General features: G+C 60.9%; 75 protein-coding genes, 2 pseudogenes and 1 riboswitch. Of the genes and pseudogenes, 14 read left to right on the top strand and 63 right to left on the bottom strand.

The window, feature by feature from the left end:
* Positions 1-204: 204 nt before the first annotated feature.
* The 7 genes from L0A91_RS16665 to L0A91_RS16695 form a co-directional block, all read right to left on the bottom strand.
* The gene (locus tag L0A91_RS16665) at positions 205-639 is read right to left on the bottom strand and encodes a hypothetical protein (RefSeq protein WP_235246709.1); all 435 of its coding nucleotides are present in this window, start codon (positions 637-639) and stop codon (positions 205-207) included.
* 413 nt (positions 640-1,052) lie between these two features.
* A complete protein-coding gene (locus L0A91_RS16670; protein WP_235246710.1) occupies positions 1,053-1,811 on the bottom strand; it encodes a hypothetical protein in 759 nt (252 codons plus the stop codon).
* Positions 1,796-2,104, bottom strand: a complete 309-nt coding sequence (locus L0A91_RS16675; protein ID WP_235246711.1) for a hypothetical protein — start codon at positions 2,102-2,104, stop codon at positions 1,796-1,798. The genes L0A91_RS16670 and L0A91_RS16675 overlap by 16 nt, the downstream gene beginning before the upstream one ends.
* A 215-nt stretch (positions 2,105-2,319) precedes the next feature.
* Entirely contained in the window at positions 2,320-2,649 is a 330-nt protein-coding gene (locus L0A91_RS16680; protein WP_235246712.1) for a hypothetical protein, read from the bottom strand.
* Positions 2,646-3,503, bottom strand: coding sequence for a hypothetical protein (locus L0A91_RS16685; RefSeq protein ID WP_235246713.1), 858 nt, complete (start codon positions 3,501-3,503; stop codon positions 2,646-2,648). The genes L0A91_RS16680 and L0A91_RS16685 overlap by 4 nt, the downstream gene beginning before the upstream one ends.
* Positions 3,434-4,087: a hypothetical protein gene (locus tag L0A91_RS16690; RefSeq protein WP_235246715.1), complete on the bottom strand. Its 654-nt coding sequence runs from the start codon at positions 4,085-4,087 to the stop codon at positions 3,434-3,436. Before L0A91_RS16690 ends, L0A91_RS16685 begins: the two co-directional genes overlap by 70 nt.
* Entirely contained in the window at positions 4,084-4,443 is a 360-nt protein-coding gene (locus tag L0A91_RS16695) for a hypothetical protein (protein WP_235246716.1), read from the bottom strand. The genes L0A91_RS16690 and L0A91_RS16695 overlap by 4 nt, the downstream gene beginning before the upstream one ends.
* Before the next feature lie 865 nt (positions 4,444-5,308).
* Here L0A91_RS16695 and L0A91_RS16700 point away from each other — a divergent pair.
* Positions 5,309-6,340: a hypothetical protein gene (locus L0A91_RS16700; RefSeq protein WP_235246717.1), complete on the top strand. Its 1,032-nt coding sequence runs from the start codon at positions 5,309-5,311 to the stop codon at positions 6,338-6,340.
* 611 nt (positions 6,341-6,951) lie between these two features.
* Here the strand turns inward: L0A91_RS16700 and L0A91_RS16705 are convergent.
* Positions 6,952-7,305, bottom strand: a complete 354-nt coding sequence (locus L0A91_RS16705; protein ID WP_235246718.1) for a hypothetical protein — start codon at positions 7,303-7,305, stop codon at positions 6,952-6,954.
* Between the two features lie 381 nt (positions 7,306-7,686).
* Between L0A91_RS16705 and L0A91_RS17835 the strand changes: the two genes are divergently transcribed.
* The 8 genes from L0A91_RS17835 to L0A91_RS16740 all read left to right on the top strand — a co-directional run bounded on the left by L0A91_RS17835 (position 7,687) and on the right by L0A91_RS16740 (position 13,293).
* Positions 7,687-8,136, top strand: coding sequence for a hypothetical protein (locus L0A91_RS17835; protein ID WP_397333885.1), 450 nt, complete (start codon positions 7,687-7,689; stop codon positions 8,134-8,136).
* A gap of 22 nt (positions 8,137-8,158) precedes the next feature.
* On the top strand, positions 8,159-8,791 hold the full coding sequence (mobF, locus tag L0A91_RS17840; protein WP_260115343.1) for a MobF family relaxase: 633 nt from the start codon (positions 8,159-8,161) through the stop codon (positions 8,789-8,791).
* Positions 8,792-8,810: 19 nt separating this feature from the next.
* Complete coding sequence (locus L0A91_RS16715; RefSeq protein ID WP_235246719.1) at positions 8,811-9,485, top strand: hypothetical protein; 675 nt, start codon at positions 8,811-8,813, stop codon at positions 9,483-9,485.
* Positions 9,421-9,867 carry an AAA family ATPase gene (locus tag L0A91_RS16720; protein ID WP_235246720.1) on the top strand — a complete coding sequence of 149 codons (447 nt, stop codon included), beginning with the start codon at positions 9,421-9,423 and terminating at the stop codon, positions 9,865-9,867. The genes L0A91_RS16715 and L0A91_RS16720 overlap by 65 nt, the downstream gene beginning before the upstream one ends.
* On the top strand, positions 9,864-10,538 hold the full coding sequence (locus L0A91_RS16725; protein WP_235246721.1) for a hypothetical protein: 675 nt from the start codon (positions 9,864-9,866) through the stop codon (positions 10,536-10,538). The genes L0A91_RS16720 and L0A91_RS16725 overlap by 4 nt, the downstream gene beginning before the upstream one ends.
* The gene (locus tag L0A91_RS16730) at positions 10,489-11,211 is read left to right on the top strand and encodes a hypothetical protein (protein ID WP_235246723.1); all 723 of its coding nucleotides are present in this window, start codon (positions 10,489-10,491) and stop codon (positions 11,209-11,211) included. Before L0A91_RS16725 ends, L0A91_RS16730 begins: the two co-directional genes overlap by 50 nt.
* 349 nt (positions 11,212-11,560) lie before the next feature.
* Positions 11,561-12,139, top strand: a complete 579-nt coding sequence (locus L0A91_RS16735; RefSeq protein WP_235246726.1) for a hypothetical protein — start codon at positions 11,561-11,563, stop codon at positions 12,137-12,139.
* Positions 12,043-13,293 carry a toprim domain-containing protein gene (locus L0A91_RS16740; RefSeq protein WP_235246728.1) on the top strand — a complete coding sequence of 417 codons (1,251 nt, stop codon included), beginning with the start codon at positions 12,043-12,045 and terminating at the stop codon, positions 13,291-13,293. Before L0A91_RS16735 ends, L0A91_RS16740 begins: the two co-directional genes overlap by 97 nt.
* Before the next feature lie 156 nt (positions 13,294-13,449).
* Here the strand turns inward: L0A91_RS16740 and L0A91_RS16745 are convergent, their stop codons facing one another.
* Complete coding sequence (locus L0A91_RS16745; protein ID WP_235246731.1) at positions 13,450-13,689, bottom strand: hypothetical protein; 240 nt, start codon at positions 13,687-13,689, stop codon at positions 13,450-13,452.
* Positions 13,690-13,722: 33 nt separating this feature from the next.
* Here L0A91_RS16745 and L0A91_RS16750 point away from each other — a divergent pair, with 33 nt between their 5' ends.
* Together L0A91_RS16750 and L0A91_RS16755 are read left to right on the top strand one after the other, a co-directional pair.
* Positions 13,723-15,354, top strand: a complete 1,632-nt coding sequence (locus tag L0A91_RS16750; protein WP_235246733.1) for an Eco57I restriction-modification methylase domain-containing protein — start codon at positions 13,723-13,725, stop codon at positions 15,352-15,354.
* A 71-nt stretch (positions 15,355-15,425) separates the two neighbouring features.
* Positions 15,426-16,088 (top strand): PaeR7I family type II restriction endonuclease, encoded by a 663-nt coding sequence (locus tag L0A91_RS16755; RefSeq protein ID WP_235246734.1) that lies wholly within the window; start codon positions 15,426-15,428, stop codon positions 16,086-16,088.
* Here the strand turns inward: L0A91_RS16755 and L0A91_RS16760 are convergent.
* From L0A91_RS16760 to L0A91_RS16780, 5 genes are all read right to left on the bottom strand, one after another.
* A complete protein-coding gene (locus L0A91_RS16760; protein ID WP_235246735.1) occupies positions 16,085-16,438 on the bottom strand; it encodes a hypothetical protein in 354 nt (117 codons plus the stop codon). The genes L0A91_RS16755 and L0A91_RS16760 overlap by 4 nt on opposite strands.
* A 1,590-nt stretch (positions 16,439-18,028) precedes the next feature.
* Positions 18,029-18,946, bottom strand: coding sequence for a hypothetical protein (locus L0A91_RS16765; protein WP_235246736.1), 918 nt, complete (start codon positions 18,944-18,946; stop codon positions 18,029-18,031).
* Positions 18,947-19,234: 288 nt separating this feature from the next.
* Positions 19,235-19,660 carry an ATP-binding protein gene (locus L0A91_RS16770; RefSeq protein ID WP_235246737.1) on the bottom strand — a complete coding sequence of 142 codons (426 nt, stop codon included), beginning with the start codon at positions 19,658-19,660 and terminating at the stop codon, positions 19,235-19,237.
* A 535-nt stretch (positions 19,661-20,195) separates the two neighbouring features.
* Entirely contained in the window at positions 20,196-21,146 is a 951-nt protein-coding gene (locus tag L0A91_RS16775) for a hypothetical protein (RefSeq protein WP_235246738.1), read from the bottom strand.
* A 44-nt stretch (positions 21,147-21,190) separates the two neighbouring features.
* Positions 21,191-21,574, bottom strand: a complete 384-nt coding sequence (locus L0A91_RS16780; protein ID WP_235246740.1) for an ATP-binding protein — start codon at positions 21,572-21,574, stop codon at positions 21,191-21,193.
* A gap of 370 nt (positions 21,575-21,944) precedes the next feature.
* Here L0A91_RS16780 and L0A91_RS16785 point away from each other — a divergent pair, with 370 nt between their 5' ends.
* The 3 genes from L0A91_RS16785 (at position 21,945) to L0A91_RS16795 (ending at position 23,826) form a co-directional block, all read left to right on the top strand.
* Positions 21,945-23,030 (top strand): DNA cytosine methyltransferase, encoded by a 1,086-nt coding sequence (locus L0A91_RS16785; RefSeq protein WP_260115344.1) that lies wholly within the window; start codon positions 21,945-21,947, stop codon positions 23,028-23,030.
* A complete protein-coding gene (locus L0A91_RS16790) occupies positions 22,961-23,338 on the top strand; it encodes a very short patch repair endonuclease (RefSeq protein ID WP_235246744.1) in 378 nt (125 codons plus the stop codon). The genes L0A91_RS16785 and L0A91_RS16790 overlap by 70 nt, the downstream gene beginning before the upstream one ends.
* 80 nt (positions 23,339-23,418) lie before the next feature.
* Positions 23,419-23,826, top strand: coding sequence for a hypothetical protein (locus L0A91_RS16795; RefSeq protein ID WP_235246745.1), 408 nt, complete (start codon positions 23,419-23,421; stop codon positions 23,824-23,826).
* Positions 23,827-24,273: 447 nt separating this feature from the next.
* Here L0A91_RS16795 and L0A91_RS16800 read toward each other — a convergent pair whose 3' ends face one another.
* The 49 genes and pseudogenes from L0A91_RS16800 to L0A91_RS17035 all read right to left on the bottom strand — a co-directional run bounded on the left by L0A91_RS16800 (position 24,274) and on the right by L0A91_RS17035 (position 53,848).
* Positions 24,274-24,660: a hypothetical protein gene (locus L0A91_RS16800; RefSeq protein WP_235246746.1), complete on the bottom strand. Its 387-nt coding sequence runs from the start codon at positions 24,658-24,660 to the stop codon at positions 24,274-24,276.
* 257 nt (positions 24,661-24,917) lie between these two features.
* Complete coding sequence (locus L0A91_RS16805) at positions 24,918-26,366, bottom strand: type IV secretory system conjugative DNA transfer family protein (protein WP_235246747.1); 1,449 nt, start codon at positions 26,364-26,366, stop codon at positions 24,918-24,920.
* A gap of 5 nt (positions 26,367-26,371) precedes the next feature.
* Positions 26,372-26,818 (bottom strand): hypothetical protein, encoded by a 447-nt coding sequence (locus L0A91_RS16810; protein WP_235246748.1) that lies wholly within the window; start codon positions 26,816-26,818, stop codon positions 26,372-26,374.
* 151 nt (positions 26,819-26,969) lie between these two features.
* Complete coding sequence (locus L0A91_RS16815; RefSeq protein WP_235246750.1) at positions 26,970-27,539, bottom strand: C40 family peptidase; 570 nt, start codon at positions 27,537-27,539, stop codon at positions 26,970-26,972.
* Entirely contained in the window at positions 27,464-27,994 is a 531-nt protein-coding gene (locus L0A91_RS16820) for a lytic transglycosylase domain-containing protein (protein WP_235246752.1), read from the bottom strand. The genes L0A91_RS16815 and L0A91_RS16820 overlap by 76 nt, the downstream gene beginning before the upstream one ends.
* Complete coding sequence (locus L0A91_RS16825) at positions 27,970-28,527, bottom strand: M23 family metallopeptidase (protein WP_235246754.1); 558 nt, start codon at positions 28,525-28,527, stop codon at positions 27,970-27,972. Before L0A91_RS16825 ends, L0A91_RS16820 begins: the two co-directional genes overlap by 25 nt.
* Positions 28,528-28,565: 38 nt before the next feature.
* Complete coding sequence (locus L0A91_RS16830; protein WP_311198191.1) at positions 28,566-29,861, bottom strand: ATP-binding protein; 1,296 nt, start codon at positions 29,859-29,861, stop codon at positions 28,566-28,568.
* 209 nt (positions 29,862-30,070) lie between these two features.
* A complete protein-coding gene (locus L0A91_RS16835; protein WP_311198200.1) occupies positions 30,071-30,520 on the bottom strand; it encodes an SCO6880 family protein in 450 nt (149 codons plus the stop codon).
* Entirely contained in the window at positions 30,457-30,798 is a 342-nt protein-coding gene (locus tag L0A91_RS16840; RefSeq protein ID WP_235246756.1) for a hypothetical protein, read from the bottom strand. Before L0A91_RS16840 ends, L0A91_RS16835 begins: the two co-directional genes overlap by 64 nt.
* Positions 30,795-31,550 (bottom strand): SCO6880 family protein, encoded by a 756-nt coding sequence (locus L0A91_RS16845; RefSeq protein ID WP_235246757.1) that lies wholly within the window; start codon positions 31,548-31,550, stop codon positions 30,795-30,797. The genes L0A91_RS16840 and L0A91_RS16845 overlap by 4 nt, the downstream gene beginning before the upstream one ends.
* Before the next feature lie 8 nt (positions 31,551-31,558).
* Entirely contained in the window at positions 31,559-32,872 is a 1,314-nt protein-coding gene (locus L0A91_RS16850) for a hypothetical protein (RefSeq protein WP_235246758.1), read from the bottom strand.
* Complete coding sequence (locus tag L0A91_RS16855) at positions 32,872-33,078, bottom strand: hypothetical protein (protein WP_235246759.1); 207 nt, start codon at positions 33,076-33,078, stop codon at positions 32,872-32,874. Before L0A91_RS16855 ends, L0A91_RS16850 begins: the two co-directional genes overlap by 1 nt.
* Before the next feature lie 14 nt (positions 33,079-33,092).
* Positions 33,093-33,908 carry a hypothetical protein gene (locus L0A91_RS16860; protein ID WP_235246761.1) on the bottom strand — a complete coding sequence of 272 codons (816 nt, stop codon included), beginning with the start codon at positions 33,906-33,908 and terminating at the stop codon, positions 33,093-33,095.
* Positions 33,901-34,212 (bottom strand): hypothetical protein, encoded by a 312-nt coding sequence (locus L0A91_RS16865; RefSeq protein WP_235246763.1) that lies wholly within the window; start codon positions 34,210-34,212, stop codon positions 33,901-33,903. The genes L0A91_RS16860 and L0A91_RS16865 overlap by 8 nt, the downstream gene beginning before the upstream one ends.
* Complete coding sequence (locus L0A91_RS16870; protein ID WP_235246765.1) at positions 34,209-34,646, bottom strand: hypothetical protein; 438 nt, start codon at positions 34,644-34,646, stop codon at positions 34,209-34,211. The genes L0A91_RS16865 and L0A91_RS16870 overlap by 4 nt, the downstream gene beginning before the upstream one ends.
* Before the next feature lie 35 nt (positions 34,647-34,681).
* Entirely contained in the window at positions 34,682-35,035 is a 354-nt protein-coding gene (locus L0A91_RS16875; RefSeq protein WP_235246768.1) for a hypothetical protein, read from the bottom strand.
* A gap of 19 nt (positions 35,036-35,054) precedes the next feature.
* Positions 35,055-35,264, bottom strand: coding sequence for a hypothetical protein (locus L0A91_RS16880; protein WP_235246770.1), 210 nt, complete (start codon positions 35,262-35,264; stop codon positions 35,055-35,057).
* 34 nt (positions 35,265-35,298) lie between these two features.
* A complete protein-coding gene (locus L0A91_RS16885; RefSeq protein ID WP_235246772.1) occupies positions 35,299-36,081 on the bottom strand; it encodes a hypothetical protein in 783 nt (260 codons plus the stop codon).
* 241 nt (positions 36,082-36,322) lie between these two features.
* Positions 36,323-37,258: a zeta toxin family protein gene (locus tag L0A91_RS16890; protein WP_235246774.1), complete on the bottom strand. Its 936-nt coding sequence runs from the start codon at positions 37,256-37,258 to the stop codon at positions 36,323-36,325.
* Positions 37,259-37,271: 13 nt separating this feature from the next.
* Positions 37,272-37,565: a hypothetical protein gene (locus tag L0A91_RS16895; protein WP_235246776.1), complete on the bottom strand. Its 294-nt coding sequence runs from the start codon at positions 37,563-37,565 to the stop codon at positions 37,272-37,274.
* Between the two features lie 233 nt (positions 37,566-37,798).
* Positions 37,799-37,954, bottom strand: coding sequence for a hypothetical protein (locus L0A91_RS16900; RefSeq protein WP_235246778.1), 156 nt, complete (start codon positions 37,952-37,954; stop codon positions 37,799-37,801).
* 226 nt (positions 37,955-38,180) lie between these two features.
* On the bottom strand, positions 38,181-39,287 hold the full coding sequence (locus tag L0A91_RS16905) for a hypothetical protein (RefSeq protein ID WP_235246780.1): 1,107 nt from the start codon (positions 39,285-39,287) through the stop codon (positions 38,181-38,183).
* The gene (locus tag L0A91_RS16910; RefSeq protein WP_235246782.1) at positions 39,284-39,478 is read right to left on the bottom strand and encodes a hypothetical protein; all 195 of its coding nucleotides are present in this window, start codon (positions 39,476-39,478) and stop codon (positions 39,284-39,286) included. The genes L0A91_RS16905 and L0A91_RS16910 overlap by 4 nt, the downstream gene beginning before the upstream one ends.
* A 47-nt stretch (positions 39,479-39,525) precedes the next feature.
* On the bottom strand, positions 39,526-39,906 hold the full coding sequence (locus L0A91_RS16915) for a hypothetical protein (protein ID WP_235246784.1): 381 nt from the start codon (positions 39,904-39,906) through the stop codon (positions 39,526-39,528).
* The gene (locus L0A91_RS16920; protein WP_235246786.1) at positions 39,894-40,289 is read right to left on the bottom strand and encodes a hypothetical protein; all 396 of its coding nucleotides are present in this window, start codon (positions 40,287-40,289) and stop codon (positions 39,894-39,896) included. Before L0A91_RS16920 ends, L0A91_RS16915 begins: the two co-directional genes overlap by 13 nt.
* Positions 40,290-40,318: 29 nt before the next feature.
* A complete protein-coding gene (locus L0A91_RS16925) occupies positions 40,319-41,023 on the bottom strand; it encodes a LysM peptidoglycan-binding domain-containing protein (protein ID WP_235246788.1) in 705 nt (234 codons plus the stop codon).
* A gap of 25 nt (positions 41,024-41,048) precedes the next feature.
* Positions 41,049-41,459, bottom strand: a complete 411-nt coding sequence (locus L0A91_RS16930; RefSeq protein ID WP_235246789.1) for a TadE/TadG family type IV pilus assembly protein — start codon at positions 41,457-41,459, stop codon at positions 41,049-41,051.
* Between the two features lie 11 nt (positions 41,460-41,470).
* A complete protein-coding gene (locus tag L0A91_RS16935; protein ID WP_235246790.1) occupies positions 41,471-41,908 on the bottom strand; it encodes a TadE family protein in 438 nt (145 codons plus the stop codon).
* Positions 41,883-42,254, bottom strand: a complete 372-nt coding sequence (locus L0A91_RS16940) for a TadE/TadG family type IV pilus assembly protein (RefSeq protein ID WP_235246791.1) — start codon at positions 42,252-42,254, stop codon at positions 41,883-41,885. The genes L0A91_RS16935 and L0A91_RS16940 overlap by 26 nt, the downstream gene beginning before the upstream one ends.
* A gap of 74 nt (positions 42,255-42,328) precedes the next feature.
* Positions 42,329-42,529 (bottom strand): hypothetical protein, encoded by a 201-nt coding sequence (locus L0A91_RS16945; protein WP_235246792.1) that lies wholly within the window; start codon positions 42,527-42,529, stop codon positions 42,329-42,331.
* 74 nt (positions 42,530-42,603) lie between these two features.
* Positions 42,604-43,047, bottom strand: coding sequence for a type II secretion system F family protein (locus tag L0A91_RS16950; RefSeq protein WP_235246793.1), 444 nt, complete (start codon positions 43,045-43,047; stop codon positions 42,604-42,606).
* Between the two features lie 464 nt (positions 43,048-43,511).
* Positions 43,512-44,252 carry a type II secretion system F family protein gene (locus tag L0A91_RS16955; protein WP_235246796.1) on the bottom strand — a complete coding sequence of 247 codons (741 nt, stop codon included), beginning with the start codon at positions 44,250-44,252 and terminating at the stop codon, positions 43,512-43,514.
* 118 nt (positions 44,253-44,370) lie between these two features.
* Positions 44,371-44,511, bottom strand: coding sequence for a hypothetical protein (locus L0A91_RS16960; RefSeq protein WP_235246797.1), 141 nt, complete (start codon positions 44,509-44,511; stop codon positions 44,371-44,373).
* Positions 44,512-44,557: 46 nt separating this feature from the next.
* Complete coding sequence (locus tag L0A91_RS16965) at positions 44,558-45,019, bottom strand: ATPase, T2SS/T4P/T4SS family (RefSeq protein ID WP_235246798.1); 462 nt, start codon at positions 45,017-45,019, stop codon at positions 44,558-44,560.
* Positions 44,989-45,816 (bottom strand): hypothetical protein, encoded by an 828-nt coding sequence (locus L0A91_RS16970; RefSeq protein WP_235246799.1) that lies wholly within the window; start codon positions 45,814-45,816, stop codon positions 44,989-44,991. Before L0A91_RS16970 ends, L0A91_RS16965 begins: the two co-directional genes overlap by 31 nt.
* A gap of 124 nt (positions 45,817-45,940) precedes the next feature.
* The gene (locus L0A91_RS16975) at positions 45,941-46,555 is read right to left on the bottom strand and encodes a hypothetical protein (protein ID WP_235246800.1); all 615 of its coding nucleotides are present in this window, start codon (positions 46,553-46,555) and stop codon (positions 45,941-45,943) included.
* A gap of 173 nt (positions 46,556-46,728) precedes the next feature.
* Entirely contained in the window at positions 46,729-47,043 is a 315-nt protein-coding gene (locus L0A91_RS16980) for a hypothetical protein (protein WP_235246801.1), read from the bottom strand.
* On the bottom strand, positions 47,037-47,216 hold the full coding sequence (locus L0A91_RS16985) for a hypothetical protein (RefSeq protein WP_235246802.1): 180 nt from the start codon (positions 47,214-47,216) through the stop codon (positions 47,037-47,039). Before L0A91_RS16985 ends, L0A91_RS16980 begins: the two co-directional genes overlap by 7 nt.
* 284 nt (positions 47,217-47,500) lie before the next feature.
* Positions 47,501-47,623 (bottom strand): hypothetical protein, encoded by a 123-nt coding sequence (locus tag L0A91_RS17845; protein WP_260115345.1) that lies wholly within the window; start codon positions 47,621-47,623, stop codon positions 47,501-47,503.
* 195 nt (positions 47,624-47,818) lie between these two features.
* Positions 47,819-48,433, bottom strand: a complete 615-nt coding sequence (locus L0A91_RS16990) for a hypothetical protein (protein ID WP_235246803.1) — start codon at positions 48,431-48,433, stop codon at positions 47,819-47,821.
* Positions 48,434-48,446: 13 nt separating this feature from the next.
* Positions 48,447-48,953, bottom strand: coding sequence for a hypothetical protein (locus L0A91_RS16995; RefSeq protein WP_235246804.1), 507 nt, complete (start codon positions 48,951-48,953; stop codon positions 48,447-48,449).
* 311 nt (positions 48,954-49,264) lie between these two features.
* Positions 49,265-49,444, bottom strand: coding sequence for a helix-turn-helix transcriptional regulator (locus L0A91_RS17000; RefSeq protein WP_235246805.1), 180 nt, complete (start codon positions 49,442-49,444; stop codon positions 49,265-49,267).
* Positions 49,445-49,502: 58 nt separating this feature from the next.
* Positions 49,503-49,700 carry a helix-turn-helix transcriptional regulator gene (locus L0A91_RS17005; RefSeq protein ID WP_235246806.1) on the bottom strand — a complete coding sequence of 66 codons (198 nt, stop codon included), beginning with the start codon at positions 49,698-49,700 and terminating at the stop codon, positions 49,503-49,505.
* A 627-nt stretch (positions 49,701-50,327) separates the two neighbouring features.
* Complete coding sequence (locus L0A91_RS17010; RefSeq protein ID WP_235246807.1) at positions 50,328-50,468, bottom strand: hypothetical protein; 141 nt, start codon at positions 50,466-50,468, stop codon at positions 50,328-50,330.
* Positions 50,465-51,319, bottom strand: a pseudogene (locus tag L0A91_RS17015) (ParA family protein). The gene L0A91_RS17010 and the pseudogene L0A91_RS17015 overlap by 4 nt, the downstream one beginning before the upstream one ends.
* A gap of 48 nt (positions 51,320-51,367) precedes the next feature.
* On the bottom strand, positions 51,368-52,369 hold the full coding sequence (locus tag L0A91_RS17020) for a hypothetical protein (protein ID WP_235246809.1): 1,002 nt from the start codon (positions 52,367-52,369) through the stop codon (positions 51,368-51,370).
* Positions 52,370-52,380: 11 nt separating this feature from the next.
* Positions 52,381-52,671 (bottom strand): hypothetical protein, encoded by a 291-nt coding sequence (locus L0A91_RS17025; RefSeq protein ID WP_235246811.1) that lies wholly within the window; start codon positions 52,669-52,671, stop codon positions 52,381-52,383.
* A 223-nt stretch (positions 52,672-52,894) separates the two neighbouring features.
* Positions 52,895-53,492, bottom strand: a pseudogene (locus tag L0A91_RS17030) (cadmium resistance transporter).
* Entirely contained in the window at positions 53,489-53,848 is a 360-nt protein-coding gene (locus L0A91_RS17035; RefSeq protein WP_006590980.1) for a helix-turn-helix transcriptional regulator, read from the bottom strand. The pseudogene L0A91_RS17030 and the gene L0A91_RS17035 overlap by 4 nt, the downstream one beginning before the upstream one ends.
* A 366-nt stretch (positions 53,849-54,214) precedes the next feature.
* A riboswitch (cyclic di-AMP (ydaO/yuaA leader) is annotated at positions 54,215-54,382 on the top strand.
* Positions 54,383-54,449: the final 67 nt, after the last annotated feature.

Consider the following 54,449-nt stretch of genomic DNA (forward strand, 5'->3'; position numbering starts at 1 on the left):
CGATTAGTGGCTGGGAAAGCCACCCGCGCTCGACTAGCCGATTGGGCGAGGGTTATTAGAGGAGGGGATCCCCACCTTCGCCCAAGCAGTGAGGTTAGCAGCGTTGAGGTTGTTGCTGCTGGAAAGCCTGTGGACAGCACGGACTGTAGGGCTTAGAAGCTGAGATTTGGCGACACTGAGCCTGAGCGCTTCTGTTGATGTTCATCAGGAAGCGTTTTGAGCGGACGCTTCCTGTACTGGCGTCGCAGAAATATCGTCAGGAGCGGCAAGAGACTCTAGGAGTACCCTGGCTTGTCGGTAGTCGGCACGCCCAGCCGCAGTGCGGGGGTGTGCGCCGTAGACGTTCGTGCCAATGTCCGGCAGTAGGCCTAGTTGTCCCGGTCCTGGGCGTGAGCGCACGCTTAACCGCCGCGGTGCTTTCATCCAAGCTTCTTCGGAAAGCCACCAGCCCCACAACTGCCGCTCGAGGTGGTACGTCTTTGCTCTGACTGCTAGCCGGCCATCGACGCCTAGTTGGCGTGACACCTTGCGGCGCCGGTCTTGTCTTGGGCGACGCCAACCAGCCTTAGACCTCAACACAATGCCCGCCACGACTAACCGGTCAAGCACAAACAAAGCCTGCTCCTTCGTGGCTCCCACCAACCGACAAACCATCCCCAGATCAGTCGTTTCAGTACCCAACCGGGCAAAGACATTCCCAGCAAAAACCCCAAGAGCAGGAGCACAACTGAAGACATCATGGGAGGAAGCGACAGTTCTGGAGGTGAGATCAGTGAGGAGGATGGATCGTTCAGCAGTGCCACTACCAACAGCGGGGCGTGGGTCCACTTGTGACCGATCTGTATCGGTAGCACTGTGGATAACAACTCCGGGCCTGACGCACCACGTTGCACCATGGGGCCCATCAGCTGGTACCACCCGTGTCACCCAACCGTCTGCGGCCAGTGCCCACAACGCCGTACGGGCTGTCTCACGACCGATGCCAGCCAGAAGAGCCAGGCGTCGGATGTCAGCTTCCACGGTGACGTCGAGGGCCTGCAGCGCGAGGATGCTCAGCACATCGAGAACTCGACGATGACCAGGCCCAGCCCCCGTGGCCCAACGCCCCCGGCAGCATCAGCCTTGGCCTGCACCGCCCGAACGTGAGTGGCGATCTCATACGCCCGGATATCGAAGGTGGGGTCCTGACCACCTTCGCGTTGGTTCGTCGCCACATAGGTGACTGCTTTGTCCCATTGGCGTCTCAGCAGCCGCTGAGCGTCTTCGCGACTGCGACGTTTACGTTGGCTACGTTCGCGGTAGGTCCGGATGTGCTCTAGTCCGGGTTTGGTGTCGACGAGGGCTGCGACCTCGGCGTAACGCCACTTCGCCGCGGCCGCGCCCATCAGGACCCGCCATAACACGGCGGACGCATCACCAGAGGCAGCATCCTCATCAAGGGCGGCCGCACTGATCGCTGACAGGTCACGCCGTGGGCCAGGCAAATGCAGCTGGCCATGCTCATCGACAGGGATCGGAGTACGCGCATCCAGTGAATGGGAAGGTTCAACATCGCCCACGAGTAGCGCCAACCTGGCAACGAGGTCTTTGACCTGGGCTCGGGTCCCTGTCGGGTTAGCCAAGGTCGAGGTATCACCACTCAGGACGGTCGAGACCCCACCGGAACGGTGCGGTGACCCCGGCGGGCGCAGGCAGCCAGTAACAGGGTTAGTCAAGGGTGCTATGTCGAGGCTAGGGCACAGGGCACGAGCCAATCGGGCGAGCGTGGCCACCAGGTCTGCTTCGACACCCTCGGTCAGTGCCAGCCACACGTGCCGGCCCCCGAGGGACCCGATTCGCAGATGACCGCTGGTAAGCCAACCTCACTGAGGAACCCGGCCAGGGTCTGGGCATCTCGGGCAGATGCAGGTGCCGATCCCTCAGTTTTGGCGTCGAAGTCGAACCCGATGAGTCGGAACTGGCGGTCCGTATCAGTTAGGTGCACCGCCCACGGGCGCTGCGGGATGTCCCCATCGACGCTGTGATCGGCACCTGGCCGGTACTCATTAAGTACGTGCCCATAGGCGTCAACAGCAGCGATCCGCACCTTTGCCCGCGGGCTCATCGCCGCAGTCAGATGCCAAAAATCGCCATCTCGGGCGTTTTTATCGGCGTTTCCTGCACCGATTTGGCGCCCAGGTGTTAATCTGGGTAGCACAAAGCCTCCTTCCCCAGGGATTCACATCGGGAACCGGGTCGTAACCGGTTTTCTACTTCGACTGAAGGCTCCTGTTGGCGCAGGGGCCTTAGTCATGTCTGGGGCACTGCCCAGATCAAGGTCTATGAGGCGCGGAGGTTCAACTCCTCTTGGCCGGGTATGGGCTGATCCCACCACGTAGGAACACCGTCAGGCCCCAGGTCTAACTGAGCATTGATGAATGCCTGCATGAACTCAGCAAGGCTCACACCACATTCTTCCGCCGAGCGATCAAGTTGTGCCTTGAGCTCGGGGTCAACCTTTGCGTAAATAGGAACAAAGCCCTTTGCCGCGCCCCTGGGGCGGCGGCGATCAATACTCCGGTCAGCAGCCATGTCACTGACACTATCGCTATTGCTATCGCCACCTAGGGAAGTCGCGGGCGTGTCGGAGCCGGATCGCGCTGTGATCATCGCGACGGACCAGACGTCACAGACTTGGAGCGACTCAAACTCATCAATCGTTCGTGGGCGGTCACAGCCGGCTTCTTTGCTCCAGAGGTTTCTGTTGGCGGCGAGGTCGTCGACGTCAACAATCTCGCGGTCGTGCTGTGCGCGTGCTTAGACAAGTCCAACGTTCTCGAACCCTGCGAATCCATCAACACCCTCAACTCACCGGGCATCCGGATCGTTTTGTTGCTTTGAAGGACGTTGGCGACAAGCAGCGACTGCTGAGAGACTAAGCCCTCTCGCTGCATGACCTGCTTAGCACCTTGAGAGAACACAGCTAGATCGGGATCCTGGCCAGCCTGCCGAACCGCGTGGGCAATGCCCACCGAACTAGCCAGATGGCTCTGAACATTCAAGGCTGCTTTGCCCACATCCAGGCGTGAAGCCACGACATCAGGAGTGGCCATCGTTCCATCGTTGTGGGTAATTTCTCGGGTTGCCGCCCTCAACTCCAGAGCCGCAGCCTGGAGAGGCTCCGGTGGTAAAGCGGTGCTGCGGCGCGGACTCATCAGCGACCAATCCCGCGCTTGGCGAGCCCAACCAAGTTGCGAGCCCTCCAAGGCAGGCCTGGCATAGGCCTCGAACTGTAAGCTGTCGCTGTGCCCAGTGACAGCTGAAGCACCCAGCACGACTCGTGCCGTTGATCGCAACGACGCCTCTTGTTGACAGATAAAACTCAAGGTCGCGGCGGAAGGTGAAGAGACAAGAGCCCGGTTGGCTTGAATGTCCCACCCGCTTAAAGCCATCGCTAACCGTTGCGGATCAACTGAAGGTCGGTGCACCCCGGTAAATCTCGTGGCCACCGGCCCTGCAGCCACGTGCCCGCCATAGTCTCAGCGGCAGCCACCCGCTGCTGAACATCAACCAAATGGGCGACGCCATACCCGCTATCCGTGTACTCACGGCCACTATGTGCTTCCTGGTGATCCCTCATGTTGCTCGCCAACGCCACAGTCGTTGCGTGCGCTGACACGTAAAGCGTATGAACAATCTGGGTCCGAGCAGCCTGCGCGTCTGCCTGTTGTGCACGCGAAGGCCGCAGTGGCTGCGGATACTTACTCACCAACTCCGTCGCCCTCGCCAAGTTCTCGGCAATCGACGTCATCTCGTCATCAAAACGAATCCCCTCCCCCGGCGACACTCTTCCCGCTGTCTGCAGCCCTCGCGCAGACTGGGCTAGTTGTCCCAACAAACCATCTTGTTCCTTCACGATGCCACCCCCAGCCTCCTGACGTTGCGGCGCGATCGCCGACCAGAAGTCCGCAGCAGTCTCTACGGACTCACCCCACGTTCGCGCCATAGCTCGCCCGTCGCGATCCGGAGCATCTTCAAGCAGTCTGCGCGCGAGTTGCTCGGCCTCCAACAGAACCTCCCCCACGCTCCGCTCATCACGCGGGCTCATGACCGGTCCCTGAGTGCATCAACCAACCTCACGATCAAGGCAGACATGCCCTCAGGGAACTGACTGATCGACAGCTCCCGCGACACGGACTCAGCACGTTGCAACAGCACCAGAGCTGATACTTCCGACGACTCGACCAGTAACGGTGCGTTGAGCACGAAACCAGCGGGCAAGAGACTAAGGCCCTCATCGCGAAGTATGCGGGCATCCATCGCCAGGTCATCCGCCACCAGGTCGCCCTGTAAGACTGGAGCCTCAACAAGAGCATCCAACGCCTGCTGCAGGGCCTGATCAAACAGTTGGACCATCCGCTCCAGGGCTTGAACGCCTGGAGAAACCTGACTTGTAACCGACATTTCTTCCATCCCGTCTTTCTGGTGCGCACCTCTGCGCACGTGCTGAACCCTCCACTGGAGCCCAGCCCGTCGTGACACATTCACGTCGGCCAGACCTGTGGGGAAACACTCCACGAACGGAAGCCCGTGGGTAAGTACGCCTGTACTTACCCGAGGCCAGAGAACGCGCTCAACAGGGTCACGCGCAGCCAGCGCAATGCCAACACCCCTCCGTTCCCTCAAGGCTTTTCCTGAACCTGACGTACACCACTACATACCGAGCCGCCCACGGGCCAGACATCATGGCTGTGTTCACCGCCTGAACCCCAACAGACTTAGGTCCGATCACCGTGGTGGATACTCATCCAGTAGTGGGCAGACACGTGACAACGACAATTGTCGCGGTACGCCGGTGACTGAACCGCCGCGAGAGGTCAGAAGGGGCTTGGCAGCGATGGGGCACTACGAGACTTGGCTCGACTGGCTATTTTCTCCTCTTTCGTGGCTAGTCCACTGGCTTGAAAGGGAAACAGAGCAGCCTTTAGGCACAGGGCTTGAGGGGTTCCTCACCCTCTTCGCACTGTCCTCTATTGCGGCATTCTTAGGCCTCGCGGTGAGGATGTTCGTGATGTTCCCCGTTCTGTGGCAACTCGACGGCCTGCTCGAATCAATCTTTCGATGGTCCGTTAAGGGGAAAGACCTGGTCGTCATACAGCGTGGCGCTGAACGCTATGTAGCAACCGCATCGGTGATATCTCAACTTCGCAGGCTGACAGGTGTTCGCTATGGTTATCCCGCCGAAACCCGAAAGCGTCCAACGACAAACACCACTCACTCCGTGGGTAAAGCAGCAACACGTTTCGTCCTAGCTGTGCCCAGTAGCGTGATGTCTATCGTTCGCTGGATCATTGTGTGGGTGCGCCAGCCCCTCGGTGCCTACCTGTTCATCGGGTCGGTCTGGCTGGCCCTCAGGCCTGCATCCGACGCTGCGCTGCAGAACGGTCAAGGCGTGATAGCCCAATTGGCTACACCGACGGGTCTAGCCGTCCTAGCCGTCACTGTCGCCGCGGCCGCCTTTGCTCTTGATCACGGTCTGACGCCACGAACTCGAGGACGCAACGACCACCAACGGGAACAGGCCAGGCACGCAGAAGCAGCCCTCAGTAAGATGCGGAACGTGGCTAACTCCCTGCCGGGCGCCATCAACGACGTAGCCAGCGAACTCATCGCCGTGAATCCTGACATCATGAGTAGCGCTGTCGAACACGCGACCGACGGTGACTACACCGTCGATCGCGACAGGGTCATCCAGGTAAAACACCGATTTCGCCAACCGCTCTCCCCCTTCGCGCTGGGTGGGCGCCGTGGGATTGATTGGGAAAAGGATGAGCCATTGCGCAATTACCAAAGCAATTACCAAAGTGGCCGCGTTGTCGGGTTACCGAACAAGCACCCCTGGGATCCATCAGCCACCGTCCGCACATCGTTTCGAGAACTAGGAATAATCCTTCGGGACACAACAGACTTCCACGTTGTGCGTGGTCAGGCCCCCCGACAATCACGGGAACTGCTATGGGACGTAAGGAGACCACCGAGAAACTCAGTGTTCAACAGCACAAAAGAAAACCACATCACACAGTGCATGAGTCGTACCCGCCTTGAACAACGAGGTAAGCGCCTCGTCGACGGCTTCGCTAGATCACATCTAGGGCAAAACCCGAACCCGCAAAACGACTCTGACGAAGACCCCACGGCCCTGAACCTTGAACACCTGCTGAAGCAAGCACTCCATGACTTCGAAGAAGACTTGTGGGAAACCTGCACGATCCTAGCCAGAGTGCGGCGTTTCAACGACGCCATCGACTCCTGGCAGAACCCCCGGAGTTGGCTGCGCAGACTCGGCAAGAGAACTGGTTAACACCTCGCACCCGAAAGCGACGGCCAGTCTCTAGCAGCGGGACTAGCCACAGAAGCACGCCCCGCTGCCCTAACACCAAGATCAAATAGTTCACGGCCAGAGCGGCATTTGTTGCCCATACCGTGCCCGCAGAGAACCAAGATGGTCTGACAACGCTTGTGGGTCATCTTTGGCAAGGTCCCGCAGGTACTGTGCTCGAACTCTGGCGCCTCGCTGGTCGGCAAGTGGTGACCCGATCAGGTTTCGTCGAGCGGCCCACTCGCGCCTGTTCTCTAGATACGAGGAGGCGATGATGTGCCCTTCGCCTACCCGTTGGCACAGAGGGTTGTCGCAGCGGTGCCCCAGAACATCAACCTCGGCTAGAGCGTCGGCACCATGGACGATCGCGTACGCGAAGCGGTGAGCGACGATTACTCGTCGCTCACAGATCCAGAATCTTCCATGACCGCCCCCGCTGATCGCACCGGTCCACCACCAGCATTCGTCTCCGGGGAGAGTGACGATCTTCGCTCCCCACCGTGCACGCACGGCGGGGTCTTTCACGGCCGACGCCACTACCTGACTAGAAGCATGATCCTCACGATGGTGCACACCCATGCTTGGCCTCGATCTTAATCCTGGTTAGCGATCTCAACAGGTTCCGCTGCTGCCTCGACCTGAGCCTCACTTGAGCGGGTGTCCCCTGCGAGAGCACGGAGCCGGCCGGCTTCGCGCAAGCTGATCTCGCCAGACCATAAAGCGGCTTCAGCCAACGACATTCCTTCGCCCTTGGTCATTTGTCGCAGCGCCTCACCCGCACGTCGTTCCCGCAACAACACGGCCTCGTCGCGTTCTGCCAACTCCACACAGACTTGCATACCCAACGCCTGCAACCGCTTCTCACGCGCCGTCCGCTCCTCCAACACCCGCTTCTGCACTTCTCTGGCCGTACGACGAGCTACCTGACGAACAGTCTGATTCGACACCGCACTCTCCTCTCAGCAACCTTCACCACACCTGTCACCTTCTAAGGCCCCGTGCGCCATCGCTCAAGATCACCGCAGCAGATCTGAGTCACCACATCGCCGACCAGAACCTCAACGCCCCCAGATCGAAACACCACGAACCAAGAGACACACACCTCTGGCATTGCCGGAGACCTCAGTGATGTTTCGTGACCCGCGAAGCCACTCGTGCTGGCCTCTTATAGGTATGACCATGACGATCCATCGGCTCACTGCCGGGTCGGGGTATGACTACTTGACTCGGCAGGTGGCTCGTCAGGACGCAACGGAGACGGGCCCTCAGGTTTGGCCGGTTACTACACGGCGAAAGGGGAAACCCCGGGTCAATGGATTGGCTCAGGAGTGGCCGGCATCGAGGGGCTAGACCAGGGCGATGAGGTCACCGCTGAGCAGATGGCCCGGCTGTTTGGGGCTGGCCTGCACCCGCTGGCCCCCAACCAGGGCGACTACCCCGACGGGCAGTTGGCTGGTCTCTCCGCTCAAGATTTGGCTGACGTCGGTCAACTAGGTCGGCCCTACAAGGTGTACAACGCAGCCGAAGACGTCAGCGAGTTCAGGGTCTTAGTCGCTCGTGCCTTTGAGGAGTACAACGAGGCTCGGGGGCTACCGGGTGACTACGCCATTTCGGTCTCAGAAAGGGCGCGGATGCGTACCGAGATCGCAACGATCCTGTTCGTTAACGAGTTCGGCCGCGAGCCTGCCGACGCACGAGAGATCGCCGCCACGATCGCCAAAAACTCACGTCCCCGCACCACAGCCGTCGCTGGCTTCGACCTGACCTTCTCCCCGTGAAATCCGTTTCCACCTGTGGGCCGTGGCCGACCCTGCTGTTTCAGTGCAGATTGAGCGCGCCCACCAAAGCGCCGTCCGGGACGCTCTCGCCTTCGTCGAGAAACATGCTCTGTACACCCGAACTGGGACCAATGGCATCCGACAAGTCGAGGTCAGGGGCCTCGTCGCAGCCTCGTTCACTCACCGTGACTCACGTGCTGGTGACCCAGACCTCCATACCCACGTCGCCGTCGCCAACAAGGTACAGACCTTGGACGGGCGCTGGCTCTCGATTGATAGTCGAGTTCTGCATAAAGCGACCGTGACAGCCTCAGAGACCTACAACACGGCCCTCGAAACACACCTGCGTTCGATGGGCATAGCGTTCACCGAGCGGACCAACACCGACCCACGTAAACGCCCCATCCGAGAAATTGTCGGTGTTGACCCAGACCTCAATAAGGCGTGGTCATCGCGTCGAACCTCTATCGAGGTGCGGCGCAGTGAACTGGCCGTCATTTTCCAAAAGACGCATGGCCGCCCCCCAACACCCATCGAGTCAATTCAGTTAGCGCAGCAAGCAACGCTTCGAGACGAGGGACGCCAAACACGAGCCCCGGTCTCTGGCCGAACAACGGCAAGCCTGGCATGCCCAAGCCGTGGACTCCCTCGGTAGTGACGACGCGCTGAAAAGCATGGTCGCAGAGACACTCAATGGCCACCGAAGCCTCAGTGGTCCCACCAAGGTCACCGCCGAGTGGGTCAATACGACGGCCTTATCCATGGTGAAGCGGGTTCAAGAATCACGCTCAACATGGCAGGTGTGGCACTTGCGAGCAGAAGCCCAACGTCGCGTACGAGGCCTACCCCTGTCACCCACTGAGGTCGAGCACGTCGTGGACCATTTGACCACCGAGGCTCTCACCGCCGCGTCAGTGAAGTTAGCTGCGCCTGAGGAGTCCATGCCCGTTCCCGACGTGCAACGCCGAAGCCGTGATGGCGCCAGCGTGTATAGCGTTGCTGGATCGACGCGATACACGTCCGCGGCCGTCCTACAGGCAGAGGAAAACTTGCGCGTCACTGCAGCACAGGGCGGGGGCAGGTCAGTTTCCTTTGCTGACGTTGATATCGCGCTGCTGGAGTCTGCGGCTAACGGGATTGAACTGAACGCCGGCCAAGTCGCGCTGGTGCGCGGCATGGCAACGTCGGGGGCTCTGCTGCAGTTAGCGATCGCGCCCGCTGGGTCAGGAAAACAACAGCAATGCGCTCCCTTGCTCGGGCTTGGGAAGCCTCGGGGGCCAAGTATTGGGCCTGGCACCCTCAGCCGCAGCCGCAGCGGCCCTGCGCGAACAGACCCAGACCGAGACTGACACTCTCGCGAAACTCACCTGGTCCCTGGAGCACGGGGGCCTGCCGTCCTGGGCACGCGATATAGGTCCAGACACCCTGGTCATCATTGATGAAGCGGGCATGGCCGACACTCTCTCGCTTGATGCTGCCGTCCGATACGTCACTAGCCAAGGTGGGAATGTCCGTCTGATCGGTGACGATCAGCAACTTGCTGCTATCGGGGCCGGTGGAGTTTTGCGCGACATCGTGGCCACCACCGGCGCGCTGCACCTCAGCGAGCTCATGCGGTTTTCTGATCCCGCTGAAGGGTCAGCTTCTCTTGCGTTGCGCGAGGAAAGCCTGAGGCCCTGGGGTTCTACCTCGACAACCAACGCTGCCATGTTGGAGATCTCGCCACCATGACCGACGACGTCTTCGCGGCATGGAGCACGGACCGCAGTCGAGGACTCGACGTGATCATGCTCGCTCCCACTCGTGAACTAGTTGCTGATTTGAACCTCCGGGCGCGCTTGCACCGTCTAGAAGGTGGCGATGAACCCACGCACGTTCAGCCCTTGGCCGGCAGTGATGTTGCCTCTGTGGGGGACCTCATCATCACCAGGAAGAACGACCGCGCATTGCGAACCAGTCCCACCGACTGGGTGAAAAACGGCGACCGGTGGACTGTCCTGGACGTGCCGGGCGACGGCAGCATTCGGGCTCAACACACCCAAAATGGGCGCATCATCAACCTGCCCGCGGATTACGTCGCTACAGCGACCGAACTTGGATACGCCACCACGGTTCACAGCGCACAAGGCGTCTCGGTCGATGCCATGCACGGACTGGCGACCGGTCAAGAAACTCGACAGCAGTTCTACACCATGATGACCCGTGGTCGGTACGCCAACCATGTTTACCTGGAGGTCGTCGGTGATGGCGATCCCCACAACGTGGTGCGGCCAGAAGGTGTTCACCCCTCACCGCCGTCGACGTACTCGAAGGTGTCTTGGCCGAGATGGTGCCCCTGCTTCTGCTTCAACGGTGTTGCGAGACGAAGCGGACCCTGCCCACCTGCTGGGTCCCGCAACTGATCGCTACGTTGACTCTCTCTACGAGGCAGCCGAATCCCTGTGGGCCCCCGACACTCACACCATTGACGCGCTGGCTGACCAAGTCGTGCCAAGAATTACGAGTGCCCCCGCTTGGCCCACGCTGCGTGCACACTTGGCTCTCCTAAACGCCAATGGTGTTGACCCGCTAGGTGCTTTGCGTAGTGCTGCCCATCAACGAGAGCTGGGGTCCGCTGATGATCCCGCAGCCGTACTGGATTGGCGACTCGATGACACCGGCTTGCGCAATGCGGGGCACGGCCCACTGCCCTGGGTGCCTGCCATTCCTGGTGCCCTTCTAACGGATGACACCTGGGGCACCTATCTACAAGCGCGCAATGACCAGGTGGTGCACCTCAGCAGTCAGGTTCGCCAGCGCTCAGAACAGGAGAGGTACCTGAGTGGGCACGTCAAGGTGGTGCTCTACCCAACACAAAAACACTTGCCGATGTTGCTGTGTGGCGAGCGGCACGCAGCGTTGCCAGCGACGATATGCGCCCTACCGGACCGCGCAGCCTCGCTAAAGCCCCTGCTCACCACCAAAGCAACTGCGGCGCCAAGTCAGTGGCAACCGAGCGCCAGCCCTCCAGGAGTGGGGACACTTGCTCTGCAAGCTCTCCCCTCCATCGACAGCGACCCTTCACCTTGGTGTTAGCCGAACGCCTGGCTAACACCTCCCGCTCGGGCATCAACAGCGCATCGCTCCTGCACAATGCTGCAGCGACCGGTCCCTTGCCCGATGATCACGCGGCTGGGGCTTTGTGGTGGCGGCTGAGTTCACGCATGGGCCCACCAGTAGCGAGTGACCCGCTGGAAGGTGGGTCGGGCTGGGCACAGTCCTTCAGCGAGTACCTGGGGGCTGAGCGCGCCGCCACGGCTCAACAGAGCCCCATGTGGGGGGCTTTGGTCACGACGCTGGACCACGCCCACCAACGCGGATGGTCGGTCGAGGACCTTCTGGGAACAGCCCCACCCCACACTCTGGAGTCGATGCGGCCCAGGCCATGGTCTGGAAAATCACGCTGCTCACTGACACGCCGATAGACGACATCGACACAGTCACCCCAGGCATCGACGAGCCGCCTGAAGACCTCTGGGACGGTGAGGACGACGCCCCTAGCCATGCCCCCACAGAGGCGGAATGGAGGGACATGATGGACATGCCCGACCTCAACGACAACGACTTGGCTACTCCACTGCTCGAGCAGCAGCCCGAGCAGGCTGAACACCACGAGGATGTCGAAGCCGCGCTGGCCTGGCAAGCCATCATCCGCGATACCGCCACAGCGTTAGAACCCAGCGACGAAGAGATCGAACGGATGGTCACCCAAGGCCAAGAATGGGAATCCGTCGAGACACCAAACTCTCGGCTGGCCGAAGTCAACGCCCTCGCCTTGTCTTACTACGAAAACCAGTTCACTCAGGGTGGCTGGCCAAGGACGTACCTGCACGAACGGTTCGGGCTCGACGTTGCTGACCACCCTCCGTGCGCCCCGGCTACGCCCCCGCGGGTTGGGACAACCTCGTCAACCACGCCCGGGGCCAAGGCGCCACGGATACCGAACTCCTCGAATCCGGACTAGCCACCATGACGCGACGCGGGACCTTAATCGACCGATTCCGCGATCGTGCCGTGTTCCCGATCATTCACCAAGACCGCATCCTAGGTTTCGTTGGGCGCCGAAACCCGGCCCACACGGACGAGACGCCTCACGCTGGGCCGAAGTACCTCAACACCCCAAGTACCGCCCTCTTCACCAAGGGAAATCAGTTGTATGGTGCCCTCCCCGACCTCTCCCGTGGCGACGCCACACCAGTTCTTGTTGAAGGACCGATGGATGCCCACGCCATCACCCTGGCAACAGCCGGTCGCTATGTGGGTGTCGCTCCACTAGGCACAGCTTTGACCGAATCCCAAGCCTCGCAACTAGCCGCCTACCCACAAGCACCCATCATCGCCACCGACGCGGACCTCGCAGGGCACGTCGCAGCCGAAAAGGACCACTGGCTACTCGCCCAACACGCGATCCTCCCGTCGCGAGCCATCCTTGCCGCGGGCTCAGACCCATCAGACCTTCTCGAACGAGGCGGCCCCGATGCCCTCCTTGACGCCCTGGAAAACCCCGTTGCCTCTTCACAAGTACTGCTGCGTGAACGACTCGACAACATGCCGGCCGAAACAGGACTCGCAAGCGCAGCCACCGTCGCGGCAAGCGGTGACCCCACACTATGGGGAGAAGCTGCGGTGGCCATGGCCACGCGCTTCGAAGTCTCTGATACCCAAGCCAGAACAGCCCTCCTGGCCGCAGTTAAGGAGTGGAACACCGACCCACGACAGGTCGTCAGAGACCAAATCAGTTGCTCCCCAGATTTACGTCAGCGCCTCGAAGCCCAAGCGGACCTACCTCCAGAGCAACGGTGGGCAGGAACCGCCACCCGCATCGACGCTCGACTCACCTCGGCCGCGGACTGGCCAGCACTGGCAAACCTCATCAACCAACTACATCAAGAGGGGCATGACGTTCCACGCCTCTTAGACGATTCCATCGCCGATAACCCGCACTTGGGTCACACACCGGCCCGGGAGATGCGCTACCGACTGGCGGCCCAGGCTTCTCGCACGTATCAGCCCTGCGGGAACCCACCACGAAGAGGAATCCCAACGGACCTGTCACCGAGGTTCAGCCATGACCGCCTCACACCGCCCAAGGACATTGGCTCAGGACCCACCCGGTAGTAGTCACTGGGTTGGTCAACCTCCGTTTGGAGTTCAACGCAAGGGAGTTCACCTGCCTTACCGACCTAGACGCACCTCATCGATGGCCTACTGTGACAGGAATCACTACCGCCGAACCTGTATGGCGCGCTCTAACTCCACGTAAGGCTTGTGAGATCAAACAATTCTGAGCCCCAGGTCGGCAAGCACCGAACGCGACACCGTAGAGCACGCGTCTTCGAGAAAGTCGGATTCGGCCTTGTCTGAATCGGAAGATTCCTGCTGAGACATCAGGGGGATGAGGTGATCAATCGGATCCTCGACTTCCTGATCTAGATAGATGCGCGGCACATGGGTGGCTGTTCTACGCGCGGTCACCCAGGTGAGCAAGCCCACCTGCTGAACGAACAACAGCAACGTTTGTCACCGTGTCATGGAACTATCGGAGTCATGACCATCGAGTTGCCGACCGACCTCGTCGCGCACGGCGAGATATTCACTAAACGCTGGGTTGTCGAAGCAATCCTCGATCTCGTCGGCTACACCGTGGACACGGACCTATCTGGGATGGTCCTCGTCGAGCCATCCGTTGGCGACGGTGCTTTCCTCGGCCCGACTGTCGACCGGCTGTCAGCGTCGGCGCTGGAACACGGAGTTGCTTTTGCCAGCCTGAGTGGTGTGATTCGCGGCTATGACCTGCAAGCGAAGCACGTTCAGTCCTCCCAAACGGTGGTGCGCGACAGGTTAGTCGCCAACGGGGCCGACCTGCAGACGGCAGCGACACTCGCCACCACGTGGATATCTCAAGCAGACTTTCTCCTCGACGATGTCGATACCCCTGCAAATTTCGTGGTGGGGAACCCGCCCTACATCCGCTCGGATGATCTTGCCCGCGATTTGGGGACGGCATACCGAGACCGCTGGGCGACGATGCGTGGCCGGGCCGATGTCTACGTGGGATTTTTCGAGCGTGCTCTAGGGATGCTGAAACCAGACGGCAAGCTGGGCTATATCTGCGCAGACCGGTGGATGCGCAACGCATACGGCGCGAACCTGCGGGACTTCATCACCACCAATTACGCTGTCGAATCGCTCTGGCAGATGCATGATGTCGATGCTTTCGCCACCGAGGTCTCCGCCTACCCCGCCATCACTATCCTAGGGAACCACCCGCAAAGTGAAGTCGCGGTGCTCGATGCCACAGCAACTTTCACCGAACTTGGTGCAAGAGAAGCGACCCATTTTGTTCGTTCCACTGACAACGAGGCATCCGGCGTGGGATGGAGTGGCGCAAGGCTGGATTCCTGGTTCAGCGGCACTGGGTTCTGGCCAACAGGAACCCCCGAACGGTTGCTCCTCCTGGAATTTCTCCAGGAGAACTTCCCCAAGCTAGAAGAGACTGGCGGCACAACGAAAATTGGGATCGGCGTCGCCACCGGGGCAGATAAGGCCTACGTTGTCGCCCCAACAGCAGATGTGGAACCAGACCGACTCCTACCACTAGTGATGGCTGACGACATCCGATCTGGGCAGCTGCAGACGCCTCAAAAAGTACTGATCAACCCATGGAATGAGCAAGGCAACCTAGTCGATCTCAGTGCATACCCCCGGTTGAAGCTTGCCCTTGCCAGCCACCCCAACGTGGTCAACCGGTACGTGGCCAAGAAGAAACCTGCGGCCTGGTACCGGACCATCGACAAGGTGTCACCGGGGCTTGCCCACCGACCGAAACTGCTCTTTCAGGACATGAAGGCTCAAATCACACCCGTGTTCGAGCCGGGTGGCTATTACCCCCACCACAACCTTTACTACATCGTGTCGACGGAATGGGACCTCGAAGTCCTGGGTGGTTTGATGCTGTCAAGAATCGCCCAAGCATTCATCGAGGCATACGGAGTGAGGATGAGAGGTGGGACGCTCCGTTTCCAATCTCAGTATTTGCGCAAGATCCGCGTACCGGCACCACAGGACATACCCGAGGCGGTGGCTAACCGGCTGCGTGATGCGCATCGCGCGTCCGACCGGGACGCGGCCACCCGCGCAGCGGAAGAGGCTTACGGACTACCAGTCGGTGTGCTCTGAGTGGAGCTTCTTCTACCCTGACCAGCACAGCATTTCCCGTGCCAACAGGCACGCCACGAGAAGGGCGACAGATGGCAACGCATGAACGATGGAATGAGGCTGTCCGCGCCTTCTGGACTGGCCGAGATCTGCAAACGCAAAGACAGATCGAATCCGGCAAAGTCGATGCAGGTAACCGCGGGGCCGTCACTGGAGGTCAGCATCTGAAGCCCCTAGAGCAAGCAACAGCTGCCCTATTTTCCAACGACCCCGACATTGGTTCAGAGCTCGTCGTGTTACATGGAAAGAAAAATACTCTGCCAGGATACTACCGACGCTCAAAAGACTGGGACCTGGTCGTTCTCTACCGTGGCGCCCTAGTCGCAGCTATCGAATTCAAATCCCAACAGGGGTCATTCGGCAACAACTTCAACAACCGAACAGAAGAGTCCATCGGGAACTCCATCGATATTTGGCGCGGCCATGAAGAGGAAATGTTCGGTCCAGTCCGACCTTGGCTAGGTTTCGTTATGGTTCTAGAGAAGACAAATGCTTCCACCCGAACCATGAAGAATGGGGCGACCCTCTTTCCCGCAGACCCCGCGTTCAACGACACCGGATACCTCGACAGATACCGCATCCTGTTTCAACGACTTGTCCGAGAAGGCAAGTACGACGCCGCCGTAGTGGCCGCGACCGAGATCGGACAAGGGTATTCGATGAGCCCAAGCCCGATCTCTCCTTTGCCAACCTAGAGGCCGCCATCGCCGGACGACTCACCTACATGAAGATCCTGCCTGACAATTTCTTCCGCGATAGCGAATCCACGTAGAACTCCCTTCAGCCTGGCCAAGCACGCCGTCCGCTCAGCCATCTCCTGGCCCTGGGCACGGGCTTCATCGGCCAGGATCCGATGCCCGAACTCCGGGTCATCGCGGTGGGCATCAAACAACGTGTTCGCTCGATACGCCCACACCAACTCAGCCTCTGTCACCGGGTGAGCCAACCACCGGTAATGCGGTTGGCGGGCGATGCCAAGAACCCGACACGTCACCGTCACAGGAATCCCGTCAACGGCTAACTCACGGACGAGCGGGTAGATCATTTCCCCGGCAGATTAGCCTGTGACAGGTAGGCCGCCGCTCGGCGCAGCACTTCGTTCTCTTGCTCCAGCAACCGGTTACGGCGCTTCAACCCGCCATCTCCTTGCCACCCCCAACGGGCGCAGGGTGGCGTCTTCGGCTTGCTGCAATCACCGCGACAGCACTGATTTTGCGATCCCGGAATCAGCAGCGATCTGACCCAACGACACACCAGGGTCACGCGACAACGCGACCTTCACAACATCGTCACGAAACTCTTTCGGATACGGCTTCGACGTAGTGACATCCTTTCACCCAGCGACCTCACGATCACTGGAACAGTTGTCACCAATCCGTGCAGCAGACCATGCCTGCACCGCAGCGAGGATGCTCCGATTGCTTTGGCGGTAGTGAACTCGTGCGTGCCGACGCCTTCGATAGCACGCCAAGCCAGCGGACACCCTCCCCCAACGCGCCACACAGCAAGCTGCACATTGCAGGAGTCCGTCCGTCGAGAGCACCGAACCTGGGCAGGTGTGCTGCGACGAGGCGGGCTGTCTTCTGCGCATCTTGACACTCTTTGATCAGGATACTTGTTTAAGGAATAGCCGAGCTGTGACGATTTGACGTGTGGAAGTACGTCTTGGCCAGCGAGACGAAGCCGGTGTCGCACACATGGCTGTCGTTATGGTCGCGCTGAGGGTAGAAGGGACGCTGCCATCGAAATACGTTAGGTAGTGGCACTTACTGGGACGAATGCTGAGCGATCTAAAGCGGGTCCGAGGTGTCGCACCAAGGTGCGTGCTTATTTCGTGAGCATAGTTCTTTCGCTGGTCGCACACCCGTACGGGAGTATGTTCAAGCGAAGACGCCTAGACGCTCCAGGTCTTCGTGGATGAGACCGGCGGACCTGGCTAACCCAGTGTCCTCGGACAGCAATGAAGATGTAGGTTGCGCACCGTAGATGGTGGCAATCATGGTGGCAGCAAGTCCGGTCAATGTCTGTGCGGCGACAGGGAATGCGGGGTGCTGAACCAGAGTGGCCGACTTAGCTCTGATACGTTCCAGATGGACATTATTATCCAGCGCCCCGTCTGTGCCGTCACACTCTTCAGCCTCTGAGTGTGGTGGGTGCAAGAGACAAGAATTTTCTCGAGTCCAACCGATAATCGCCTGCGCATGAAAATAGGGATGAGCTGGCGGGCCCTCCGAATTGTTGTTCTTGTTAAGTTCTACCTCCGCAGTCTCGAACCTCCAACCCTCGCTGTGAACGCTCGCATCATTTTTTCGTTCGCCCAGGAAAGCCACTCTGAAGGCGGCTGAGCTTACGTGGTCTGAGACCATCTCGCCCAGTGAGAGCGTGGCCACCGGCACGACGTCTGGTTTGATTCTTGGTAAGGGATTACCAACGAGCCATCCGTGATCCCACAGGCGCAAAGGCAACTTTTGCTTCGGCATCGTGAGGTCTAGGTCGCTCTCGGAGATGGGGCGGAAGTCGTCGACAAGTGCCTGGAGCATCGAACTGTCGAACTGTCGGGAGGACCGACCCACCCATAGGCTAAGTACCCGCCACATCAACCTCAAGTCTTCAGGCCCTAGGGGGTGCTGGTCCGTCAACGCATCAGCCGTGTCGGCGGCGAATAGGTCACGCCGTTAACTTTAGATACGTATCGGCGTGCCTGGCTGCCCTCGACGTTGCTCAAAAAGCCACGAGCGCTATCCATCGGGACGAACAAAGATGTGTCTTCGCAGAAGACCGGGTCGCTGGGTTGCACTCGTTCACCCGCGGGTCTAGGCGGAACTTGACGCACGTTCCAAACATTACGCCCCAAGAGTTGTGAAGCCGACCGGTTAAACGCTTCAGGGAGGACCGGAGGTTCATCGGGTGCCCAGCGACCGACCACCCTGTTCCACGCATCGATTTCCTGCCGATCACCATTCAGCAACCAGGGGTTGCGCTGTTGCAGGTGCGGGAGATCTATGAGGACGTTCTGTGCGGGTACGACTACGCGTTCTAACCACCGGCGCACGCCGCACACAGCCACGCGAAGCCGTGTCGCGTCTGGAGCCACTTCCTTCGGACGCAAACCAAGACCAAATCCCGGAGACAACGCGACGTCCTCGAACGTCATGTTTGCAAGCTCCTGGCCTTCGACCATGTCGAGAGACTCGATCTGGCCTAGGAGCCAGTCTTCTTGCAAGTGTTCCAGCCCAAGTGCGGCGCAAACGGGGTGACTGAGATCCCACGTGTCGACAGCTTCGGCGATACGAGCGGGAAGGTTGCAGAGATCGGGCCAAGACCAGGGCCGATATCCGGTCGTTTTGGCCGGGTCCCAAAGACCTGGGTTATCGAACTCGTCGTCAGTTATGTACGCATCGGCGACATACGTATTGGTCTTGGTGAGGGTCAAGTCGAAAGTGCTGCGTTTAGCTGCCTGGTTGACGACCACGATTGCCCCTACTTGGCTATAGGCGCGAGCGAGGTGGGCTACTTCGACTCCGAGTTGTGACGCGAGGTGGGTGACGACCAACGGGTCGATAGGTTGGCTGTCTGCTACGTCTCTGTACGGAGGAGGTCGGAATCCAGGACGAGGATGTCAGCGCGATCGAGAACGCCGGCTTCATCGTTGTCATCTACCGGTGTCTGAGACTCTGAGGCAACCATCCGTGCTTTCAGGTCCCGCACGGCCTTGGCGAAAGCCACAGAATTGAGAGGTGCGACATCGGCTTCAGGTAACTGATTCGACACTCGATCCGACCAGTCAACTGCGCGCTCATCATCGTCGTCACATATAACTACCCTGAATGCTGCTTCCATCTCAAACCTTCCATGTGATTGTGGCCGCGGTGGCCCAACCCAGATCGGGTGTCTCGAATGCGACTACACATCTGAGTTCATCGGTAATCATCCTGACGATGGTCAATCCCAGACCGCTTCCGCCCAGACCGAGCGCCTCGGCCTTCTCGGAGGATTCGGCTGCGCGTTCGAACGGCAGAAACAACTCTTCGGCGATCTCCAAGTTCATGCCGCTCCCGTTGTCTTGGAAACGAATCCACCCCTTACTGGGCCCGGCGCCCCCGTCGATCGTTACCCGCCCGGGATGTACCTCCGCTGTTGCCCGGAAAGCATTGGTCAGCAGGTTCTGGAAGATGGCTGACCAAGCCGCAAACGAGCCCGGCGGCAACATCAATTCTGTCGGTAGGTTATCGCTATCTACGGTCGTGCCTCGTCCAATGACCGACATCGTCTGCACAACTTGGTCCACGACACTCGCGGCTCGGTAAGACTGGATCCCCGTCCGGCTCTCTTCGTGCGTGAGTGGACTGAATAGTTCACTGATCCGGTCGGAGCGCTCGGTCCAACGGGACAGACTGGCTGCCTGCTCCAAGAGAGTCTTGCGAAGGTCCTCAGGGTATTGCGTGCGAGAACCCCCAGTTTGCGAGCGACAGCTTCGATGCCCCTGCGCTGTTTGGATACCTCATGCTCGTAGGCCAGCGACGTCATCCCTGCCGTAGCCAGGGCACCGAGAAGCGATGCGTAGGCCTTCGCTTCTTTTCGCTGAGCTGTGACCTCATCGGCGACAGAGGCCAGGGAATCTTTGAGTGTCTGGTAGTCGCTGCTCGGCAACGTATCGCGCAGCGAATCCACCACGTCGCTGGCGCTGCGAATAGTGTCCGAATTGTCCGGGCGTAACCCGCCCCGCCTCCTTACCTGACCACGCGCCTTGTTCTTTGCCCTGGTCAGGGCGTACAAGTCAAGAGCCAGCCGGGTCGATCTGGTCAGTTGGTCCAGCGCGAGGCTGTCCCGAAGGCGGTCTCGCGTGATCTGGATAGAAAGGGCGTCACCGGGTTGCCTTCCGCTCCATCGGCCGCTGCCTGTTCGACAGAAGTAGAGATATTGACCGCGCCGAACACGCGTTTGTTCGACGGCAGGTCCTGCATCGCATTGCGAACCTGTAGTTCTTCGGGCAGCAATTCGCTTCGTGACAGACGCCGTGCGTGATCGAGTTCCAGGCGCAGCCAGTCTTGTTCCGGGCCGTAGTAGGGCATACGAAAACCGTTGTCGTAGATGTGGATACCCCCAAAGTGACTGAGGTATCTGCGCGCTACGTTGACTTTAATCCCGCGTGGTTGACGATGTCGCAGGTCGAAGACGCGGATCTCGAAATCGAATGCCGTGATTTGGCAATCCGGAATGTCTACGACGAACTTCTCTCTGGCAGCCCCAGAAAGGGCAACATCGATGACGAGAATACGCGTCACGGCACTCTTATCTTGCGGGAGGGGAGCTTCGTTCGGCTGATCCTCAGACGGCTCAATCTGGCCGGATTGCAGTTTGCCGTCCTCATCCGAAGGCGGTTCACGCTCTGGCAGCCCGAACGTCTGGGAACCGCTGGGGACGGCCTCCCCGAGCGGGAGGAGCCTGCCGACGATCTTGGCGGAAGCGATGTCCATAAGCGCTTCCATCTGGTCGTCGAAAGATGCCTGGACGGACGGGAACGGGGTTTTCAAAGTGATCGTGAAGCGGTCTTTGTCGTCGGTGGGAGTCGCGAACGGAGGTTGTAAAGCCCAGATTTCTCTTGCCAACAACTCGAATGACTCGGCTGTCCATGGGTTCGTGAGATGGGTCAACTCGATGAGGGTCCCGTGAGTCGAACCTGCCGCAAACTCCGACTGTGGTGTCTTGACGTCGACTTCGACGTCAACTTGGGTCAGTTCTTTGTGCTTCAAGGCTTCGGGCCAAGAGATCCCGGCGACGACCTCTGGGGCGAGAGTTAGTGGTGTTTCATTCGCCAGAGAAGGGGGGGTAAGAGTCCTACGGTGTGGAGGTCGAGGCGCTCTGCAAGAAGTTGCACGGCTAACCGGCCGACCCCTTTGGATCCCGTCAACGGACGCAAGAGGGCGGGGCTGAGTTTCTGGTCGTTCTTTATCGTTGTCCCTATTCTCATCCACCGCTCGGTGAAGTCGTTCTCGGTCATCCCGTGTCCGTCGTCGGCTATCGCGATCCGGTCCCCCTCGAAGGTCAGCTCGACATGTCGGGCGTCGGCGTCGTAGGAGTTCTTGATCAGTTCAGCCAAAGCTATGTGAGGACGTCCCACCAGCCGCTCGCCGAGTTCACGCAGAAGGCGGGCATCGACGGTGAACAATCGAGTGCCCATGTCGCCTTCTTCCTTGAATTTAGAACGCTGGCTAACCAGGTATTGTCTGCCAAGTCTTGGTCGTGGTGACCACTACATCCACACCCGACCCACTCTAGGGCGATACTGCGGTCGATCTCGAGTACTGTCGCTCACATGTCCGAACGCCGTGCCCAGTCTGTCGCAACTTTGCGTGTTGTGTCGGTCTTTAGTGGGATCGCGGGGCTCGACTCCGGGCTGGAATTGGCGGGACATGTGGTCGTGGACATGTGCGAGTCCTGGGAACCGGCGCGACGGGTCCTTGCTGCCCATTACCCCGATGTTGAGATCGCCACCGACATTGAGGCCTACCTCCGGCCCTTGAGTACGAGGTTCTCGCAGCAGGCTTCCCGTGCACAGACCTGTCGCACGCAGGGGGAAGGCTGGGATCTTCGGCGAGAAATCCGGTCTGGTCGAGCACGTCTTCCGGATCGTGCGCGAGACCGAGCCCCAGTGGGTGCTGCTCGAGAACGTACCCAACCTGCTCGCCCTGCACGCCGGGGCCGGGATGCGCCACGTCATCGAACAACTCGACGACCTCGGATACCGATGGGCCTACCGTACGGTCGACTCACGCTTCACCGGTGTCCCGCAACGCCGCCCAAGAGTCATCATCCTCGCTTCCCGCGACCACGACCCATCGACGGTCCTGCTCGGTCAAGATGCGGGACCGAGGGCAGAAGATCCGCATCCTGATCAGCCTCGGGGTTTTTATTGGACCGAAGGACGCAACGGACTCGGGTTGGTCGCTGGTGCCATCCCCACGCTGAAGGGGGATCAACCTTGGGGTTGCCCTCTGCGCCTGCCGTCTGGTTCCCAGCCCGTGAACTCGGGCGACGCATGGTCTTGCCGGGAATCGAAGACGGCGAAGCTCTCCAGGACTGCCCCGGGGTGGACCGCGCCCGCCGTAGTCGAAGGTGAACGAGACTTACGCTGGAAACTGGTCGGCAACGCCGTCACGGTCGGCGTCGGCCAGTGGTTGGGCGAACGCTTGGCCCATTCAGACTCGCTGGTATCGATCGCGCCGCCGGCCAGCGACGTCGTGATCCGTCGGGACCGGCGGTGGCCCAGCCGGGTGGGGATCAGCGGTTGGCGCGTACGCATCGACAGCCTCGCAATGGCCACAGCAGGCACCGATGACCGCACTCGAAGACATCGTCAAGACCCCAACCGGATTGTCGCACCGGGCCACCACAGGGTTCTTGTCCCGCGTCGACGAGTGCTGCCGCGACCTACCGGCGCAATTCCGCCGCGACCTCGAGCAGCACCAACGAAACACGCGACCACCCTGGAGGCCGCTTCGTGGGCCAGCAGCGACGCTTCGAAGCGACGCATGCAGACGCAACGACAAAAGACACCAAACCAGAAGTGGCTATCCGCCGACTGCTGCACCGCAGCGGCCTGCGCTTCCGGTTGCAAGTCCGGCCCGATCCCCTAATGCGTCAAAGGATCGACATTGCCTTCATGACCGAAAAGGTCGCGGTCGACATCCGCGGATGCTTCTGGCACCGGTGCGCAACACACGGGACCAAACCCAAAGCCAACGCCGACCGGTGGGCCGACAAACTGGACCGCAATGTCGCACGCGACCAACACACCGTCCAAAGACTGACCGAACTGGGCTGGGACGTCATCGTGGTCTGGGAGCACGAAGACCCAAAAGAGGCGAGCGAACGTATCCGCAACGCGATCCTGGCTCGTCGCGCAGGGCTGAAGGCAACCACCACCGAGCGGGCAGTGCCGTGATTTACAGCGCGACGACTCACCTCGCCCGTGCGGAGCCTGCCCGAGCGAACCTCGGGGCCGTTTTCACGAAGCGTTGGGTCGTGGAATTCATCCTCGACCTCGCGGGGTACGACCCAGCCAACGACCTGACCTCGCGCACGGTGATAGAGCCGGCAGTGGGCCAGGGTGCGTTCTTGGTGCCGGTGGTCGACCGCCTCCTGCGGTGCGCGAGAGCCCACGGCGTCGACATCGCAGCAACCGAAACCGCGATCTCTGGATTCGACATTGATCCCGAATCGGTCGAAGCCGCACGAAGCAACGTGACCGAGACTTTGCTGTCCGGTGGGGTCGACAGGGCCACCGCGACCCGACTGGCGCAGGCCTGGGTGCGCGAAGCGGACTCCTTGAAGGTGGCACCAGATCCCCCGCCTTCTGGATCCTCGGAAACCCTCCTATGTACGCGTCGAAGCATCGACCGCGACGACATGGCCAGCTACCGGTCCACCTGAGTTGCTCAATGCCAAGAACGCATTCGCGCAGTGGTGGCTCGAGCAGCTCAAATCCGCGACCGGGACGCCGGATCGCCAACGCGACCCCGAGGGCCAGGCCAGATCCATGAGTTCCCAAGGGCGCACATTGAGTGGATGGGAGTCACCTAACGCGACAAAATTACTCTTCGCCAGAATCCCCATACCCCGCCCGCGAAAATGGCCCTGTGATGCTCCCCCAACTGCATCTTGAGTCAATGCGGACCTCTCCTCATGTGCTTCTGGGGTACACCCGCCGCACAGATGTGTTACTAACGCTCGACCACCCTGGGTAACGGCATCTAGGGTCTAGACCCGCTTCTGTTGCGTTGACCGCTTGAATGACCAGTCGGAAGGACGTCGCGGACAGCACTGGGGGTCACCCAAGCGGGATCCCCAATCGGACACCCGCACACCACATCCTTCCGTCTATTCATAGATCTCACCGGAGTCTTCGTCCACGAGATTCCCGTCGACCAGTGTGAGCCGCGGTGCTGCAGGCGTTGTGGTCTCGGGGCCATGCATTGATTCAATGTCGAGAGCGAAGGATTCCTGGCGTTTTTCGGCCCAGTCGATGTGCCGGGCGTATCGGCCTTTACCCGGCCAGGGTTGGTGTTTCTCGTCGCACAGACCACGCATCCGCGCCTTCATTCGATCTACGAAGTAGGGGACGGAGTATCGGTGCCATTCTTCGAAGAGGTCGCTGGTGAAGGCTTCTCCTGCTTTGCGTCGCTGGTCGGCTAGGACAGCGATCTCGTGGACCAGATGGGGATGTAGGGGCCAGCAGGCGGGGATCACAGTGGTTGATTCCCACATACTCGCTGTTGAACCAGGTCACGACGTGGTCGAGCCAGACGAAGAGGTCTTTCCGCAGGGTAGGTGATTGAACGGTGCCGGGTTCCCACGGGCGCGGTAGAGAACCGAGATCTCCGAGAGCTTCGAGGACTGCTTCGTCCCCGCTGGATGCCATTTCTAGTTCTCGGTACTGATTGGCCAAGAGGTGCCCCGGGGTGGGAAGGGCAAAGCTAGGGGTACGGGTGGTCTGGTGTTCGCGCGGTAGGTGGGTTCTTGTGTCACTGAATAGACCCTCCGCCTTGCAGGTTGAGTCGGTGGGCTTCAGCAAGGGCTGCGGTGGTCCGTGCTTCGATTGTGACTTTCATCGGTTGCTCAGCGTCGAGTCGCTGTCGCAGGTCGGCTTCGTCTGCCTTGAGGCGTCTACCGGCCTTGCCGTCAATGCACCGGCGCAGCTTGGTGATGATGGGTTTGCTGTTTTCGGAGATGACCAGCGCGTGCTTTTCTTTGAGTTGCCGGATCTCCGAGCCGGTCATCACCGCAATGTCTTCGGCTGAGTGCGAACTGCCTGAGCGTTGCCCCGAGTTCCAGGTTGTCCGGCGAACCCGCACTTTGCCGAGCCCGTCAGAGATTTCGTTGTTGAACTGGACGTCCTTTGACCCACCGAAAATGACGAGGTTGTTTGTCAGGCCAAGCACGGCCCGGGCTTCTTGTTGGCCAAAGATCGAGTCCAGCTGGGCGCGGGTTTGCGCAGCCCAGATGAAGGACAAGCCCATGGCCCGCTCGTTGGCCATCCGGGTACGTAGCGTCGGTAGGGGTGCCGTGGACGGCAACTCATCCAGGCACGAGAGAAATGGTGGACATAACCGGCCCCATGGGGACCGCTGCGCGGCACTCAGCGCGGTGTCAAGAATGTGCTCCGCTAGGGCAGTCATCAAGGGTGACGCGGACGCATACGGGTCTTCGCGACCCAGCAGGTAGATAGTGCCGCCGCGTGCGATGACATCTGCGATGTTGGTCGCAGGCTGGCCAGGTTGAGGGATGCACCGCTTGCGAATGGGCTCCTGGAAAAACAGACTCATTGCCTGCTGCACGGTCGTGGTGGTGTTGCCCGCTGTTCGGTCATCGCCATGCAACGCGCCTTGGAGCAGTCCCGACCAGAACGGTGCCGCACCGGGGTGTTCCCGCAAAATGTCGGAGGGCTCGGCCGCGTTCAGCGGATTCGCGACCCACTGCAGGACGTCTTCGAGGGTTCGGCCCGTCAAAGCTGCGGCGTGGAAGTAGGACTGGATGACTTTGGCGGCTTCCCCGGCATAGAACCTGGCTGCCTGGTCTCCTGACCCTTCAGCCATGGCGCCTTTCACTGTCCCTGCGGTGAAGGCTTTGGCTCTGCGTTCAGCAACGAGGGGGTCCACGCACCCGTCGATGGGGTCCCACACCATCTGCGGCAGACCCGGCACCAGACCGAAGGGGTCCAACACGAAACAGGGGCGGTCTCCCTCAGACCTGGATGTGAAGGTCAACAGGAGGTCTTGAGGCTTGGTGAGCGTCACCAAAGCCGCGCCAGGTGCCCCTAAGAGTGCCGGCGTGAGGAGGTCCAATGTCTTACCTGAGCCCTGAGGCCCAATCACGCCCGCTGTGCGGTCCCATGGAATCCACAAGTCCCCTCCGTGGGGCTCTTGGGCACGGCCCAACTGCCACCCAACCTGTCGTGGATCAAGCTTTGCCATCGTGTTCACCGCTTCCCGGGGTAGAGGTCTGGCCGCACCACAGCGCGCACCTTCTTAATGCGCCGCAAACCCAGCATCTTTTCGGCCTCCGCCCTGGTGGCCATGCCCTTGGTGGCCGGCGCGCCCCACCGCAGCCACCCGACCAGCCCAGCGGTCATGAGAGCCACGAAGAGGAACACCTCACTGACCGCTATCCACACCAGCAGAGGTTGCGACTGCGCCACCACTTCAACCCCAGGTAACCCCGCGGCGGCGTCCCCCATGAGCACACCAGGAATGCTCGAGAACCACTCTGAAGACTGCGGAAAACGCCACCCTCCACCAGCAAAGAAGTTCGCCAGAGACCGACCCACGTGAAGGGCGATAACTGCCACGATCCCCATCACAAAGAAAATGAAGACCGGGATTTCCCACGTCCATGGGTACGGGTTATTTCGGCGTTCTCGCTGCATAACCTCCACAAGCCTGGACTAACCGCTCCCAGGGTCACCCCTGCGAGGATCCACGAGCCTTCTTTGTGCGATCACTACTGCCAGGGCCCACTGCAACCCAGAAGTAACGATCCTTGGCGACTGGTCAACAACGTGGCTGTGGGCTGAGTCGCTACTTGGTCGCAGTTGGTTGGTCTGAGACGGATCCGACTCGCCAGATTTCGAAGATGTTGTTGTCCATGACTCCTTCGTAACTGAAGTACCCAACGCCGTTGTCTGCGTTGAACGCCTCGATGGTGGTTTTGGTGGCTGGGTCCCAGATCATTGCGACGTGCCCGACGGTGTTGGGACCAAGGTAGGAGTCGTAGAACACGAGGTCACCCGGTTTGGCTTCGGCTTGGCTCACTTGGTAGCCGTTTCCGAGGGCTAGCCAGTCGCGTTGCGCCGCGGCGGTTCGTGGTGCCGTGACTCCAACTTTGGCTAACGCTGCGCGGGTGAGACTTGAGCAGTCCCATTGGTTTGGCCCGTTGGCTCCCAGCACGTAGGGCTTGCCTTCTTGGCTAGCGGCAAAGTTCAGCATGGTCACCACACGTTCATCGCTGATAGGTGGCAGGTCGGGGTTGCCAATGCCGTTGCCTGGTCCGCAGTCTGTTGGGTCAGCGAGGACTATGCCGCCGCCGTATTTCTCGGCGTAGGTGAGGACGTCGTTGACGTACCAGTCAGCGTGGTTGTAGGCGAACAAGGCGTCGCGAACGCCTTGTGGCCCTTTGTCGCGCCTGACGTGACGAGGTAGTTCGCGGCGGAGTAGATGCTGTCGGCGGTATTGTTGATGTCATTTCGGCCATCTCCATCACCGTCGACGCCGACCTGGGCAAAGGTGGCTGGCATGAACTGCATCGCTCCTTGTGCGCCGGCAGTGCTCGTGGCGGTGAGCCGGTCGTGGTTGGTTTCTTCCATGCCCACGCCAGCGAGGAGTGTCCATGGCAGGTTGTATTCGGCCGCGGCAGCTTTGTAGAGGTCTTCTATATGCGTGGGGATCGGTTGTGCTGGGTTGTTCAGCGAAGCCTTGACCGGCACACCGGGGAACGGCAGGTCGAATCCGACACCACCTTCAGCAACATCATCAGGCAGGTCTGCTGGGTCGACGGGGACCGCGGCGACGGGATCACCGTTCAGTGGTGCGCCCCGCTCGGCCATAAACACCCCGGGTCGACGACCTCACCATTGACATGAATTTCGAAATGTAGGTGGATGCCTGTGCTGTTCCCCGTGGTTCCTTCTATCCCGAGGGGTTCACCCGCAAGGATGGCGTCGCCCTTGGACACGGTTGTCCTACTGAGGTGTAAGAAGCGGCTCTTGACCTGGTTGCCGTGGTCTATCTCAACGATGTTGCCGCCACTGTCGCTCCAAAAGACATTGGTGACGGTGCCGCTACTGGGGGCGACTACCTCCCCCGCTGCGGGCTTGGCGGTGAGGTCGACACCGGCGTGCAGTGTGGTGACTTGATGGATGGGGTGAAATCTCATCCCGAACGTGGAGGTTTGTGTGTAGGCCTGAGCGAAGGGTGGACGCCACTGCCCGGTAGCGGGAACTGCGCTGAAACACTCAATCGTGCTTAGCTCTTGATCCACGGCGGGGGTGGCAATCACAACCAAGAGCGTGATGGCGGCGATGATCGGCGAAAAGATGATGCCTAAGACAAGGCCGACCACAAGCAGTGTTTTGCCCATGGCCTATCCCCCGGCGGCGATGCCGTCATTGGTGTACGTCAGTGCCCGTTCAAGGGGTGCAGCACCGTTTGTACTTTGTAGTTCTGCTCTCCTACCTGCCACAAGGCTCGCCCTTTGCCCTGGGGTGCCCAACCGGTGATGATGTCCCGCGACATTTGACCCAACCCCAGGAGCATGTCGAGTTCGTTGGCCACTGCGGGCTTCTGACCGTGCAGAATCTTGATATCGCACAGGTGCAGCAAGTCTTTCGCGATCGCTTGTGCTTGTGAACCGGTATCACCGGCCGAGAGAAGGTCCGACGGTTTGTGGGCTACCGCAAACTGGATGTCACCTGACTGGCCACCGACTCCCCGCGATACGCGCAGGTCGGCGTCGAAGGACTTCACCGCTTCGGGGCCAAGACGCAGTTGCCGCCACGCTTCGTCTCTCACCGAGATCCACATGTCTTTTGCGGAGGAGACCTCACGCATCCCACGCCCCCACGAGTTCAGGCACATCAGCGCAATACCGACCGCTTCATCCCCCAACGGTTCCAGGCGCGACAGACTCAACGATTGGATCGGCGCACTCCAGTCAATACCGATGTTGGTGTGGTCATCGAACAGGCCGGCCAATGTCCCTGTGACCAGTTGGCTGAGGGAATCACGCAGCGTCCTTGACCCGTCAAGGAAGTCTCGTTCGCTCGGGTATCGGCAGTCCCTGACCAGTTCTGGGGTGGGGTTGTTGAGGGCGTTCCACACTGCTGGGATGGTGGTCTCCACGATCTTTGTGGCACCCGCCGAGTAACCGGTGAGTTGGGCCAGGACTGTCTTCACAGCGACCTCGTCAGTGGGCCCGAACGGTACGCGAGCCTGCCCGATCTTCTGGGAACCGACGAGGCCTCGAATCAACGTCAGCCAGCGGGAGAAAACAATGGTGGCCCTGGTTCGCGCTTCTTCTCGGGTGAGGTTCTCCCAGCCGTGGGCCATCGGGCCCAGCGTCAGAGGATTGACGCGTGCTTGGAGCCCTGGCCCCAGGGTGATGGGCACCTCGCCCAGGTAATTGACCAGTGCTTCGTATTCGTCTTTCGGGTCACCCAGGATGAGCGTGCGGTACCCGAAGTCCATCATTCGTAGGCAGAACGCCTTCGTTGTTGCCGATTTCCCCGTGCCTGGTTTGCCGAAAGAGAAGATGTTGGGGTTGGTCAGCGGCACGTCATCGCGCAGGGTCCACCCGAACGGGTCACAGTGAAACGCTGATCCTGAGAGCTGGTCGATCCCCATTTGTGCGCCGGTTGGGGGCAGTCCTGGGGTGCTGATGAATGGCCAGAGCGCTGGCGCTTGATCACTCGTCATCCGCCAGGCGGAGACTGGCGCGTTGGCCGGTGCCCACCCCGAGCCGGCTTGTCTGCGCCCACGGCGTCCTACAACTTTGAAAAGTCTCGCCTCGCGCGCCGCCTTAGTGGGTGGGGCGGTCCGGGGTAGTTCGTGACCGAAGTCCGTCAAGAGCCGGGAAACGTCGCGGCCAGGTGTGGGCTTTTCGTCAGCATCAGATTCCCCGGTGGTTAAGGCCCAGACCCAAAGGCACGGTGGAAGCGGTGAACCCAAGATCCTGAGAGGTCGAGACGCAGCGGTGCGAATCCTGCACGCCGCACAGAGGTGTCTAGATCTCGACCTGCAGCTGCCACCCGGTAGGTCTTGGGCACCGTGACCGTGACGACGGCATACGGTTCGATCAGGGCAGAGCCCCGACTCACTTTGCCTTCGAGATCGCGAGCTTTGCGTTCCTCATCGGCTTGTGCGGTTTTCTGTTTGATCTTTAACTTCACTCGCAGGTCCGAGCGAATATCGGCAGCCCACCCACTGTTCGTGCTTTGCCGGTCAGCTTTAGAGGCGGACATGACAGGGAAGGCCACCATGAAACTGCGCCGCTCTCCTGGTTTCTGGGTGGTCAGAACAGGTTGCAGGGCTCCCATCGCCGCGCCCCGAGTCGGGAGTTTGATGGTGCTGCTGATCGAGTTCCACGCATCGTGGCTGTAGTGCCGCGGCGTGGGATCAGCGCCCGAGGGCCCGCCATGGACCATGGCACGTCAGCGTTAATGTGCTCATCGCCCGCTTTAAGGCCAAGCGCCTCGACGATGCCGGCACGGTCACCTGGTGCGAAACCTGTCCGGCACGCCAACGCGAGCTCGGGGCTGGTCAGCCAGTTCACTGAACTCATCCCCATGGACCCCAACATCAGTGCTTCCATTTCGCTGGAGGCCGCGTACAAAATCTGGGCGCGCCCGCTCAACCCTCCCCGGCTTCCTTTGCGGCCTTGGCCAAACGGGACTCCGAGACAACGACAGTCACGTAACTCACGGTGCGCACAGAGTTACGGGTCAGCGCCTCTTGGAGTTCGTCATTGATCTGCCGAGACACTAACGGGCCGTTGGCGCTGCGGTGCTTGTTCTTCCACTGTTCACGCTCCACCCCGTCTTCGGGGATGGTGCGAACAAGCAGGATGACTTCATCAACAATTTTGGATCGTTGAGCACCGTCAAGGAGGTCACTCAAACCGGCGCCATACCGTTGGCGAGTATCCGCCTCGCACAAGCCCAACCCTGGGTGTTGCACCAACGCGGAGATGGCCCAGGTCCGGTCCGTGTGGTTCTGGATGACCGCGAGGCGCTTAAACGTGCGCCCATCCGGTGGGCCATCATGAATCTGAATGCCCTGCAGGGGGCCAGGCAGGTCGGCTTCACCTTCGCCAACAGATTGCCCCAGGGATGCTTTTGACCGAAACTTCGTCCAGCCAGCGAGGCCACCGAAGGCAAACGACACCGAGCTCAGCAACCAGTTCACGGTGGAGCGCCCTTGATCGGCGTCACCGTGACGAAGACAGCCACAAGCCAAAGCAACAGGAACAACCCAGTCGCCGCGTAACGAGTCGCTGAAAGGGCTAAGGGGATCGGCAGGAAACTCACCCCAAAACCCTGCTTGCCAACCCGTGAGGCCAAGAACCCAGCCCACGCGGGCCTTGGAGTAGTCCGAATACACAGTCATCTCAATCACTACCTTCTTGAAGTGTTAGACCGGGACGATCGGTGCCGAAGCCGCAGCGCCCGCACCAGCGCCCGCACCAGCGCCCGCACCAGCGCCCGCACCAGCGCCCGCACCAGCGCCCGCGCCTGCACCTGCGGCATCAGCGGGGACGGCCCCGGGCTATTACTGGCGGTAGGGGCATTAGAGTTCGGCGGCATCATGGGTGGTCGCGTAGGCACGTCGCTGCCGCCATCGTTGGGAGGATCATGCGGTGGGGAACCTTCGTCTCCGATGGGGTTGCCATCGCTATCTCGACTCTCTGGCCGGTTGCCAGGGGTTCGTCCTCCCCCGCGGTAGCTGTAGTCCGGGACGTAGTTGGCGCTGCCCACACCCATTTGGTTAGTGATGTCAGCGCCGATAACCGCGCCTTGGGTGCCGACCTTGACGACGGCGCCGATCATGGCCCCGGCCGCTGCGCCCGCAACTGCCCCCGCAGGGCCCAGTGCGGCACCAGCCGCGCCAAGCAACGACTGCGATGTTTGAGCGGTCTTTTCGTTGGTCTGAGCCTCCGATGACACCTCGGACTGGGAACGCCCCGATGAGTCCGTTTGGGAAGCCGCCGAAGACGTCTCCGAGGTTTTGCTGCCTGACAAGATTCCCTGTAGTCCACCGGCGCTGGTGTACCCGGCACGCATGGCCGCACCCGAACTCGTGCCCGGTTCCACGAAAGCCAGCAGGCGGAACAGAACCAACGGGGAGAACATCCCGACCAACATGAGCAGCACTGAGGTGAGGGCGGTGCCAACTGTTGTGCTTAGTGAGTCTGCCTCGCCGAGGACCTCCCCGCCGGTGAGTTGGATACCCATGCCCATCACCAAGATGATCATCACGGGGGTGAAGGCCGCGGCGTGGAACCACCGGAAAGACTTCCAGAACCAGGACTTGCCCCACGACACAGTAAAGCCCGCTGCCGCGATCGGTGCGGTGGCCACTAAGACGAGGAGGGCAGCGGAGCGGACCAACATGACAAGCAGGTGGCCACCAGCGGCCAAGATCACGAACCCACCAAGGACGCCCAGGACCGTGGCCAAGACTGCATCAGTCACGTCCTCGACTGTGAGGTCACCCCACGGCTGGAACGCACCCCAGGAGTCAAGATCCATCAAAGATTCCATGAGCGAATCAGTGAGACCGTCTGCAGCCACCAGAACGGCTGCGGCGTAGGCCAGCCACCCCACAAAGATCAGGATGAACTGTCCGGTTCCCACCAGTAGTTGAGCTAGCGACTCTCCGTCCCGGCGCCACGCAGCGACACCCATCTGAACCGTGGCAAGAAGCACCATCAGCGCCAGCGCCAACCAAAGGTGTAACTGTAAAGTTGACGGGCTGGGCCATCAGCGGTGATGTCGGGGGCCGTCAACCACTCGATGATCTTGAAGGCCCACTCCAGGAACCACAGCCCCACTTCCCAGAAGGTGAGCATGACGGCCGTCCACCCGTCGGCGACGATCTTTCCTGCGCCCGAGGCGAGGAGGTCGAAGGGGTTCATGAAGTGTCTGCTTCCTAGTCGGCCGTGGTGGCCCAGGTAAGCCACCCTGCTTCTTCGGCCAGATCAGTACCGGGCCATGTGGAGGGTGCGGGGGCTGGTGTGGGACCAGCAGCGATGACCCACCGGCCATCAACCCAGGCCATCGCTTCGCAGTGCCCATAGGCGATCTGCTCGGATTGGCGAATGACGGCAGTGACATCGAGCAGTACGCACGCGAGCACCCAGTCCTGCCCGTCAGTGCCCTTGATCTGAGCGGCAGCCGGGGTGACTGTCACTGTGGTCAAGTCGTCCTTGCTTTGGCCTGAAGCGCCAGCAGAGGTGAGGAAGGCTTGCACGTTCTGCGTCATCACCCAGTCCTGCGCTTCACCTGCGCCTTCTTGACTCCAGTCTTGGTAGACCTCGTGAGTTTGCGGGATTGACATCCCTTCTAGAACAGCTTTGTCGATCGCCGCTAACTGTGCCGCTGCACCTTCTGGTGTGTGGGGCACACCAGAAGGCACTTGGGCAGGGCCAACGTCAGTCAGCGCTGGGATCTCGATAATCTCTGCGGGTGTGGTCGAGGGGGTCCCCTCCAACGCGCTACTCGAGTCAGCCGAGAGCATGGGCTGCGCGGCGATAACGGCACGGCGCTCGGTTCCCGATTCAGGCAGAGCCGTCGTTGTTACTGCCTGCTGTGTAGTTGCCTGTGTCTCTTCACCTGAAGAGCTCAGGGCCTGGTAGATCGCCAGGCCGAGCCCGACAAGAAGCAGAAGCGCCACTGCGGCGGCGACCCCCAAGATCGCGAGAAGTCGCCCACGGCTCCAGGCTTGAACGTCGCTGCCTTCAGACATCGATGCACCCAGAGCCCAGGATCCCCATCACAACCCCGGGGAAAACCAGGTAGACGATGGCGACGATGAACAAGACGCCCAGTCCGATGACTCCGCCCATCATCATGTGCTTCATACCGAGAACGCGGCCCAAGACGATGGCGCCAATACTGACGACCAAGGCAATGACAAAGATGGAAATGACACCCCACAGGACGTACCCGGTGAGTTGATCGACATATACCTGCGCATCACCGGGGGCGCTTGGGCACACCTGCTGGGTGCTGATGATGGTGGCTTCCTTGACGGTGGTGAGGATGTTCATGGTGTTCCTTCGGTTGACGTGGAAAGGTCAAGTGCCTTGAATACTTTGGTGACGGATGCCAGAACATGGCTGGGCAACGGGCTGCTATCCAGACCGCGGGAGGCCAGGGCTGCGTCCTGGGGGACGTCCACGAGGTGACCGCGTTGATCGGCTTCTTTGGCTTTAGCGCCCAGAGAGTGGCGTACGTGTCGTGGCCAGCGCCGCCGTGGCGGGCCCACAACGGCAATCACCGCATCGGTGTGCTCAGACAGGAGATGCAGAACTCCTTCGAGCCTGCGTAATCCCGGCACGGTGGCCGAGGTGACCAAGACGACCTGCGGCGCGTCCAACACTGTTTGAGTGACCCAGGAGTCTTGGCAGAACAGTTGGCTTGATTCCCACCCGACATCCAAGACTGTGAGGGTGTACTTGTCGCTGGGTGTGGGTGGTGGCACGTCACCCGGGTGCGCGAACAGGTCAGTCGCGTGCTCTATCCCGGCTGACTCAAAGGTTCCCCTCGACCACCCTCGCTGGTCACACCGAGCTCGGCAGTCGCGCAAGCCGTAAGCCCAGAGGCAGCAACACCACAGGTTTCAACAACCCGAGCGGGTGCGGTCGCGACAGCAGCCAACGCCACAGCCACGGTCGTCGCCCCAGCCCAACCGTGACAGCCCAGCACCGGAATGACCGTGTCCGTGGTCTGCCAGGACTGGTGCTGAGCCGGCCGGCTGGTGCTGGCTTCTTTGACAACCAACTCAGGCTCAGGGTCAGGAATTGGTGCGGCGGGCGCTCGGGTCAGGGACCGGAACTCACCGGCCTGAACTGCGTTCCAGGCTCGCTTCAACTCCCCACTTCAACAGCGCTCATGACCCCACTCCCGTGGCCGGGCCCTGGCCGCGACGCCGCAGTGCCATGCGTAGCGTTGGTGCATCAAGGCGAGACAACGCTTCTTTAGCTTCCTGCACTTGGTGCAGTTCGCGCACGAGGCCATCCAAGTCGGCCACGATTCTGGGTTCTGAAGTGGACATGCGAATCAGTCGATCCACTTCGTCAGGGTCTGGATTGTCCGTCACACCCTCCATAAGCCGAAGGTGAGTGGGTCGCAGATCACGCATGGCTGACCAATTCAGAGCGCATCGCTTGCAGCGCTTTACGGGCTCGGCGTTTCACTGTCGGCGCGGAGCAACCGAACCGCTGCGCTAGGACTTCACAGGGCTGTGCGGCCATAAGCCCGCCGCTTGTGCGGGTCTCCCGCAGGCCGGCGGTTGTTGACGTTAGGTAAGCCAGCTCCAACAAGAACTCGACGTCAGCGCTGCTGATTCGTTCGTTATCGCAGGCTGATTGGGCAAGGTCATAGAACTTCTCATCTACTCCGCCCTGCCCGTCCTCCGGCGGGGCAACCCACCCAAACTCTTGATCTAGCGGGTGGCTGATCGCAGCAACCGATGGGCTGCGCGTTCCAATACCTAGGTCCTCCAAGACAGCGCGCCGGGTGTTCAGCAGAATGTTGCTGGCCACCGATCCCTGCCAAGTGAGCCGCGCCGAGCGTGCTTGGATCCACAACTGCGCGGCGACATGTTCATCAATGTGGCGCTCAACGTCGACGAGGCTGCTTGCAAGCCTCGCCGCGCCAGGGACGAGGGTCCACACCAACAGGGCATTAGCTGCTGGGTCATCACCACCCTGGGGGCAAGACAACCAAACCAAGGCGCGGTGGGCTTCATTGACTTGTTCATACGGCGCGTTCAGTGCCCAGTCCCGAAGGTCGAGCATGTCCCCACATGCCCGCAAAGCGGGGAACTGGCCCTGCCATTCACACCAGCGCCCAGCTGCGAGAGCCAAGAGGTCCTTGCTGGGATCGGCTACACCAAGCTGTTCTGCCAAGCTCATCTCGAAGTCCTTTCGTCGTGGTGTCACGACGAGAAACATCTCGATTGGGCATCCCCAAAAGCGCCCCTACTACATCTGTTTTTCGACCTCTACACGCGGTTCACCGGGCGGGGCACTCTCTTGACCTGCAAGAAATCAGCGCCCCCACACTCGGACAACAATTATTTGGCACGCCCTTGCACTTGATCTAGACCGGCGGTCGAATCGTCATTTACGAGCCGTTGCTTCCGGTTGGAGGGGCCTAGCGAGTCGGGCCGGTATCTCGATCCGCTCGGGCTGCAGTGATACTCAATCTGGCTTCTTGAGCGCCCGGGCTGCGCTTCAATGACTGCGTGCGTCGAGCGATAGCGGCCAACGCATCCGCTGTGGTGGTTACTTGGCGGATGGTCGCATCAGCGCTGGAGATGCCTTGCGTGTGTCGTTCGTGGGACCCGATCACTCTGGTTGCGGTGAGGCGAAAGTCTCGAGATTCTTGCACTGTCAGTGGCCGGTCGAACGCGGCGTTGAATACTTCTCCCGCCGCGTCTGCACGCCCTGGTGTCCAGCCTTGCTGATCAAACAGCACCTCCCCCACGCGATCCACTACGGTGAACCGGTCGACATCCTGGCTGTTCGCAATCGCTCGCACAGTAGAAGGCAAGTGAGCGACCGTCTGATCGTGTGCGTCCGGGGGCGTCCACCGCGCTGGCCGGCCAGCGTCAGCATCGGTGTAAAACCGTTCCAATGTGGACAGCCTTGAGACCTTCGCTGGAACAGCCACCACAATCGCGTGGACCTCACGGCCGTACCCCTTCGCTAGACGAGCACCATCCAGCGGCACGTCGGGGGACCGCCACGTGCCTTCGATCAGGCTGGAAAACTGTTGAGCGTTCGCGTGGTCAACCGACATTTGAATCCACCGACCAGCAGCCGCCGCTGTCGCGTCCGGCATCCGTAGCGGGTCAGAGTCGACGAGTTCGTCATAGTCAGGATGAAACCGCCGGAAGTCATCGCCAACGATCGGGACGATGGCCTGCCCTGAGTGCATGTTTTGGGCTTGCACACCGGTTCGTGTCTTTCCTACCCCGGGCTGACCACCCAAGAGGACCGTGGTGGGTCGTGAATCAGGAGTCGCATCTTTGAATACAGAGGACCGAACGTCCCTATCCCAGATTGCCCTGAGCTGTGGCTCCTCCATGGGGCGTAGCCACCTAGCCCTTCAAGCGGACCAGTACCGGTTTGAGTTCAACCCGGCGGGTTTGAAACTGGATCATGACCCGCACCTGCTCATCACGATCAGTGGCGCCCACGGAGGCACGCAAGCGGTCAGCGGTGAACATTTCCTCCCGGAACCCGGCCTCAGCCTCGTAGTCGCCGCGGGCCTCTGCGGCCCTAGCGCAGGCGATGAGCCTGCCGCCGAGCATCGTCCCCGACTCATAGAAAACGTCGTACAACACGGTGTCGCTGTAGGTCGCGTACTCCTGTGGTGTCCCAATCTCAGCCATGCAGGGCCCTCCTCGTTTCGCACTTTGCCGTCTACACCTGAAGCCAGACCGGCCAGCCGCCAGGATCACTTCATTCTCCCGCGCCCTCGGGTAGAGGCAAGGGCACTCCTCAGTGACTGTGGAGATCTGCCGCTGACCACCATGCCTGTGGAACACAGAACCACGTTCTCGTGCGCCCCACGATGGTGACGGGGCTTTCACCTGCCCGGGTGGGTACGCCTTCGTGCTTGGCGTTAGCTGACCTCGCGCTGGTCGAGCCAGTCGTGGTTGTCCAAGATTTGCTGAGTCCGGATGGGTAGTGCGGCCGGGACTGAGTCGTCGTCATCGACCCTGTTGCACACGTCATCGTTGAGCTTTCGGGCTGCCTGCGCTTTTCGTCCTTCAGCCACAGCGATGGCCGCTAGGTCCAGGGTGGGTATTTCTTCGTGTGGCGCCGCCAGGGTGGCTGCCTCTGCGGCCCACCGGGCACTTTTAGGTCCCCACCTTCAAGGCCGTGAGTGGAGATGAGGTGAGCTACGTCAACGATCGCGCAAATCATGTGTTGATCGACTCGATCTCCTTCAAAGAGCCAGGACCACCCACCGGAACGCAGTTGGGAAAAGGGCCGGCCTTGGACTAGGAAAGTGCCGTCTTCAAATCTTCGATGCCCTGGGTGCCGCCGCGGGCTTCACCTCGGACCCTGAGCCGGCGGAACAGGTCAACGTCGTTGAGGACATCGAGAGTTTGGTAGACGCTGCCGCCGCGCAATTTTGCTGCGGGCGCTTTCTGCGCGTGCGGAAGGTGGGGTTCGCCGGTGCGTGGGTTGGTACCCAACCAGGACCGGCACTTCGCGACGTAGTCGCGGCATTTCGCAGGCGTGATACTGAAGGCCTCGGCCGTCTCTTCGGAGGTAGCGCCCTGGGGGCGCAGCACGAGATAGGCCACCATTTCGGTGAGGTAGGGCTTGCGGTCCGCCCGTGGAGTACCTCGGGTTTGGGCGTGCACTGGACCCAGCATCTGCAGACGAGGAAGGTTGGTGTCTTCGTCCCACCAGGCAGAAAGATCAGCTTCTAAACCAGGGTCGGCCTCATCGACCGACTCCCGCACGCTGACCGGGACTTGGGGTGCCAATGATTCCAAGTCCTGAGGTGTGGTCGCTGCGGTGCTGACATAGGCCTGGTCATCAGCATCAAGTAGAGAGGCTGCTTCTTCGTCGGGGTGGTCTTCGCCCCTGGGCACGGTGTGCTCGGGGCGCAGCGCTCCGGCCGCGTCAGCCCAGGCCCGCCAGCCCTCATCATCGGCCCCGGCCTGGGGTAGGGGCATGGGTACGTCTTCCATGTCATCGCCCTGCGCCAATAGTGTGGCGCAGCCTTTGGCTTCGTCTTCAGTCAGACCGACGATGACCAAGTCGAGCCCCGAGGCAGGCATCACGATGCGACCTTCTGCCGTTGCTTCCAACACCACGGCGTGAGAACTGCTGCCTTCACCCTGGATGACGACCGAGGCCGATGTTCGACCAGCGTGCTCGGCCAACAGGCCAGTGAGTTGCTTAGCTTCAAGGTTGGCTGCTTGGTTCCCGTCCATCAGCACCATGCGGGCGGGCCACGTGTCATCGCCCTGGTACGTAGTACGGGCTGTGACCGTGTCGCCGCCTGCCCCTAGACGGTCGATCACGCCGACCACCCCTGCCACGGCATCGCCGAGACTATCCACGTCACCGACCCGCAACCGGGCAGGGTTCATGGGGACAACTTCTTCGGCCAGACCAACGAGGTCAAGCTGAACCCCGCAGACCAGGGGTTTACCGCGATCTCGGCCGCGATGTAGCGGGCAAAGTCTTGGGCGTAGTCGGCGTCGCCAACGATGTTGACTTCTAGGTCTTCAAAGTTGAGGAGCCACACTGTCCCGTCATCATCGGCACCAATCGATACCAAGAGGGGAAAAGGCGCCGGGAGGTCTTCCTCGAGTGGCCCTACCTCTTCTAATGATGTGCCGGCGGGGAGGCGCCAATGCAGGTGGTCATCGGTGCATACCCACGACTCCCTAACAGCTCGGAAGGCTCAGACAAGTGCAGGGTCAGGCCCGACTTTGCTAGTTCAACTGCAGCAAGAACCGGGAGCAACTCTTGAGCGTCTCGGTACGTGGCACCCAGGCGTCGCAACGTGTCGTCTAGACCTTGCACGCTAGCAACGGCTGAGTTACCCACCGTTTCGAGAGTCTTAACGACTGGGTCCAGCACCGGGTCAGGCGTGGCGATAGCCCGGCCAGGGTTACGGTGGCGGAACTGGCCCCGTCGACGCGCGGCGAGAGCGAGGAAGGCTCCTGCCCCGAGCACTATGCCGGCACCGGTCAGGCCTGCCACGACCAGCCGCTTTGGTCTTGCTCGCTGACATCGGCTTGTGCTCCAGCTTCCAGGTCTGCCGGTTCTGCCTGAACCAGCGCCCCAGCCTGCTGCGCAGTGGGAGACAGACCAAGGGCCGCGGCGTTGCCAGCGATCGGCACCGCACCTGCCAGGGTGCCCGCTGCTGCTGTTGTTTCTTCTGCGGCCTGAGTGGCATCGCTCTGCGCGACCTGGTCAACAACGTTCTCAGGATTCTCTGGTGTCTGAGGTGTCGCCGAGGACGGCGCGGCGGTGGGTAGCGCAATCACCCACCCAGGTTGCAGCACGTTGGGGTCACTTAGGCGTTGGCCATCTGGCTGCTCGAGGTTCTCACTGGCTTCGAATAGTTCTTCCCACCTGTCCATGTCGCCCAGGTGCTGATCGGCGAGACCGCTTAACGTGTCCCCTTCTTCAACGACGACGCTCTGTGCTGGAGCGACTGATTCGGTCGCAGTGGCATCCGCGGGCAGTCGCAGTTCCATGCCGGGAAATAGCCAATCCCCTCCCCAGACAGAACGTCCTCGTTCAGTTCAGCGATACGTGGGTACTCTTTGCCCTCGCCCAGGTGTTGTTCAGCGATAGACCACAGCGAATCTCCCGTCTGCACGGTATACGCCTGGGTGGGAGCCGCTTGCTGCTCGGTCTCACTGGTCAGCGCTTCCGTGGCGGTCACTTCTGAAACTGCTTGAGGTGACAACTGTTGCACTGACGCTGATGCTGGTGCCGCCGCGGGCGCATCAGTAGCCATCGAGGTTGGGGCGGTGGCAGGGGCGAGGATGAACAGTGCCAGGGCGGTACTTACCAGGGGGCGCACGGCTGACTGTGGAAAGGAAAGTCCTGGCAGAGTGGGCGCACGCATCCCCCTGATTTGTGCGGCGATCTCCACGACAATGATGACCGCTAAGGCGATCCAGGCAATCCAGGCAACCAATTTCAGAACGCCCAGGACCAGTGTTCCATCGTCAGGGCTCAAGAGTGCAGCGCGGGCCTCATCCAGGGAGGGCACGCTGGCGGGGAAAGGATTGGCCCCCAACGCGAGCAGCAAAACTGGTGTCCCTACCAGGACTGCGAGCAAACCGAGTGCGGCCAGGGCTCCCACCAGTCGTTGTCGTAGTCTCACTGTTCTACTCCCCTAAGGATTGTGTGATGCGAGCCTCGGCTTCACCGGTGGCTGACAAAGAGCCGATACCGATGACGCCCAAGAACTTGGTGTTGTAGGTAGTCGTGACGGCGACACTGATCCTGTCTGGCCCAGAGATTGAGGCCGACCCTGAGACACCGGCCGCACTGAGATAGGCGTTGGCTGCTGCTGCGGCGCCGGCGGGATCGGCCTTCACGCTTTGTCCCCGCAACGCGGACGAGACTTCGATCTCCTGGCCCCCAGCACGTGCGGCTTCTCGGGCTACGCTGCGGGCTTCTTGCATGGAGTGAATCTGGCCGGACACGTCGACGGCGAGCCCGACCATGAGGAGAACGGTTGTCGCCATCAAAATCGCGAAGACTGAGATGGATCCCCGTTCTGCTTGATGGGGCATGCGGATGGCCCTCATCCTTGCCTACCTCGGTAGGTGTCTAGCGGTGAGCTCATCGTTGCCGTCAACGTGCGTGCACCCGGTATGCCGGGGGCGGCCAGGTCACTCATGTCGACCACGCAGGTGACGGTGACAGATACTTGCGCTGTCGTTCCTACTGGCGCCCCGAATCCGGAGGTGTCGACCCCCACTGACTGGGAAGAACACCGAACGTTCTGCTCGGACAGGCTGGTCCCCGCCATAGCCGACGCAGACCCATTGGCCTCTCCCGGTGAGCGAGAAATGGACGCGGCGCGTGCGGCTTCTGAGGCCGCTGCTTCAACCGCTTGCTGAGCAATAGCCCACCTCCCACCGAAGATGACCAAGAAGACCAGCACGAGCACTGCCGGAGCCAAGAGAACAGCTTCAACAGTGACCGATCCCCGCTCACGATCTGAGCCCATAGTGTTCATCCCGTGATCCGTTCCACGGGGCGAGTTGCTGATTGGCTGATGGTGGGTGCCCAACCAGGAAAACACTTTGTGCTTCACCGGTGACCGTGAACGATGCCTCGGTCCCGCCGCGCGACCCGCTGACGCCGTAGCCATCGAGGACACCTGAACCGCCAGCATCGACGATGAAGTCAAGGGCTGCGGCTTGCCCAGATGAGCCGGTGCCCTGTTCAGCACTGGCAACTCTGGCGCCTTCTTGGGCTGCCCCGAGGGCGACTGAGCGGGCGTGGAACCACAAGCCCGCTTGAAGGGCGGAGAACATGAGCAGGAAGATGACCGGGAGCATGATGACCGTTTCGATCGTCACGGACCCTCGGTCGGTTGGTTGGTTGCCCCGCGTGCCGCGAGACAACCAACCACGTCCTGCTCGACGATGCTTCATCAGCCCAAGGAGCCAAGCTTGCCGGTCGCCCAGGCCAGCAGGGCGGCACCAATGGCCAGGGCTAGGGCAGCCAAAACGGTGGCCATGACGACTACCTCAACAGAGAAGGACCCGCGTTCGCGGTCTTCGCTGAGCAACTGCCGGGCGTGGGCCGTGCGGGCTGAGATCAGAGTGTGCCAGTTGATGATGCTTCTACGCATGAGAGCGCCTTTCTGATGGTGTTTGTGTTGAGTTGTGAAAAACGTGATCTTCTTATTGGTAGGCCTGTCTCCTCCTATCCCGTGGCCAACAGGCCCAACATGGCTGGTGATACGAGGATGACGAGGAACAGAACACCCAGCAGTGACATGGGGAGAGTCATCCGCTCGCTGATCTCGTTGGCTTGGGCTTTCTGTGCGCTCAGCATCGCTTCACGCATGCTTGAACTACGAGCACGCAGGATGGTGTAAATCTGGGCGCCGTCCTCACCAGAGAGGCGCATGATGTCAGCGAAGTCGTGCATCTCGGGGATACCTAGCTCTTCACCCAGGTGGCGCATCGCGTCCCAGGGGGTGACACCAGACCAACGGGTACGCGCCAGCTCTTCGCTCAAGCGCTTGAAGGGCCAGGAGTCGCCCACGCCAGCGGCGGCTTCCATCGACTGTCGTGGTCCTGATCCGCCATTGCGTTCCAGGGCCACCAAGTCGATGAAGGCACCCAAGGCTCGGGTGTACTCCAACCGAGCCTTTTCGCGTCATCAGTGATGTTGTAGTTGGGCAGGTACCACAGCGCGACTCCGAGCAAGAGAGACCCGAGCACAGGCACGAACACGGGTAGGGAGATCCCCACAATCCAGGCCACTCCGGACAGGAATGGGACGATCATGAGCCCGAGAAGCCCGAATGTGACCTTCTCGCCGTAGAACCGGGTGGGGGTCACACGCATCACGGCTAAGTCTTGGGCAGAGACAGCACCCCCACGCGGGCGGGAAGAGCCCGACCTGCCCAACGGCCCAGCGAGTCACGAAAGTCGTCATCGCTGGCGGCAACCTGAATCCTTTGCTGCTGCGCCATGCGCGCCCCTCTGGAGACAACCGCCGCAACACATCACCCAAGTCAGGTGAGACCGGGACCAGCGCCCACAACACCACGGCGAAGCCAAGACCGGTGAGTGATCCAGCCAGAATCGCTAACTGCAAACCGCTCATAGCGCACTCTGCCTGGCGGCCGAACCAATCATCCGGGGTAAGGGCTTGCCTTCTGCCATCTTGCGCATCCAGAGCAAAGTCGCGACGTACAGCGTCAAAAGGAGGACTAGCAACACTTGACCAAACGGTGTCCCGTAGGGAGCGACGTAGTCCCCCGAGAGCCCCAAGAGCCCCAGGACGATCACCGTGATGATCGTGATGAGGCGGGCATTGCTGCGCGGTTTTGCCCGGTCTGCTTCTACCTCACGCCTGGCACGAACATCACTGGCCACAGACTCAGCCAAACCATCGAGTACCGCGCCCAACCCAGCACCACGTTTACGTGCGCCCAGCACCAATGTTGCGGCGATCAAGTCACCCGTGGGGTCATCCAGGTCATCAGCGAATGCTTTGAGCGCAGTCTCGGTGTTCCACCGACCCCGCAACCGGCCCACGAGCCGGGTTACTTCGGGGCGGATCAGTTCGGGTGTCGAGCGAAGCGAAGAAGCCAGCGCCTGCTCTAGGCCCGCGCCCGAGGTCAACACTCCAGAGAGCGATCGAACCCATTCCTCCATCGCTTCAAGCCGTTTAACTTCCCTGCCTGCAGGAGGTGCCGCGAACAGCATGGGAATACCGGCCACGGCAGCGGGAGCCAGGATGACCGCGATGACCCACCCCGTTGTCACAGCAATGATCAACCCCAACGCGAACCCAACCAAGAGAAGAATCTGGCTGCGGCGACTGACCCGGGGTGCCACCGGACCACGGCGCTGAGGGGCCGCACCTTTAACTGACTCCGGGCGCTTGACCGACCCCAGCACGATCGCGAGAAGTCCCCCGTGATCAGGGCCCCGGCGACTGCCGCCACGGCAGAGTTCATGCGCGGCTCTCCTCAAAGAAGGCTGAGGCATCAAACCCGTAGGCTTCCAGCTCACGCAGCTCTTCAGTCAACGTGCTGGCCCTGGCCAGCGTGCCCCCAGGCGGGGTCTTGAAGACGTGGGTGGTCGCGTAGCCCACCTGCTGCTCACCGGGGTGACAGCAATGATCTCTGAGATCCACCGCTTTACCGTCTCGCTGCCATCAGCATTGCCGAAACGTTTTTCGTGGCATGCACCACCAAGTTGATGCCCGCCGATACGGCGCGCACCGCGTAGTCATGGGTGGCGTGCGCACCGTTCTCCATCACGCACGTCACGAGCTTCTCAATGCCACCCGCGGCGTTCGTGGAGTGAGTCGTTGAGATCGACCCCTCACTGGACTGCATCGCTTTCAGCATGGCCATGGCCTCAGCGCCACGAACCTCACCAACAATTTGGCGGTCAAGGTTGAAGCGGAAACTCGCGTCGAGGCACTCACTGATCGTGACCTCACCCGACTGGCGACCATCTGGAGTACGTTCTCCCGAGCCGGGCCGGGCCTCCCAGGCAAACACGTGCGGGTGCTTCTCCCGCAGTTCGTGCAGCCCCAACTCATACTCGGTTTCGAACGTGCCAATCACCTGCCCGCGCGGAATGGCTCCACACAAAGCACGTACCGCCGTCGTCTTCCCAGCGCCCTGCGCCCCGAAACAACGATTGAGCGGCCAGCCACGACAGCCGCATGCAGAAACGACGCAGCCACTGGCGAGATAGACCCAAAATCAACCAAGTCGTCCAGGCTGATCTCGGTCAGCCGGTGGCGGCGGATCACAACGTGTGGCCGCGGAGTCACCCACGCAGCCGCAGCCAACCGGGCACCAGAATCCAGCCGCATGTGCAAATGAGGGCTCGCCGCAGAGAAAGGCCGAGCGTTTACTTCAGAACGTGTCGCGACAAACGTGAGGAAGTCGATCAGTTCCTCATCGGTGTCAGCCACCGGTGGGCCCTGAATGACCCGGCCCCCGGTCAGTTCTAGCGTCACGTCGTCATGACCGTTGATCATGATGTTCTCGACCTGCTCGTCATCAACGAGAGGCTGTAGCCGGCCCAGGCCGAAAACCGCGTCGAAGACGGCCTGAGCGATGCGTTCTTGATCAACTAGGGACCATTGGTCCTTGCTGGCCCGGGCCCGTTCGCGCAGTTCTGCCGTCAACAAGTCCAGAATGACGGCACGCCCACGCTCGCGTTGAGCATCGCGGTCCTCCAAGAGGCTTTCAAACTCAGATGAGAGCCGGTCTGCAGTTTGCTGACGAAGCGCCGCGATCATCCCCCAATCAAGGCCATCATTGATGGCCCAACCACCCACGGCTCCCGACTCCGGCCGAACATCCGGCCGCGTTGACGCAGACGCAGCGCGTGCAGCTTCTCGGACTGAGGCCACCGGTGAGGAACCAACACCTGACATGGAGAAAGAGCCACGCCGACGCCCCGCCCGTGGCGGGCGAGAGTCACTATCTGAAGCTGCGTCAGCGAACAGTGGCAGCTTCGTGGGGTCACTGATCCCACGCCTGAATCAACATCATTAACCGTCATCGCGTCTCACCCCTCATGTCGTTCAACGCGTCCTCATTAGCCTTCACCACGGCCGCCATAGACTCCTGCGCTGCCCGCAAACTACGAACCAGCTTGCTCGATTCAAATTTGCGCACCCGCTCACCATCACGAAACACCGGCGCAGTCTTGGGGTCCCACGCGATCGTCGCCACCACCGGCACACCCACCACCGACGAAACTTCCTTAGCCGAATAGGGCTGTCCCGGACCCACCAGCAGCAACCCCAGCGATGTCCCAGCACCAAACTCTTCAAACTCTGCACGCAACGTCGCCAACCAAGACCGTGCCCCAGACAGGGAAACCACGTCCGAGCGGCACACCACCAACGTCAGGTCCGCGCCGTACAACACCGGCGTCGCAGCGCCAGCCAGACCTAGCCGGCCCAAGTCAACGATCGCGTCTTGACCCGTGGAATCCAGCCCCTTCAAAGCAGCCAGCAACTCATCCCACAGCCCGATCAGACTGCTTCCCTGCACATGTGACCGCACGCCAGGAAGCAAGGAGACCTGGGAATCCGGCAGCGGCAACACCACCTGCGGAATCTCATCCCGTAACCGACCCTGTTGCTGCGCGATCGACAATTCAGTCATCGCATCAGGGGTGACACCTGGGCACGCAAATATCCCGCCAGGATGGGTGAACCCCCGTAGGGTCTGCTTCGACCAGAACCGAGGGCCTTGTCCACGACAGGGCCAACCCGACAGCCGTCGTGGTGACCCCTGGCGAGCCGGAAGCAGAGCACAAAGCGATAACCGCCATGGCGTTAGCCCTCCCTGCTTTCCAGGACCAATGCCACGCGGCCACTAGCCGCCCACCGAGCAACCTCAGCAGCCTCATCAGCTGGGACATCAACCGAGATCACGCTAGTGCCAAGTTCAGCAGCAGGAATGACACCCACGACCTCGGCATCAAACACGAGTCCATCACCGACAGCGCCCGGGTCTCCCTGTTGACCAGCGGTAGCGACGATCGAGACGGAGTCACCCACCAACAGTGATTCACCCGGCATCAAAGCGGGAGTCAGTTCCAAACCCACCACGGATCTACCGTTCTCCGGGACAACCTCGTCGGTCACCACACCGGGAGTGAGCAAAGACCCGCCAGCAACGTCCTGCGCGGCACGCGCCCCCCATAGTCCTGCAAGTCCGCGCCGGGCACCGTCTGTAAAGCAGGGTCCGTCGTGATCTGCACCGTCACCAAATCCTCAGCGCTAATCGTCTCGCCGCGCGTCACCGCTTCACGGACAGCCACGACCTCAATGGTTTCTGAGGTTGCGACAAAGGCCCCACAGCCAGTAGCGCACCCAGCGCAACGATCAAAACACCGCTCAGCATCACCAACGGTCGACGGCGAAGCTTCGGTGGTGCGGCCACCATGGGCTCAGCAGCCACGCTCGCGTCCTCGCCAGGAGCCTCCGCAACGAGGGTGGCCCCACCAGCAGTCCCCTTCTTAGAGAACCTCGCCATCACAAAACCCCTCCAAAGGCACAACAACCGTCAGTCGTGCAACAACCACGCCTAGTTCCAGGTACCGTTTCACTGCACCAACACCTGAACCTCACCCATACGGATCGCGGTCGAGTCTGCAAGAGTCAGATCGATCTGACCGGTTTCACCAATACCAGACCACTCGACCTCCCAGAATGACGTCGCGGTCACCTCGTAGTCCCCATCTCTTGATACCGATACCCACAGTCAGGGGAATCCAACACCTCTCCCGCAGCATCAAAACCCACATCCGCAGACCACACGGTGCCAGGGCCATCACACGCCACAACCTGCCCATTCCCCATATCCCACTCAACCCGATCCAATCGGGCGATCGCGGTCACCGTGTACCCATTCAACGAAGCACTAGCCGTGTTCGGTCCCGTCGTCTCCGGGCCAGGATCGGACACCCACATCCACTGCGGCAACCCAACCGTGCCAGAGAGCCTTCACCAGGTTCAGGAATGATGCCGATCTCAACCGGTTGAAGCCCCATCGAATCCACCGCTTGCTGAGCAAGAACGGCAGGATCTGGCGGGGCGGAGCAAGCGGCGTATCCGCCGCGGCATGCATCTGAATCACCTCACCCACATCAGCCGAATCAGCTGCACCAGCATTAATCACACAATCAAAAATCGCGCCATCATCATTGCCCTCCCACACCGCGTCATTTTTGGGTGGCTGTGGGTCCGTCAGGCCGATCGGTGTACACGTCTGCCCCGTCAAACCGATCACGAGCTCCACACGACCAGCACCGTCGTCAACACCACCGTTGCCGCTGTTGCCGCCACTACTGTTGCCGCCGTCACCACCATCATCAACCGGGTCAGTACCACCACCACTACCGGGAGTAGTCGCAAGGCACGTAATCGTCCCGTACTCATCTATGACGATTTCCCCTGCGCAGACCCCTGACGTCTGCGCAGCGACAGGTGATGATCCCAGGGCCGCAAGTGCCAGGCTCAAGGCTGCGGTGGCCACCCCCGCTTGGCAGTCAGCATGATTCGCCCTCCTGCCACTCGGCGTAGGCCACACGCCACTGAGTCTCATCGGGGTACTCATAATTCGCGATGCCGTACTTTTTCAGAACGCGGTCGGCGCGCTCTTCGGGCGTGATGTCTACGCCGTCAGCATCGAAATTGGTGATATCCGAGATATCTGTGCACACCAGGTACTCCACCACGGCAGGCTCATCCGGATTATCCAGGTCAAAAAACTCGGGCTGAGAAATGCTAATGACCTCCTCCCGCCCCTCATTTGTGTTACCAAAATTACGCAGGGACTCCAGGCGGTTCTCCAGATCCCGCTGGGCAGTAGAGATCGCCACATCCTCGAAGTCACCTCTATTGAAATCATCTGGATCAGCTGAGGCGTTGGTATTCATGCGGATGAAGTCCTCGATCAGTGGTTCTGCCTGATCGGCAGCGTCTACCTCAGCTTGTTCTTCCTCGCTCAGCGTGGGTTCTGCCGATGACGTGGCGGCCATGTCATCGGGCGTCATCGTGGCCGTAGCCTCGCCCGACTCACTGTTGCCTCCGGTGCATCCGACTAGGCCGAGCAACACCACAGCGCTTACTGCGCAGATACTCTTCTCTCGGCTATTCGCGTGCTTCATCACGATTCCCCTTCTGTCACTGTCCGTAGGCCACAGAACTCGCCCCTCAGGATCAAACACTAGTGGACACGATACCGCTATCTTTGTTGTGCCACCTTGGCGTGTGGATAAGTCCGTGACTACCCCGAACTTGTGTATGCCCGCCTCATGCAGGCTAGCGCCCGACCTGCCCCCGGTCTAAGCGATATTGGTCACTACTACTCGTTGCTGCCGTTGGCGAGCAGCGCTTCCCGGACGCTGGCCGGAGAAACGAGCAGCGCTTGGGCCAGTTCTGCCTGACGAGATTCAGCAGGCAAACGGCGATACTCCCCCTCCTCCCACCGGCGCATTGTGCGGTTAGAGACGCCGACCTTCTTGGCCAACTCTGATGTTTCCAACCCTGCACGTAGCCGCATCAGCCTTAGGCTGAGCCCGCTATCAGGCAGGTCAAGAAGGTCAGCGATCGAAATGTCTAGGACGGCGCTCAGGTTTCGTAGTTGCGCGAAGTGAGGGTTGAGCGCGGCCCAGTTCCCAACTCGAAACTCGCTCCCCTCCAGAGAGATCGAGCCGCACAGCCAGTTGATGCTGGGTCAGGCCCGCCGCTTCCCGGGCATGCCGAAGGGCATCGGGACGGATGGTTGGCCTGTCGAACATCACGGTCAACCCTAGCGGCCAGCGCCTTCAGTGCCGGAGTCCACTTTGGGCCAACTCCAGGTGACTCGGGGCGGGCGCTATGGCTCTCGCTAATGCACTGACTAACGCTCAGCCAGGTAAGCCCTCAAAGCAGTGGCGCACAATGCGGATCGAGACGGGGCTTCATGCTTGACTTTGAGCGCGTCGATAGCTTCGAGATTGGGTGAGAGGAGTCGCAGTGACAGTGTCCCGAATTGTTCTGCGTCCTGTGGTTTAGCGCCTCGACGAACGAACAGGCCATCTGATGTGGGCCGGCTGGTGGCGGCCGTGAGCAGGTCGGTTAGTTGCGTGTGAGTGGCGCTGAGCGCGTCCATGAGGAGCTCTGGCTGAGTGATCCCCTCTCCCCTCGCGTGAGCTTTAACTGGGGTTATGAGCGATACCGGTAACGAAAGCGTGACGGCCAACACTCTCGCTTGCCAGCGAGGCAGGCTTCTTCGCAACACCTTGGGCGGGCTCTCCTTTCGCGGGCCGAACGTTGTCACGCTCTTCCTCCGTTGGCTGTGGGCGCGGGGCGTCGCGGTGGGGGTGGCGGTACTTTCGCTGTCCGAGAAAGGCCAGGGACAGCAGCGAGGGGTGCACGTTCGGTGCTCATGCGGAAACACCCATTTCCTTTTCATGGACATCAATAGCAGTCAGGATCTCTTGAGTTAAGAGCACAAAGTCTTCAGCTAGTGCAGGAGCGGAGCCTGGAACGCGGACAGGCTTGCGGCCGTCTTGGAGCGCCTTCAATACGGCTCGGCGCTATCAACCTGCTCGGCGACCTCGTGAATCAGAAGCCCCTTCTCCTCAGACTCCACCACTGGAGAGAGCGCATGACGGATGACATTCGTGAACACTGGGGCCGCTCCCCCGAGGACTGAGGTGATGTCTTCAATAGCGTTACGTCTGATGACTGTCGCGTTGGTCTCTACGTCGTAGAGCAATGCCCCGAGGAGTTCCAGGTCCGGATTCGTTTGCCGTGCTGCGGTGATCTCACTGGCTAGCGCACGCAGTCCTTCGACACTCGTTCTGCCCGGCCGCGTCGGGACAACGATCCATCGCGTAGCGCCCAGGGCAAGCCTGAGCAACAAGGGGCGAGTCGGTGGGGTATCGACGATGACGAGGTCATAGTCTCCGGCTACCGCGGCCAAGGAACCAGCAAATAACTCATGAATGTCTTGGCCACGCTTCAAACGCCCAGTCAGGACGTCCTCGAGCGTGTCCAGTGCCTCACCCCCAGCAACAACATCGAGATTGGGCCGCACCTCCAGTAGCGAAGGAGTCAGCGGGCTTCCTGCATCAGAGTGTCAACCAAGTGGCGACCACCGTCAGAATTCCCTTTCAGGTGTACCCCAGAATGTGCCCAGCGTTTCCTGAGGGTCAAAGTCCACCAACAACACCCGCCACCCGGCGACCGCAGCCAACCCCGCCACATTGCAAGCAGTCGTGCTCTTACCCACACCACCCTTGCCGTTCCCCACCGTCACTACCCGCGTCAACGCGTCATTGATTGCCATAACGCACATCCTGCCGTAAACGCTAACGTTTAGCCTTAGGACGCGCCATAGCGCCCGCACCATTCTTCGCAGTATATTTTGCATGAGCGTAAGCGGCAGCGCCCGCTTTACCCAATGCCATAACGCGCACACTCATGCTTTTACTAGTGCTTTTCCTACGGCGCGCCATAGCGTTTGCACCATTTTTTGCATTATTAGATGCAGTAGCGTCTGCATTAGCCATTGTGTCCAGCGACTACTGCGCGATGGCATGGCGCAGTAGCTGCATTCGAGCATCGTCCGCCAAGTGACAAAGTCATAACTAGTCGCCACTGCACCAGGTGCGGCGTAACCTGCATCCACCCCAGACCGAGTGTGGCCTATCTGTCTGGACTGGCAGGGTTGTTCTGGTGGGGGAGGGTGTTGGGGTTTGTCTTCGGGTCGCCGCGTGACTGGGTCGGTTGCACTGGTAGCACGTGGGGCGGCGGGGTATTGGCGGTTGGTGGCGCGGGTAGTTTGTTCTCTGATGTGTTCGCGTAGGTAGGGGGTGGCGAAGTCGACGCTGCCGCGGGCGGGGGAGTAGATGAGTTCGGCATCGATGAGGCGCGCCCGGTATTGGCTGACGTAACCGTGGTTGACGCCCATTCGCTTGGCGATATCGCCAATTTTGCTGGGCCCGTCGTCGATGGCCATCGCGGCTAGGAAACCGCGGTCGACAGCCGACAGGGGAGCTAGGGCTGGTTCGTGGACGAGTTGGCCCACACGGCGGCCGGCGATGTCGATGCCCTGGGTGACGTGCTCGGTGCTGAGTTCGGCAGAGCCTCGCCCGGCTCGCCAGGTTTGGTATCCGACGAGTTGAACCATGAAGGGGTAGCCCTGGGTGCTTTGGCTGGCTTGCTGCAACGCTTGCGGGGTGATGGTTTTACCAGCCATGTGAACCGGCTCTTCGATCGCGGTAGACACTTCATCGATACCCATAGGCCCGAGATGACAACGTTCGGCTCGGCGCAGGAAGGTGGCGCCGGGTGCGTTGAGGAGCTCTTGCACGTTCGCGGGCAAGCCAGCCGCAGCAAACATGACTTGGCGTCCTTCACGGAAAGCCTGTTGGACAACTTGGGTGATGACTTGCAGGTCAGCTGCAGCGTCTGAGGACACCTCGTCAATCGTCAGTAGAACCCCGCCTCCTTCTGGTCCATCGCTTGGGCCAATTCGGTCAACGCTGATCGCAGTGAGGGCTCAATGGGGAACCGGTCGACACGTTCACGGCTGAGACCGCCACCAAACCCCGCAGCAGAAACATTGGCACTGGTCACAACCGAGTCAACCGGGTTCGAGTTGTCCCGCAACAACCCCGGAATGCTGGTCTCAGCGATCTCTTTGGCGACGCCTGGCCTCGCGGTTTCAGAGATCACGACCCACCGTTGGGCTCTGGCGGCGTCTTCGAGTGCGTTGAGCATCACCGTTTTCCCTGTGCCGCGTTGACCAACGACGACAAGCGCACGATAAGGCGAACCGGGCCCTTCCTCGGAGCTGTGGCTTCGTTCGCTTGGTGGCGGGGTTTTGCAGCGCTCCGTGGCGGTCTTGTTGCCGCGATCACGCAGGACTGGCTGCAGGTAGGTGTCGCGGTCTGAACCGAGAGGGGTGCGCCCGGTCGGGGCCGTTTGGATCGCTGCCGCTACGTCAGAGTCCGAAGGCTCCACCGCCGACGAGGATCACGATGCCGAGGCCGATGAGAACAATGGGGAAGAGGATGTGCTCCCAGCGTTCGAGCACTTCGGCGATCAGGGGCGGGTGGCGACGAACTTGCCAGGGCCACCAGGACCGCGACAAGCGCGAGGAAGACGATGCAGTAGGCGACTACTGCGAGAGGTTCCACGCTGAGGAAGACAGGGTGTAGACGCCGATGTTGTCGCCGCCGTTGGCAAGGGTGACGCCTGCGACTGTCCACACGCCGACCTTCTTGCCGGCAACCTTGGCCTCGTCGTCATCGTCGTCATCGTCTACGCGCCAGGCCTGCCATGCGGCCCAGAGGCCGAGGCCCAGAGGGATGAGACCGAAGTACGGGATGGCTGCCGAGGGCAGGAATGCTCCGGCACCGATGGTCACCAGGACCGCGGCACCGAGGATGCCGGCGAATCCGAGGTACTGGCCGGCCAGAATGCGGGCGGTAGTGCCGCGCTGGCCTGCCCTCGCGCGAAGAAGAGGAGAGCACGATGATGTCGTCGATGTTGGTCGCTGCGAACAGGCCCATCGCCTGCAAGACCGAGGTGAGGATCATGCGCCCTCCCCAGCTGCGTCACATCCGGGAAGCGAGCAGGCGGGATCGATGCACGGGGCGTCTTCGTCCACTGCCAGGGTGGCATCGACCAGTGCCGTCAGCGCCTGCGCCAGGTGCGAATCGGCGATCTCATATCGTGTCCGACGACCCTCGGGCTCGGAGACGACGATCCCGCAATCGCGCAGGCATGCCAGGTGGTTGGACACGTTCGGGCGTGTCAGGTCCAGATCTCGGGCCAGTTCCGCCGGGTAAGCGGGATGGTCGAGCAGGGTCAAGATGATCCGGGATCGAGTGGGGTCGGCCAGTGCACGACCCAGGCGGTTCATCACGTCGAGACGCGAAGCAATAGTCAGCATGCACTGAACTATACAGCGCGCACTGAACACTCGGTCACAGGCGTCAGCCCAGATCGCATGCCCGTAAGGGGATGGGCAGTGGTGACCGCAGCGGTCAGGGGCAGTCTCGCGTCTACGCGTGAAGTGACTCTCCGTTTGACCCGTCCGGATGGTTTTCCGGGACGGGGATGTCGAGCGGTCGCCAAAGGGTATGGCTGGCTATGACCGACCTCGGTCCTTGACCTTGCTGGGCTCGCGTCCGGTCGTGCCTATCTTCACAGCGGCTCTCAGCGTCCGTTATCGAAACGTGACATTTGATACCTGTTGGGGGTATGTTGACAGCGCTTTCCTCACCGGGGAGTCCCGTGACGGCCGCTTAGTCCTGCCACCGACCACGGGCCCGTTGTATATCCGCGCGGCAGGAGCGGGGGACCCACTTTGTTGGGACGTTCGCGTCCCTTGGGGTGAAGTCACCCATGGTCTTCGTGGCCGGGTGACCAGGCGCTCTCCAGCCTGAACCCGACAGCTGACCCCGTAGGCGCAAGGAGAAGGAACCTCATGTCTTTTACCCCTCGTGGACGTCATCGTGCACCTCGACGTCTGACCTCCGCTCGATTGACCC

Origin of the sequence: Ornithinimicrobium sp. INDO-MA30-4, assembly GCF_021535045.1 — a bacterium.
Lineage (GTDB): Bacteria > Actinomycetota > Actinomycetes > Actinomycetales > Dermatophilaceae > Ornithinicoccus.

Coding starts and splice junctions, on each gene's coding strand:
- L0A91_RS16675 (WP_235246711.1), bottom strand. CDS start 2,104: ATGAGCCCGCGGGCAAAGGTGCGGATCGCTGCTGTTGACGCCTATGGG.
- L0A91_RS16680 (WP_235246712.1), bottom strand. CDS start 2,649: ATGATCACAGCGCGATCCGGCTCCGACACGCCCGCGACTTCCCTAGGT.
- L0A91_RS16690 (WP_235246715.1), bottom strand. CDS start 4,087: ATGAGCCCGCGTGATGAGCGGAGCGTGGGGGAGGTTCTGTTGGAGGCC.
- L0A91_RS16695 (WP_235246716.1), bottom strand. CDS start 4,443: ATGTCGGTTACAAGTCAGGTTTCTCCAGGCGTTCAAGCCCTGGAGCGG.
- L0A91_RS16700 (WP_235246717.1), top strand. CDS start 5,309: ATGTCTATCGTTCGCTGGATCATTGTGTGGGTGCGCCAGCCCCTCGGT.
- L0A91_RS16715 (WP_235246719.1), top strand. CDS start 8,811: ATGGTCGCAGAGACACTCAATGGCCACCGAAGCCTCAGTGGTCCCACC.
- L0A91_RS16725 (WP_235246721.1), top strand. CDS start 9,864: ATGACCGACGACGTCTTCGCGGCATGGAGCACGGACCGCAGTCGAGGA.
- L0A91_RS16735 (WP_235246726.1), top strand. CDS start 11,561: ATGGTCTGGAAAATCACGCTGCTCACTGACACGCCGATAGACGACATC.
- L0A91_RS16750 (WP_235246733.1), top strand. CDS start 13,723: ATGACCATCGAGTTGCCGACCGACCTCGTCGCGCACGGCGAGATATTC.
- L0A91_RS16755 (WP_235246734.1), top strand. CDS start 15,426: ATGGCAACGCATGAACGATGGAATGAGGCTGTCCGCGCCTTCTGGACT.
- L0A91_RS16760 (WP_235246735.1), bottom strand. CDS start 16,438: ATGATCTACCCGCTCGTCCGTGAGTTAGCCGTTGACGGGATTCCTGTG.
- L0A91_RS16770 (WP_235246737.1), bottom strand. CDS start 19,660: ATGTCGGTCATTGGACGAGGCACGACCGTAGATAGCGATAACCTACCG.
- L0A91_RS16780 (WP_235246740.1), bottom strand. CDS start 21,574: ATGGGCACTCGATTGTTCACCGTCGATGCCCGCCTTCTGCGTGAACTC.
- L0A91_RS16800 (WP_235246746.1), bottom strand. CDS start 24,660: ATGTGGGAATCAACCACTGTGATCCCCGCCTGCTGGCCCCTACATCCC.
- L0A91_RS16805 (WP_235246747.1), bottom strand. CDS start 26,366: ATGGCAAAGCTTGATCCACGACAGGTTGGGTGGCAGTTGGGCCGTGCC.
- L0A91_RS16810 (WP_235246748.1), bottom strand. CDS start 26,818: ATGCAGCGAGAACGCCGAAATAACCCGTACCCATGGACGTGGGAAATC.
- L0A91_RS16820 (WP_235246752.1), bottom strand. CDS start 27,994: ATGGCCGAGCGGGGCGCACCACTGAACGGTGATCCCGTCGCCGCGGTC.
- L0A91_RS16825 (WP_235246754.1), bottom strand. CDS start 28,527: ATGGGCAAAACACTGCTTGTGGTCGGCCTTGTCTTAGGCATCATCTTT.
- L0A91_RS16830 (WP_311198191.1), bottom strand. CDS start 29,861: ATGACGAGTGATCAAGCGCCAGCGCTCTGGCCATTCATCAGCACCCCA.
- L0A91_RS16845 (WP_235246757.1), bottom strand. CDS start 31,550: ATGACTGTGTATTCGGACTACTCCAAGGCCCGCGTGGGCTGGGTTCTT.
- L0A91_RS16850 (WP_235246758.1), bottom strand. CDS start 32,872: ATGGTGCTTCTTGCCACGGTTCAGATGGGTGTCGCTGCGTGGCGCCGG.
- L0A91_RS16855 (WP_235246759.1), bottom strand. CDS start 33,078: ATGAACCCCTTCGACCTCCTCGCCTCGGGCGCAGGAAAGATCGTCGCC.
- L0A91_RS16860 (WP_235246761.1), bottom strand. CDS start 33,908: ATGTCTGAAGGCAGCGACGTTCAAGCCTGGAGCCGTGGGCGACTTCTC.
- L0A91_RS16865 (WP_235246763.1), bottom strand. CDS start 34,212: ATGAACATCCTCACCACCGTCAAGGAAGCCACCATCATCAGCACCCAG.
- L0A91_RS16885 (WP_235246772.1), bottom strand. CDS start 36,081: ATGAGCTTGGCAGAACAGCTTGGTGTAGCCGATCCCAGCAAGGACCTC.
- L0A91_RS16890 (WP_235246774.1), bottom strand. CDS start 37,258: ATGGAGGAGCCACAGCTCAGGGCAATCTGGGATAGGGACGTTCGGTCC.
- L0A91_RS16895 (WP_235246776.1), bottom strand. CDS start 37,565: ATGGCTGAGATTGGGACACCACAGGAGTACGCGACCTACAGCGACACC.
- L0A91_RS16905 (WP_235246780.1), bottom strand. CDS start 39,287: ATGAACCCTGCCCGGTTGCGGGTCGGTGACGTGGATAGTCTCGGCGAT.
- L0A91_RS16920 (WP_235246786.1), bottom strand. CDS start 40,289: ATGGACAGGTGGGAAGAACTATTCGAAGCCAGTGAGAACCTCGAGCAG.
- L0A91_RS16930 (WP_235246789.1), bottom strand. CDS start 41,459: ATGCCCCATCAAGCAGAACGGGGATCCATCTCAGTCTTCGCGATTTTG.
- L0A91_RS16935 (WP_235246790.1), bottom strand. CDS start 41,908: ATGAACACTATGGGCTCAGATCGTGAGCGGGGATCGGTCACTGTTGAA.
- L0A91_RS16945 (WP_235246792.1), bottom strand. CDS start 42,529: ATGCGTAGAAGCATCATCAACTGGCACACTCTGATCTCAGCCCGCACG.
- L0A91_RS16970 (WP_235246799.1), bottom strand. CDS start 45,816: ATGTCAGGTGTTGGTTCCTCACCGGTGGCCTCAGTCCGAGAAGCTGCA.
- L0A91_RS16975 (WP_235246800.1), bottom strand. CDS start 46,555: ATGACTGAATTGTCGATCGCGCAGCAACAGGGTCGGTTACGGGATGAG.
- L0A91_RS16995 (WP_235246804.1), bottom strand. CDS start 48,953: ATGACGCCCGATGACATGGCCGCCACGTCATCGGCAGAACCCACGCTG.
- L0A91_RS17005 (WP_235246806.1), bottom strand. CDS start 49,700: ATGTTCGACAGGCCAACCATCCGTCCCGATGCCCTTCGGCATGCCCGG.
- L0A91_RS17025 (WP_235246811.1), bottom strand. CDS start 52,671: ATGCTCAACGCACTCGAAGACGCCGCCAGAGCCCAACGGTGGGTCGTG.
- L0A91_RS17035 (WP_006590980.1), bottom strand. CDS start 53,848: ATGCTGACTATTGCTTCGCGTCTCGACGTGATGAACCGCCTGGGTCGT.